51 protein-coding genes (1 of these 51 running past the window's edge) are annotated in these 57,671 nt (G+C 36.5%); 13 read left to right on the forward strand and 38 right to left on the reverse strand.

Annotation, left to right across the window (positions count from 1 at the left end; all coding sequences use genetic code 11):
- Window positions 1-133: 133 nt before the first annotated feature.
- Window positions 134-2,746, reverse strand: coding sequence for an alanine--tRNA ligase (alaS, locus tag D0T53_RS06240; RefSeq protein ID WP_163266178.1), 2,613 nt, complete (start codon window positions 2,744-2,746; stop codon window positions 134-136).
- A 117-nt stretch (window positions 2,747-2,863) separates the two neighbouring features.
- Here alaS and D0T53_RS06245 point away from each other — a divergent pair, with 117 nt between their 5' ends.
- Window positions 2,864-3,838, forward strand: a complete 975-nt coding sequence (locus D0T53_RS06245) for a M23 family metallopeptidase (protein ID WP_163266180.1) — start codon at window positions 2,864-2,866, stop codon at window positions 3,836-3,838.
- 51 nt (window positions 3,839-3,889) lie between these two features.
- Window positions 3,890-4,234 carry a MerR family transcriptional regulator gene (locus D0T53_RS06250; protein WP_163266182.1) on the forward strand — a complete coding sequence of 115 codons (345 nt, stop codon included), beginning with the start codon at window positions 3,890-3,892 and terminating at the stop codon, window positions 4,232-4,234.
- Between the two features lie 185 nt (window positions 4,235-4,419).
- Here the strand turns inward: D0T53_RS06250 and yidC are convergent, their stop codons facing one another.
- From yidC to feoB, 23 genes are all read right to left on the reverse strand, one after another.
- Window positions 4,420-6,372, reverse strand: coding sequence for a membrane protein insertase YidC (yidC, locus tag D0T53_RS06255; RefSeq protein WP_163266184.1), 1,953 nt, complete (start codon window positions 6,370-6,372; stop codon window positions 4,420-4,422).
- Window positions 6,373-6,412: 40 nt separating this feature from the next.
- Window positions 6,413-8,017, reverse strand: coding sequence for a CTP synthase (locus D0T53_RS06260; RefSeq protein ID WP_163266186.1), 1,605 nt, complete (start codon window positions 8,015-8,017; stop codon window positions 6,413-6,415).
- Between the two features lie 331 nt (window positions 8,018-8,348).
- Window positions 8,349-8,903 (reverse strand): 2-oxoacid:acceptor oxidoreductase family protein, encoded by a 555-nt coding sequence (locus D0T53_RS06265; protein WP_163266188.1) that lies wholly within the window; start codon window positions 8,901-8,903, stop codon window positions 8,349-8,351.
- Window positions 8,904-8,918: 15 nt separating this feature from the next.
- Window positions 8,919-9,677, reverse strand: coding sequence for a thiamine pyrophosphate-dependent enzyme (locus D0T53_RS06270; RefSeq protein WP_163266190.1), 759 nt, complete (start codon window positions 9,675-9,677; stop codon window positions 8,919-8,921).
- 29 nt (window positions 9,678-9,706) lie between these two features.
- The gene (locus D0T53_RS06275) at window positions 9,707-10,789 is read right to left on the reverse strand and encodes a 3-methyl-2-oxobutanoate dehydrogenase subunit VorB (RefSeq protein WP_163266192.1); all 1,083 of its coding nucleotides are present in this window, start codon (window positions 10,787-10,789) and stop codon (window positions 9,707-9,709) included.
- A 75-nt stretch (window positions 10,790-10,864) separates the two neighbouring features.
- On the reverse strand, window positions 10,865-11,095 hold the full coding sequence (locus tag D0T53_RS06280) for a ferredoxin family protein (RefSeq protein WP_163266194.1): 231 nt from the start codon (window positions 11,093-11,095) through the stop codon (window positions 10,865-10,867).
- A 131-nt stretch (window positions 11,096-11,226) separates the two neighbouring features.
- Complete coding sequence (locus tag D0T53_RS06285; RefSeq protein ID WP_163266196.1) at window positions 11,227-12,708, reverse strand: hypothetical protein; 1,482 nt, start codon at window positions 12,706-12,708, stop codon at window positions 11,227-11,229.
- A 12-nt stretch (window positions 12,709-12,720) separates the two neighbouring features.
- Window positions 12,721-13,188 (reverse strand): CYTH domain-containing protein, encoded by a 468-nt coding sequence (locus D0T53_RS06290; protein WP_163266198.1) that lies wholly within the window; start codon window positions 13,186-13,188, stop codon window positions 12,721-12,723.
- Between the two features lie 15 nt (window positions 13,189-13,203).
- Complete coding sequence (locus D0T53_RS06295) at window positions 13,204-14,280, reverse strand: DUF4831 family protein (protein ID WP_163266200.1); 1,077 nt, start codon at window positions 14,278-14,280, stop codon at window positions 13,204-13,206.
- Between the two features lie 80 nt (window positions 14,281-14,360).
- Window positions 14,361-15,653, reverse strand: a complete 1,293-nt coding sequence (locus D0T53_RS06300; RefSeq protein WP_255489405.1) for a mechanosensitive ion channel family protein — start codon at window positions 15,651-15,653, stop codon at window positions 14,361-14,363.
- A 144-nt stretch (window positions 15,654-15,797) separates the two neighbouring features.
- Window positions 15,798-16,964: an AIR synthase related protein gene (locus D0T53_RS06305; RefSeq protein WP_163266204.1), complete on the reverse strand. Its 1,167-nt coding sequence runs from the start codon at window positions 16,962-16,964 to the stop codon at window positions 15,798-15,800.
- Between the two features lie 52 nt (window positions 16,965-17,016).
- On the reverse strand, window positions 17,017-17,655 hold the full coding sequence (locus D0T53_RS06310; RefSeq protein WP_163266206.1) for an HAD family phosphatase: 639 nt from the start codon (window positions 17,653-17,655) through the stop codon (window positions 17,017-17,019).
- A 118-nt stretch (window positions 17,656-17,773) separates the two neighbouring features.
- The gene (locus tag D0T53_RS06315) at window positions 17,774-19,510 is read right to left on the reverse strand and encodes an ATP-binding protein (protein WP_163266208.1); all 1,737 of its coding nucleotides are present in this window, start codon (window positions 19,508-19,510) and stop codon (window positions 17,774-17,776) included.
- A gap of 376 nt (window positions 19,511-19,886) precedes the next feature.
- Window positions 19,887-20,585: a response regulator transcription factor gene (locus tag D0T53_RS06320; protein WP_163266210.1), complete on the reverse strand. Its 699-nt coding sequence runs from the start codon at window positions 20,583-20,585 to the stop codon at window positions 19,887-19,889.
- A 97-nt stretch (window positions 20,586-20,682) separates the two neighbouring features.
- Window positions 20,683-20,874 (reverse strand): hypothetical protein, encoded by a 192-nt coding sequence (locus D0T53_RS06325; RefSeq protein ID WP_163266212.1) that lies wholly within the window; start codon window positions 20,872-20,874, stop codon window positions 20,683-20,685.
- A gap of 136 nt (window positions 20,875-21,010) precedes the next feature.
- Window positions 21,011-22,486, reverse strand: a complete 1,476-nt coding sequence (gene gltA / locus D0T53_RS06330) for an NADPH-dependent glutamate synthase (protein ID WP_163266213.1) — start codon at window positions 22,484-22,486, stop codon at window positions 21,011-21,013.
- A 33-nt stretch (window positions 22,487-22,519) separates the two neighbouring features.
- Window positions 22,520-23,302, reverse strand: coding sequence for a sulfide/dihydroorotate dehydrogenase-like FAD/NAD-binding protein (locus tag D0T53_RS06335; protein WP_163266215.1), 783 nt, complete (start codon window positions 23,300-23,302; stop codon window positions 22,520-22,522).
- A gap of 141 nt (window positions 23,303-23,443) precedes the next feature.
- Window positions 23,444-25,270 carry a U32 family peptidase gene (locus D0T53_RS06340; RefSeq protein WP_163266217.1) on the reverse strand — a complete coding sequence of 609 codons (1,827 nt, stop codon included), beginning with the start codon at window positions 25,268-25,270 and terminating at the stop codon, window positions 23,444-23,446.
- The gene (locus D0T53_RS06345) at window positions 25,267-25,638 is read right to left on the reverse strand and encodes a DUF2809 domain-containing protein (RefSeq protein ID WP_163266219.1); all 372 of its coding nucleotides are present in this window, start codon (window positions 25,636-25,638) and stop codon (window positions 25,267-25,269) included. The genes D0T53_RS06340 and D0T53_RS06345 overlap by 4 nt, the downstream gene beginning before the upstream one ends.
- Entirely contained in the window at window positions 25,639-26,067 is a 429-nt protein-coding gene (locus tag D0T53_RS06350; protein ID WP_163266221.1) for a SufE family protein, read from the reverse strand. It lies immediately after the preceding gene.
- A gap of 13 nt (window positions 26,068-26,080) precedes the next feature.
- Window positions 26,081-27,079 (reverse strand): M28 family peptidase, encoded by a 999-nt coding sequence (locus tag D0T53_RS06355; protein ID WP_370457798.1) that lies wholly within the window; start codon window positions 27,077-27,079, stop codon window positions 26,081-26,083.
- A 147-nt stretch (window positions 27,080-27,226) separates the two neighbouring features.
- A complete protein-coding gene (locus tag D0T53_RS06360; protein WP_163266225.1) occupies window positions 27,227-27,478 on the reverse strand; it encodes a hypothetical protein in 252 nt (83 codons plus the stop codon).
- 565 nt (window positions 27,479-28,043) lie between these two features.
- On the reverse strand, window positions 28,044-30,518 hold the full coding sequence (feoB, locus tag D0T53_RS06365) for a ferrous iron transport protein B (protein WP_163266227.1): 2,475 nt from the start codon (window positions 30,516-30,518) through the stop codon (window positions 28,044-28,046).
- A gap of 373 nt (window positions 30,519-30,891) precedes the next feature.
- Here feoB and D0T53_RS06370 point away from each other — a divergent pair, with 373 nt between their 5' ends.
- Window positions 30,892-31,500, forward strand: a complete 609-nt coding sequence (locus D0T53_RS06370; protein WP_163266229.1) for a hypothetical protein — start codon at window positions 30,892-30,894, stop codon at window positions 31,498-31,500.
- A 91-nt stretch (window positions 31,501-31,591) separates the two neighbouring features.
- On the opposite strand, the gene D0T53_RS06375 is transcribed toward D0T53_RS06370, so the two are convergent.
- A complete protein-coding gene (locus D0T53_RS06375) occupies window positions 31,592-33,454 on the reverse strand; it encodes a DNA topoisomerase IV subunit B (RefSeq protein WP_163266231.1) in 1,863 nt (620 codons plus the stop codon).
- A gap of 56 nt (window positions 33,455-33,510) precedes the next feature.
- Window positions 33,511-34,641 carry a hypothetical protein gene (locus D0T53_RS06380; RefSeq protein ID WP_163266233.1) on the reverse strand — a complete coding sequence of 377 codons (1,131 nt, stop codon included), beginning with the start codon at window positions 34,639-34,641 and terminating at the stop codon, window positions 33,511-33,513.
- Between the two features lie 280 nt (window positions 34,642-34,921).
- Between D0T53_RS06380 and ettA the strand changes: the two genes are divergently transcribed.
- The gene (gene ettA, locus D0T53_RS06385; RefSeq protein ID WP_163266235.1) at window positions 34,922-36,607 is read left to right on the forward strand and encodes an energy-dependent translational throttle protein EttA; all 1,686 of its coding nucleotides are present in this window, start codon (window positions 34,922-34,924) and stop codon (window positions 36,605-36,607) included.
- 43 nt (window positions 36,608-36,650) lie between these two features.
- Window positions 36,651-39,236 (forward strand): DUF5686 and carboxypeptidase-like regulatory domain-containing protein, encoded by a 2,586-nt coding sequence (locus D0T53_RS06390; protein WP_163266237.1) that lies wholly within the window; start codon window positions 36,651-36,653, stop codon window positions 39,234-39,236.
- Window positions 39,237-39,240: 4 nt separating this feature from the next.
- Here D0T53_RS06390 and D0T53_RS06395 read toward each other — a convergent pair whose 3' ends face one another.
- The 12 genes from D0T53_RS06395 to D0T53_RS06450 all read right to left on the reverse strand — a co-directional run bounded on the left by D0T53_RS06395 (window position 39,241) and on the right by D0T53_RS06450 (window position 50,800).
- Entirely contained in the window at window positions 39,241-39,933 is a 693-nt protein-coding gene (locus D0T53_RS06395) for a M48 family metallopeptidase (RefSeq protein WP_163266239.1), read from the reverse strand.
- A gap of 105 nt (window positions 39,934-40,038) precedes the next feature.
- Window positions 40,039-40,797, reverse strand: a complete 759-nt coding sequence (locus tag D0T53_RS06400; RefSeq protein WP_163266241.1) for a uroporphyrinogen-III synthase — start codon at window positions 40,795-40,797, stop codon at window positions 40,039-40,041.
- Window positions 40,788-41,678, reverse strand: coding sequence for a DUF4271 domain-containing protein (locus D0T53_RS06405; RefSeq protein WP_163266243.1), 891 nt, complete (start codon window positions 41,676-41,678; stop codon window positions 40,788-40,790). The genes D0T53_RS06400 and D0T53_RS06405 overlap by 10 nt, the downstream gene beginning before the upstream one ends.
- 103 nt (window positions 41,679-41,781) lie before the next feature.
- Window positions 41,782-43,047, reverse strand: coding sequence for a methionine adenosyltransferase (gene metK, locus D0T53_RS06410; protein WP_163266245.1), 1,266 nt, complete (start codon window positions 43,045-43,047; stop codon window positions 41,782-41,784).
- 180 nt (window positions 43,048-43,227) lie between these two features.
- Window positions 43,228-43,842: a 4'-phosphopantetheinyl transferase superfamily protein gene (locus D0T53_RS06415; protein WP_163266247.1), complete on the reverse strand. Its 615-nt coding sequence runs from the start codon at window positions 43,840-43,842 to the stop codon at window positions 43,228-43,230.
- Window positions 43,814-45,028 carry an MFS transporter gene (locus D0T53_RS06420; RefSeq protein WP_370457799.1) on the reverse strand — a complete coding sequence of 405 codons (1,215 nt, stop codon included), beginning with the start codon at window positions 45,026-45,028 and terminating at the stop codon, window positions 43,814-43,816. The genes D0T53_RS06415 and D0T53_RS06420 overlap by 29 nt, the downstream gene beginning before the upstream one ends.
- 31 nt (window positions 45,029-45,059) lie before the next feature.
- A complete protein-coding gene (locus tag D0T53_RS06425; RefSeq protein WP_163266251.1) occupies window positions 45,060-45,848 on the reverse strand; it encodes a C40 family peptidase in 789 nt (262 codons plus the stop codon).
- Window positions 45,845-46,450, reverse strand: coding sequence for a DUF1287 domain-containing protein (locus D0T53_RS06430; protein ID WP_163266253.1), 606 nt, complete (start codon window positions 46,448-46,450; stop codon window positions 45,845-45,847). Before D0T53_RS06430 ends, D0T53_RS06425 begins: the two co-directional genes overlap by 4 nt.
- 61 nt (window positions 46,451-46,511) lie before the next feature.
- Window positions 46,512-47,000, reverse strand: a complete 489-nt coding sequence (locus tag D0T53_RS06435; protein ID WP_163266255.1) for a ferritin — start codon at window positions 46,998-47,000, stop codon at window positions 46,512-46,514.
- A 141-nt stretch (window positions 47,001-47,141) separates the two neighbouring features.
- Window positions 47,142-48,386 carry an FtsX-like permease family protein gene (locus D0T53_RS06440; protein ID WP_163266257.1) on the reverse strand — a complete coding sequence of 415 codons (1,245 nt, stop codon included), beginning with the start codon at window positions 48,384-48,386 and terminating at the stop codon, window positions 47,142-47,144.
- Window positions 48,387-48,523: 137 nt separating this feature from the next.
- Window positions 48,524-49,900, reverse strand: a complete 1,377-nt coding sequence (locus D0T53_RS06445; RefSeq protein WP_163266259.1) for a DUF4270 domain-containing protein — start codon at window positions 49,898-49,900, stop codon at window positions 48,524-48,526.
- Between the two features lie 93 nt (window positions 49,901-49,993).
- Window positions 49,994-50,800, reverse strand: coding sequence for a glycogen/starch synthase (locus D0T53_RS06450; RefSeq protein ID WP_163266261.1), 807 nt, complete (start codon window positions 50,798-50,800; stop codon window positions 49,994-49,996).
- A gap of 417 nt (window positions 50,801-51,217) precedes the next feature.
- Between D0T53_RS06450 and D0T53_RS06455 the strand changes: the two genes are divergently transcribed.
- The 8 genes from D0T53_RS06455 to D0T53_RS06490 all read left to right on the forward strand — a co-directional run.
- Entirely contained in the window at window positions 51,218-52,198 is a 981-nt protein-coding gene (locus tag D0T53_RS06455) for a PhoH family protein (RefSeq protein ID WP_163266263.1), read from the forward strand.
- Between the two features lie 42 nt (window positions 52,199-52,240).
- The gene (locus D0T53_RS06460) at window positions 52,241-53,185 is read left to right on the forward strand and encodes a phosphoribosylaminoimidazolesuccinocarboxamide synthase (protein ID WP_163266265.1); all 945 of its coding nucleotides are present in this window, start codon (window positions 52,241-52,243) and stop codon (window positions 53,183-53,185) included.
- 8 nt (window positions 53,186-53,193) lie between these two features.
- Window positions 53,194-54,255 carry a hypothetical protein gene (locus D0T53_RS06465; RefSeq protein WP_163266267.1) on the forward strand — a complete coding sequence of 354 codons (1,062 nt, stop codon included), beginning with the start codon at window positions 53,194-53,196 and terminating at the stop codon, window positions 54,253-54,255.
- Window positions 54,256-54,499: 244 nt separating this feature from the next.
- Window positions 54,500-55,066: a zeta toxin family protein gene (locus D0T53_RS06470; RefSeq protein WP_163266269.1), complete on the forward strand. Its 567-nt coding sequence runs from the start codon at window positions 54,500-54,502 to the stop codon at window positions 55,064-55,066.
- Window positions 55,063-55,245, forward strand: a complete 183-nt coding sequence (locus D0T53_RS06475) for a hypothetical protein (RefSeq protein ID WP_163266270.1) — start codon at window positions 55,063-55,065, stop codon at window positions 55,243-55,245. The genes D0T53_RS06470 and D0T53_RS06475 overlap by 4 nt, the downstream gene beginning before the upstream one ends.
- Window positions 55,246-55,256: 11 nt before the next feature.
- A complete protein-coding gene (gene ubiE, locus D0T53_RS06480; protein ID WP_163266271.1) occupies window positions 55,257-55,994 on the forward strand; it encodes a bifunctional demethylmenaquinone methyltransferase/2-methoxy-6-polyprenyl-1,4-benzoquinol methylase UbiE in 738 nt (245 codons plus the stop codon).
- Between the two features lie 25 nt (window positions 55,995-56,019).
- A complete protein-coding gene (locus tag D0T53_RS06485; RefSeq protein ID WP_163266272.1) occupies window positions 56,020-56,796 on the forward strand; it encodes a hypothetical protein in 777 nt (258 codons plus the stop codon).
- 57 nt (window positions 56,797-56,853) lie between these two features.
- On the forward strand, window positions 56,854-57,671 hold the 5' portion of the coding sequence (locus D0T53_RS06490; RefSeq protein WP_163266273.1) for a saccharopine dehydrogenase family protein. Its footprint extends 376 nt past the window's final position; 818 of the gene's 1,194 nt are visible here — the first part of the coding sequence; it begins with the start codon at window positions 56,854-56,856; its stop codon lies off the right edge, out of view.

A 57,671-nucleotide genomic window follows, 5' to 3' on the forward strand; every position in this document is an offset into this window, starting at 1 on the left:
GCAAAAAGGGTTCAACTATAAAGATAGTCAAACCCTCCGTTAGCTATTTACACAAAATTATGGACAGTGTCAGAAAAGAAAGCCAGGATTTGATTAAATCCTGGCTTTTGTTTACTTATATTCTTAATATCTTTCAATTTAACTTACTTAACATTTCTTCTAGAGCAGTGGTTAAACCTTCGCTTTTCTTTCCTCCTGCAGTAGCAAAATGAGGCTGACCACCACCACCACCTTGTATATGCTTAGCGGCTTCACGCACTATCTGAGATGCGTTTAATCCGCTTTCAACCAAATCATCGCTTAGCATCAGTGTCAACATTGGCTTATTTTCAGCATCAGTTACGCCTACAAACATCGAATGACCGGGATATTCAGCTCTTATCTGAAAAGCTATATCTTTTACTATATCAGCTGGGAAATGGCCTTTAAGAACAAATACGGATACGCCATTTATTTGCTGTTTCTGTTTTATTAATTTTTCTTTTACAACAACAATGCGATCTTTTATGTACTCTTCCATTTTTTTCTTCATCTCGGTATTTTCGTCAAAGAACTTATGGATTGCCTGTACAAGGTTGGGAGCATTGTTAAACAATGATTTCATTTCGGTTATCATATCTTGTTGAGTGTAGAAATAGTCTTCGCACACTTCTGCTGTAATAGCTTCTATACGACGTATACCTGCTGCAATAGAGCTTTCGTTTATAATACGAAACGATCCAATGCGTCCGGTTGAGGAGATGTGTGTTCCACCACATAGTTCAACCGAGTCTCCAAAACGAATAACACGAACTTCCTCTCCATACTTTTCGCCAAACAAAGCCATTGCTCCCATTGCTTGTGCTTCGTTAATTGGCACACAACGGTTTTCCTTTAAGCTGATATTCTCGCGTATTTTAGTAGTTACAAGGCGCTCTATGTTTCTTATTTCTTCGGGCGTCAATTTCTGAAAATGTGAGAAATCGAACCTTAACACCTGAGGCGAAACATACGAACCTTTTTGCTCAACATGGTTCCCCAATACATTTCTTAAAACTTCATGTACTAAATGCGTAGCCGTATGGTTACATTCGGTTGCTGTACGCTTTTTAACATCAATTTTAGCTACAAATGTTGCTGTAACATCCGACGGCAGTCTATTTGTGAGATGTACACTCAAGTTATTCTCGCGTTTCGTATCAAATATATCAATAGTTTCATCCTCGTTTTTCAACCACCCGCTATCGCCAACCTGACCTCCCATTTCGGCATAGAACGGAGTTTTTTCAAGAACAATCTGATAATATTCTTTATTCTTTTGCTTTACTTTACGATAACGCAATATCTGTGTTTCTGTTTCAGAAAAGTCATATCCTACAAATTCAGAATCTCCATCTTTTAGGCTAACCCAATCTCCGGTTTCGACAGAAGCAGCATTACGTGCACGATCTTTTTGTTTCTGCATCTCTGCATTAAAGCCTTCATTGTCGACACTCATTCCATTCTCGCGTAAGATTAATTCTGTCAGGTCAAGCGGGAAACCGTAAGTATCGTATAAAGTAAAAGCATCTGTTCCATCCAATACCGTTTTACTCTTAGCCTTTGCCTCTTCCATTTGTTTATCCAATAAACGGATTCCGGTTTCCAAAGTACGTAAAAACGACTCTTCTTCTTCCTTTATAACCTTTTCAATTAAGTCTTTTTGTTGTACAAGTTCGGGGTATGCGTCACCCATCGTTTCGATAAGAGATGGTATCAACTTATACATAAACGACTTGTGCTGACCTAAGAATGTGTACCCATAACGTACAGCTCGACGCAATATACGGCGAATGACATAACCTGCTTTCGCATTCGACGGTAGTTGCCCATCGGCGATAGAAAAGGCGATAGTACGTATATGGTCGGCAATAACCCGCATGGCAATGTCGGTCTTGTTATTATCGCCATAAGTATTATTTGTTAATATGCCGATAGCCTTAATTATAGGTTGAAAAACATCGGTATCATAATTCGAAATTTTTCCTTGTACAGCCATACAAAGACGTTCGAATCCCATTCCCGTATCAATTACTTTTGCAGGTAAACTTTCAAGCGATTTATCGGCTTTACGATTATACTGCATAAATACGAGGTTCCATATCTCTATTACCTGAGGATGGCTCTCATTAACCAAAGTAAGTCCGTCTACCTTAGCCCGTTCTTCGTTCGGACGTAAGTCGATATGTATTTCTGAACAAGGGCCACAAGGACCCGTATCGCCCATTTCCCAAAAGTTGTCTTTTTTATTACCATTTATAATACGGTCTTTAGGCAAATATTTCTCCCAATATCCTGCGGCTTCGTTATCTCGTTCTAATCCTTCATCGGGACTTCCTTCAAATACGGTAACATACAACCTATTTTTATCTAATTTGATAACTTCGGTAAGATATTCCCATGCCCATTCAATAGCCTCTTTTTTGAAATAATCGCCAAACGACCAGTTACCAAGCATCTCGAACATTGTATGATGATAGGTATCGTGTCCCACTTCTTCTAAATCGTTATGCTTCCCGCTAACACGTAAACATTTTTGAGAATCGGCAACTCTTGGATATTTTATTGGGGCATTACCCAAAATAATATCTTTAAACTGATTCATCCCCGCATTAGTAAACATTAATGTAGGGTCGTCTTTTATTACCATTGGAGCCGATGGAACAATCTGATGCCCACGCTCCTTAAAAAACTCTTTAAACGATTCTCTGATTTCTTTAGAAGTCATTTTCCTGTCTCCGTTTATTATATTTAAAAACCTTTTATTTTTAGTAGTTTGCAAAAATAACTCAAAAAGTTTACTTTTGCCTCTTTCCTATATAAAAAGTCAATCAAAAATAACCGAATGAAAAAAAACGTATATTATAAATACAATTCCAACACCTTAACATACGAACGTGTTTATCCTAGTTTAGCGAAAAGATTGTTCATTATTATTCGTAATCTTACAGGAGGAATAATTTTAGGTGCTGCCGGTTATTGGGCTATCACTACATTTTTATTGGAAACCCCTAAAGAAGTTCAGCAAAAAAAAGAATACCGCCTGATACGAGCACAATACGAGGTTCTGCAAAAACGAATGGATGAGGCACTACTTGTTGTAAAAGATATTCAACAGAGAGACGATAATATGTACAGGGCAATATTTCACGCCGACCCTATCCCGTCAAGTATCCGTAATTCAGGTTATGGAGGAGTAGGCAGATACGATCATTTGTCGGGTTTGGAAAGTTCTGATCTTATAGTACAAACGACTCAGAAAATGGACATATTATCTAAACAAATATATATACAATCGAAGTCGTTGGACGCAGTTCTCGAAATGGCGAAGCTACAGAAGGACAGGCTGAAACACATTCCCAGTATCCAGCCTGTATCAAACAAAGACTTATCGAAAATGGCTTCGGGATACGGTATGCGGGTAGACCCAATTTATGGGACAACGCGTTTCCATGCAGGAATGGACTTTGCGGCGAAAACCGGAACAGATATATATGCAACAGGAAACGGAACTGTTATTTATGCCGATTGGAAACAAGGATATGGCAAATGTATAATAGTAGACCATGGATTTGGTTACCAAACTCTTTATGCTCATATGGATGAATACAAAGCCAAAGTTGGACAAAAAGTTATTCGAGGCGAAAAAATCGGAGAGGTTGGAAATACAGGTAAATCTACAGGGTCGCATTTGCATTATGAGGTACATGTTAAAGGTCAGCCCGATAACCCTGCCAAATATTACTTTATGGATTTATCGCCGGAAGAATACGACCAGATGTTACGCCTTGCCGCAAACCACGGCCAGGTTATGGACTAATAATATGCAAAATAAATTAAACAACTTTTAGTTTTTGACTGTTATATGGTTATGATTGATTTCGAAAAAAATAAAAAGCTTTATTACTCAATAAAAGAAGTTGCTTCTCATTTTAATGTAAAAGAGTCGCTCCTTAGATATTGGGAAAAAGAATTTGCCGAAATCAGTCCGCGCAAAACCGAAGGAGGAACACGGCAGTATACGAAAGATGACATAGATCAAATAACTGTCATTCATTATCTGGTTAAAGAAAAAGGCATGACTCTTGACGGGGCACGCCAAAAACTGAGAACCAAAAAAGACGAAGAAATTCGTCGCCAACAGATAATATCCAATCTTGAAAATATAAAAAAAGAATTGGACGAACTGAAACAAAGCTTTGACGATTTAAGCTGACAATTAAGAAAAAAGTACTTACCGAGTTTCATCAATACATGCCCTCCTATATCTTTATAACAAGAAGTATGTATGGTAGGGATTCTTCCTTTTTCTTTATATAGATAAAAAAGTGATCGAAATTTCTTCCGACCACTCGCTATAGATTACCGGCTCTTTTTTATTGAGCCCTATGGAAATATCAATTATCTTCTTCCTTTTCCGTTATTTTTCTTTTTTTGTTGTTGCTGTTGAATGCGTTGAGCTTCTTCTAAACGGGCCATGAATCCCGATTTTTTCTTCACTTTCTTTTTATTCGCTTCTAGTTTTGCTAACAACTTCTCTTCATCAATGAAGTAACGGAAACTAAGTGTCAGCAATATCGTAATCAGCGTAGATATAAAATAGTAATAAGTTAGCCCCGAAGGATAGTCATTCAAAATAAATAAGAATATAACAGGCATAAGCATCATCATCCATTTCATACCCGGCATTTGCTGCTGACCTGTATTTGTCATATCCATATTAAATTTGGTATATACCACATTAGTAATTGTCATCAGTAAACAGAACAAACTAATATGATTACCCAATAAAGGAATACTTGTGCCCCACTCTATTATAGCATCGTATGTAGACAAATCTTCTGCCCATAAGAAACTATGTTGACGAAGTTCTATCGCAGATGGAAAGAAAGCAAATAATGCAATTAGAATAGGCATCTGCAATAGCATAGGCAAACATCCGCTCATTGGACTGGCTCCTGCCCTACCATATAAATCCATCGTTGCCCGCTGACGTTCCATCGCTTGTTCTTGTTTCGGATATTTTGCGTTTATTTCTTCAACCTGCGGTCTCAACACACGCATTTTTGCCGACGACATATACGATTTATATGTTAATGGCGAAATTATCAGCTTGACAATTACAGTTAACAGCAAAATAATAACACCCATACCCAATCCTGTTTTGTTCAACACATTAAATATCGGTATAACAAAATACTGATTAATCCATCTAAACAGTGTCCAACCTAAAGGAACAAGTTTGTCCAAATCAAGCTCATCTACAGTTTCCTGTGCAGCATCGTCATAACTTTTCAACATAGAATATTGAAGCGGCCCCAGAAAATAACGGAACCCAACTTTAAATGAACCATCGTTTTCGGCAACAGGAGTTGTATATAAATTCGCACCATATTTTTTCAGGTAAGTTTCGCCTGATAATACTTTCGAATCTAATTCTGATATATCAAATGAATAATCGGCAATAAGCACCGACGCAAAAAACTGATCTTTAAATGCAATCCACTTTACAGGCTCATTTATGCTTTCGGTTACATTCGACTTACTACTCAATTCTTCTACATCCTGCCCCAAAAACTTATAGTATATATGGCTGTAGTTTTGCTCGTTCTGAACACTTTTTTCTTTGCGCTTAAGGTCTTGTTGCCAAGCAAATAAAAATTTCTCTTTACTAGTACTGCTTAACACATCTTTCATCCCCACAACAACAACATCAAACTTCACCATATAGCTTTCAGGCTGTAATGCATATATAAAATCTATATACTGAGATGGAGCAAAAGAATGTCTCAAAATCAAAACCGAAGAATCGGACTCGACAATCGGCGTAAAAATTGCATTTTTTGTATTAAGTTTTATACTTGATTTATTTTCGAGTTCGAGCGACAACAATGCATCTTTATTAAATAGATAAAGTGAATCTCCGGCATAAGTAGTATAACCTTTAAGGCGAGCACTTTTCATCTGAGCACCTTTTGTCGAAAATTCAATCTTTAATAATTCGTTTTCCAGCGATACTATCTGTTCTGCAACTTCTGTTTTCTCAACAGGAGTTTCCGCCACCTCCACACTATCAGCTTCTGAACTTACTACTTCGGTTGTATTATTTGCCGAAACAAATTGTTGGCTTTGATCTACGGCTGTAAAATTATTAACAACCTCATCCATTGCTTGCAATTTCAATGAATCCTGCAGTTTTAACTCTTCTTGCAGTTTTTGTCTCTGAACATTCTGTATCGAATCGTTTAACCTTTTTTGCTCAGCAAGTTTTTCTTCCGACGGCTTATTCCATATCGAAAAGCCAAATACTACTAAAGCAATCAGGACGAAGCCGACAATCGTATTTTTATCCATTTAATATACTTGTTTTTATTTTATCAATTTTTCTCCTTTTCTATTTATTTTCCACCACAGCCTTTATAAAACTCATAAATAACGGATTAGGCGATATTACCGTACTATTATATTCAGGATGGTATTGCACCCCTACAAACCATTTAAGTGCCGGAACCTCTACAACTTCAACCAAACCTGTATCCGGATTTATTCCGGTACATTTCATTCCGTTTTCTTCAAACTGTTTCTTATAATCGTTATTGAATTCGAAACGATGACGATGGCGCTCCTCTATTAATTCTTTTCCGTATGCTTTATATCCCAAAGAACCTTTCTGTAATTTACATTTATACGCTCCTAAACGCATCGAACCTCCCAGGTTTGTGATGTTCTTTTGTTCTTCCATCAAATCTATCACATTGTAGGGCGTATGTGGCTCCATTTCGGTAGAGTTTGCTTCTTTCAAACCTAAAACATTGCGTGCATACTCTATAACCATGCATTGCATACCTAAACAAATACCGAATGTAGGCTTGTTATTTTCGCGTGCATATTTTAAAGCTATAAATTTACCTTCGATTCCTCGTTGACCAAAGCCGGGAGCAATTATAATACCATCCATTGATGAGAGTAATTCTTCAACATTTGCTTCGGTTACTTTATCCGACTGTATAAATTGCAGATCAAGTTTTCGGTCGTTATATATAGTCGCTTGTAATAACGATTCGTTTATCGATTTATATGCATCTGGCAATTCTACATATTTACCAACCAGCCCTATACGTACTGTTTCTTTTGCATTCTTCTTTTTGTCAAGAAACTCGCGCCATGGTTGCATTGCCGGTTTTTCACCTATAGGCATACCCATTTTGCGAAGGATAATTTCGTCCATTCCCTGCTCCTGCATTCTTATAGGAACTTCGTATATTGTAGATACATCTACTGATTGTACTACTGCATCGACATCGACATTACAGAATAATGCAACCTTGCGTAAAATATCCTTATTAAGTAAATGCTCGGTACGTAACACTAACATGTCAGGCTGAACTCCCGACTCTTGTAGTTGTTTTACTGAGTGTTGAGTTGGTTTAGTTTTCACTTCCTGAGCAGCAGCAATATACGGAACATAGGTAAGATGTACACATAAACAGTTTTTACCTAAATCCCATCTTAATTGACGTACACTTTCGATAAATGGAAGAGACTCTATATCGCCTACTGTACCACCTATTTCGGTTATTACAAAATCGTAATCGTACTTTGTTCCTAACGCTTTAATATTACGGCGAATTTCGTCCGTAATATGAGGTACAATCTGTACTGTTTTACCCAAATAATCACCTTTGCGCTCCTTATTTATAACATTCTGATAAATACGCCCGGTGGTTATATTATTATCCCGATGTGTTGGTTGGTTCAAAAAACGTTCGTAATGCCCCAAATCAAGATCGGCTTCGTGCCCATCTACAGTAACATAACATTCGCCGTGCTCATAGGGATTTAATGTTCCCGGATCGATATTAATATAAGGATCCAGTTTCTGAATCGTTACTTTATATCCACGTGCTTGTAATAGCTTACCTAACGAAGATGCGATAATTCCTTTCCCTAATGAAGAAATTACTCCGCCTGTAACAAAAATATATTTTGTATCTGCCACAACTAAAAAAGTATTTTAGATAAATAAACGTTGTTCCACAAGCTCGCAAATTTACAAAAAAAGTCCGAGAGAAAAACTTTGTTGAAAAGTTATAATATAATAACCCTTGAATTTATTTCGAAAATTCATCTTTTTTTAAAGAATTGTATACATATCTACTATCGATGAGCCTTTATAATAGCTTAAAAACATTAAGCAAGCAGCCACATCAATCAGCAAAAAATCTTTCCAGACCTTATCCCTAAAAAGGGACAATCTGAAAAGATTTATATTATTAAACAATCTTGCTTTTAATATTTCTTAAAAACAAGAAGGCCTTAAAAATGCTAATCTATTGAGCTTTTTGTTCTTCTTCAATAATCTCCATTCCTTTAAGAATCGCTTGTTCGTTCATCGGAAGAAGTTTATGATGGCGTTCGGGTAACGATTTTTTCAAACCTAGCATCACATGCTCGAGGTCGACCATAGGAGCAACTTTTAACAATCCCCCCAAAACAATCATATTAAACGCTTTAGAATTTTTCATTTCGGAAGCAGCATCAACTGCCGATACTTTATATACCGAAATATCCTTACGCTTAGGTCCATGTGCAATACCATAAGGGTCATAAATAAGAATTCCTCCCGGCTTTACCTGCGATTCGAATTTCTCCAGCGATGGCTGATTTAATATTATTGCAATATCGTATTCGTTAACAACAGGCGAACTTATAGCAGAATCACTCAATATAACAGTAACATTTGCCGTACCTCCCCTTTGTTCGGGTCCGTATGAAGGGAACCACGAAACTTCTTTATTTTCCATCAGTCCCGAATAAGCGAGTATTTTACCCATCGATAAAACACCTTGTCCTCCAAACCCCGATATAATTATTTCTTGTGTCATCTCTCTAAAGTTTTATCAAATGTTTTTTATGTCGCCAATAGGATAAGCCGGAAACATATTTTCAACCAACCACTCATTTGCTGCAGCCGGAGTCATTTTCCAACCGGCATTACATGTAGATACGATTTCGACAATAGAAGTACCCTTATTTGCCATCGAATTTTCGAAAGCTTTTCGAATCATCTTTTTTGCCTTTTTCACCGCAGCTGGTGTATGCACACTCTGACGTGTGGCTAAGCAAACGCCATCTAATTGAGCTAACAACTCGGTTATTTTTAAAGGCATACCCATAGTAGCAACATCGCGTCCTTCGGGCGAAGTGGATGTTTTCATATTTGGCAATGTAGTCGGAGCCATTTGTCCTCCGGTCATACCATAAATACCATTATTTATAAATATAATAGTAATATTTTCGCCCCTGTTAGCTGCATGTATAGTTTCTGCCGTACCTATGGCAGCCAAGTCTCCATCGCCCTGATATGTAAATACCAGTTTTTCAGGATTCAAGCGTTTAACAGCAGTAGCCAAAGCCGGTGCCCGCCCGTGAGCCGCCTCTTGCCAGTCTACATCTATATAATTATAAGCGAAAACCGCACATCCTACAGGAGCAATGGCTATGGTTTGTTCCCGTAATCCCAAGTCGGATATCGTTTCGGCAACAAGCTTATGCACAACGCCATGCGAACAGCCCGGACAATAGTGCATCTGAGTATCGTTCATCAACTCAGGTTTAGCATATACCAGATTCTCTGGATTTATAATATCTATGTTCATGACTTTTTCTTAATTAATTAAATAATGTATTAAGCACCCAATTTTTCTTTAAGTGCTGTAACCACTTCATTAGGGGTAGGAATTATTCCTCCCAAACGACCAAAATGTTCAACTTTGGTTTGTCCGTTAACAGCCAAACGTATATCTTCCACCATTTGACCGGCATTCATTTCTGCCGATAGCATACCCTTCACTTTTGGTGCATATTTTGCTATAACTTCTGTCGGGAACGGCCAAAGAGTAATCGGACGTATAAGACCGACTTTCAAACCTTCCTGACGAGCCAATTCCACAGCCTTCTGGCATATACGTGCCATAGACCCAAATGCAACAAGTATATAATCTGCATCCTCGCAGTTTATTTCTTCAAACAATACAAATTCTTTTTCTATTTGCTTATATTTATTCTGGAAACGGATGTTATTATCCTCCATCAATTTAGCATCAAGTTCGAGAGATGTTATAACGTTTGGTTTTCGGTTTGCAGGTTTTCCTAACGTAGCCCATGGGCATTGTTCTCTTATTTCTTGTTCAGTTCTTCTGGCTTTAAACGGAGGTAATACAACTTTTTCCATCATCTGCCCGATAACACCATCGGTAAGTATTACTGCCGGATTACGGTATTTAAACGCCATATCAAAACCTAAAGCAACATGATCGGCCATTTCCTGTACCGAGGCAGGTGCTAAGGTTATTAATTTATAATCGCCATGTCCTCCGCCTTTCACTGTTTGAAAATAGTCGGCTTGCGATGGTTGTATTGTACCCAAACCGGGACCTCCACGCATTACATTAACCAGCAAACAAGGAAGTTCGGCTCCGGCCAGATACGAAACACCTTCTTGCATCAGGCTCATACCCGGACTCGAAGACGTTGTCATTACCGATTTCCCACAACCGGCACCACCATACACCATGTTAATGGAAGCAACTTCACTCTCGGCCTGAAGTACAACCATACCTGTTGTTTTCCAAGGTGCTTCGTCCATTAATGTTTCCATTATCTCGGACTGTGGAGTAATTGGATACCCGAAATATCCATCGGCACCATAACGTATTGCTGCATGCGCTATGGCTTCATTGCCCTTCATCAAAAATATTTCTTCTGACATATATTGATAGAATTTGTAGAAGCTAAAGACACTTTGTTTTCAATCTTGAACAAAGCATCTTTTCGCTAATTTTTTTTAATCGATCTTTTTTCTATAAATAGTTAAACATGCATCAGGACACACATATCCACAATTGGCACAGCCTATGCAATTATCAGGATTCTTCATGTATGCATAATGGTACCCTTTTTTATTCACCTCTTTAGGATGCAGTTCGAGAACGTCGTACGGACATGCCACAACACAAAGGTTGCATCCTTTACAACGCTCGGTATTAACCACCACAGCCCCTACTACTTTTGCCATTTCTATTATATTTATATTATAGTTTTTAATTATTGATATTATACAAAGTTACACGTATTTATTTATTCACATTACATTTTGTATAAAAATTATCAACTTTTCAGAATTAATCACATATACTTAATGCTTTATCAGTCATTTATCTCTACAATATTCTTTATACCCTCTCTATTAAACAAAAGTCTGAACTTACGATAATATAAAACATTTTCGCTTTCGGCCCTTATTATAAAATATATGGTATATACTTTCTCACTTTCTATTGTTTTATAACCAAACTCATCGTCGGGTAAATACAACGATACAAACGGATTATCCATTTTCTGTATGAAATGCGTTACATTAAACCTCGTAATATCATTTATACCAATGTACTTATATCCTTTATACTTCTTTATTTTGCCCGAAGACAAAGACACGAGCTTCTTATACAAAAGAATCTGTTCGTTATATATTTTGTTTTCAGCCTCAACTAAAGGACTTCTTTTTCGTAAGTTAGAAACCTCTTCGGGTACTTTATTCTCTAAAACAAAATCGAAAGCCTCTTTAACCCATCCTATTTTCTGATTACGCATTTCGAGTTCTCGTTTTGTATCGAAATACTTTTTACCTAACTGGGTACTAAAATAATAGCGCATCAAATCTTTAATCCTATCCTTAAATGCATAACTGATAACCAGCGCGAAAAACAATGGTATGGTAAAATTGCCGTAATGCAACTGAGCCGAAAAAGAAATAATAGTAGCGAAAATCATAGATACTCCGGCCGCTATTGCATAATACATTTGCTCGGCTATTGCTCCATCCTTAGTTTGCTTTGTGTTGAGATATAAATCGCTCTCCATATACTTTTTCAGCATACTTCGACGCATTATTACCAAATAGTTATTTGTTGGATTATCCTCATCTACATACGAATAGCCTTTCTCGATTTTCCGTTTCATCCCCGATTTCACGAGTCCAACCAAATCTTTTTTCACTAAGTCGTAAACAGAATAACGTTCTATCACACCCATCAAAGCATAGGTATGCTGTTCTATAACATTACCTATAAAATCGTCTCCAAAAAAGTAATGATCTTGTTGTTCCTTTGTTATATCTTGCTTATTGATTAGTAACCACAGGTCGTGATAACCACGGTTAATCATCTTCACATCATGTATATAATTTTCGATAAGGTTTTGTATATCAGCACTACCACATTCCGATATTATATAATTTACTCTATCGCGGATAGCACTTTTTGTGATGCTGGAAAACATTTTTATCTGAAAAGTATAATTTTCGAAAGCATCAGTATTTTCAACATCGGCAGCAAATGCCTTAAATGCCTCTTTTATCCGACATATAGGACTATCCGGATTTTGTTTGTCGTATATCTCGCTTAAAAGATATACCGGAGTAATTAAACGTATATTCGACTTGTTATCTTTATAAAACGAGTCTTTAGAATAAGTCGAGCGGTTTATATCAAGGTTATTTGGTATAAACATCCACGTATTTATACTAAATTCGTTAGCCTTTTCGTACAGAAAAGTTTTTTTATTTGTTATAAATGAGGTTTTAAACTCAAACGAAAATTTATCGTGTATTTTTACATTAATCTCGATCATTAAGGTTTGGATTTACCACTTTTTATACGGGTTTTTCGTCAACTGCGAATTATAATAACGTTTGTCGCCCGTAACTTCCATTCCCAACCAGTCGGGCTGCACAAAAAAATCATCTTTATTTTTCAGCTCTATTTCTGCAACAATCAATCCTTTATTATCCCCCTCAAAAATATCGACCTCGAACATCAATTCTCCCGTAGGAACATAATAGCGGACTTTATCAATAACTCCGCCCTTGCATAATCCGAAAAGAATATCGGCATCGGCAATGCTTATTTCTTTTTCCCATTCTATACGTGTGGTTCCATCGTCCGAAGATTCACCTTTAATTGTAAGATAAGCTTTCTCCCCTTTCTGCCTTATTCGCACACTACGTTTTGGATCTGACGATATATAAGCTTGCCTTATTCTTTCATTTTTTACCGAAAAAGATATAAAATCACCTTTTACCAGAAACTTCCGTTCTATTTCTACAGCCATCAGTCACACTGTTTATTACTGGCTTATTTGTTTTATGGCTCCAAGCTCCGGATAAAACACAATTTTAATCGGGGAATCTTTCTTATATTCCAATTGTTTAGGGCTTATCACATCCTGCGTACCAAACTGCACAACATCACATTCCGATTTAAGAAGAACCTGATTATTAAATTCAATGGATAAATCGGCCTTTGCCGGTACATTATAGATAATTCCTTTCGAGAATTTTTCTGTCATTGCTTTTTGCTCTTTATCCGATAAAGTAACATCTTCCTTCGGATTTTTATTTGTCAACGATAAGTACACCGGCACTCCCGATAAATCGTCAGAATCAACAATGCCTAACTTAGATGAAAAACGGAATAAAATCCTTTTATCAATACTTTTGTCGTCCGAAATAATTTCGAAAGTCTTTTCTCCATACTCAACAACTTCGGTACCGACAAACATTGATGTCAAAGCTTTTTCTTGCTCATCAATTTGCTGCATCATCAATTTGTATGCATTTCCGTCGGGAGGCATATTATCAGCCTCTCCTGTCAGAATATTCGTTCTGCTATCGCGTAAACGATATATTTGTTTTGCTATTAATTCAGCCTGCTTTGCTGTAGACCCTGCACGTAAAATTTCTTCCGACAAAAACGCTTTCGGATCTGTACCTAATCCCGTAGATGCAGGCAAAGCTTCTCGTTTAGCAACACTTTGAAGTGTTGCATCCTCGTTTATTGCACAAATTAATCCATCTTCAGTCAACGAAACGAAAGCTCCGACTGTATTCGATTTAAACTCCACCAAATACGAACGGCTTTTATCGGGTGTACCCTTAGTTTGAGCAGTAATTGTTTCGATAGTAAAAACTGTATGGTTTTCCGTAATAGGATTAGATACATTTAAATAGCGCTCGGCATACTGATAAAACTCTCCGGCTTTTCGTGTTTTCTTTGTATACACAGCCGTCACTTCTATCTTTGTTTTAGGCAAGCTATAAGCCACGCCAAAATCATTTGCTTTTACTGCACTCATCTTCACAATATTCTGTGCCGAAGCCTGAAGTGCAAAACTCAACAATATAAGACCAATATAATATCTCATAAATAAAAATATATGTTTTGTAAAGAAAACAAAGCTAATAAAATATTAACTAAAAGATAATTCTATCACCTTAAAAAATGTCATTTACCATTCTGTTGGGGTTTTAGAATTTCAATATCCAGAATATCCGACCCCGATGTTTCTTCAAATACTCTCAGGTCGAAGAATCTCACAGCACTTATAAGGTGATTTAATATTTCGGACAATATTCCTTCGTATTCGTCCCAAACAACAGTGTTTGTAAATGTATAAAGTTGTACAGGTAAACCCTGCGTTGTGGGTGCTAACTGACGTACAAGCAGTGTCATCTGCTGATTAATACGCGGATGAGTACGTAAATACCAGTTTGCATACTCCATAAACAAATCGTTATTAGTAAGGCGATGCCCATTAAGAGCCAAACTTTGATCTATATTCAGCTTCTCGTTTATATCCTTAAACTCTGTTTGTTTTCTGGTTATAAATTCCGATAGGCCTTCTATCTTTTTCATCTGTTCCAACTCTTCATCCTTCATGAATCTGATATCGGACTGTTTTATATACAAGGAACGTGTAAATCGCCGCCCTCCCGATTCGGACATTCCGCGCCAATTCTGGAACGAATCTGATATTAATGCATAAGTAGGAATAGTTGTTATTGTTTTGTCGAAATTCACAACTTTCACTGTTGTTAGGTTTATTTCTTCAACAGTACCGTCTGCACCATATTTATTCATGGTAATCCAGTCACCAATATGTAACATATCGTTTGTCGACAACTGAATACTTGCCACAAATCCCATAATCGTGTCTTTAAACATCAACATCAAAATAGCAGATGCCGCACCCATTGCCGTAAAAAATCCTGTGGCCGATTTTCCTGTTAATATCGAGTAAACAATAATAAGGCCTATTATCACGAATATTATTTGTATTACCTGCAAATAACTCTGAAAAGGACGATTTTTAAACGCCGACTTGCTTTGTATTACACTTGCACCGGCACGAACGAACGACATAACTGTCCAGATAACCATAAACACAAGATAGATATCGGTTATCTTCAGAAAAGGTTCGGTAAAACCATCCAAATCCTCAAAAATAACAGGTATAGCTCCCCGTACAAAAGAATACGGAACAACCAACGCCAAATAATACGGCGCTTTATTTTTAACAGCATAGCCGAAAAATTCAAAAGTTGTAACCTTAGTTATTTTATTGAATACATACGTAAGAAGTTTTTTCACAACATACTGAAGCAATAAAACAATTACAATAGTAAGAATTATAAGGATAGATAATTTTACATACACAACCCAATCTTCCGAAATGCCTATTTGAGTAAGAACCTTATATAACCATTTGTTAATAATGCCCAACTCTGTAGTTTCCATGTTCTCCATTTTTATAACTTATTAATCTAATCATTTTTTCAGGATCAACAAATATACGAAAAATATGATTATTGATAAACAAAACAATCCCTGCAAGGTTTTAGCTTACAGGGATTGACTTTCTATTTTATTGTCAGCGGTCGTTTAATACTCAAAACGTCCGTACTCGCTTTCTATTACTAATTCTGTTTTCGCCGATGCTTCTACCCTACCCACTATACGAGCTTCAATATTGAAAGACTGGGATATAGCCATCACTTCCTGAGCATACTCTTCGGGTAAATAAATTTCCATCCGGTGTCCCATGTTAAATACCTTATACATTTCTTTCCAATCGGTACCCGATTGTTCTTGTATAAGTTTGAATAACGGAGGAACAGGAAACATGTTATCTTTTATAATCTTCACTTTATCTACAAAATGGAGTACCTTAGTTTGAGCGCCACCCGAACAATGAACCATTCCATGAATATGAGGACGCAACTTATCCAATATTTGCTTTATAACAGGAGCATAGGTACGAGTTGGCGAAAGCACCAATTTACCCGCATCTATATCAAGTCCGTCAATGCTGTCTGTCAGTTTTTTTCCTCCCGAATATACAAGATTCTCTGGAATTGAATTATCGTAGCTTTCGGGGTACTTCTTCGCCAAATAATTAGCAAATACATCGTGCCTAGCCGAAGTTAAACCATTACTACCCATTCCGCCATTGTATTCGCGTTCGTAAGTAGCCTGTCCCGAAGATGATAACCCGACTATAACATCGCCTGCCTGGATATTATCATTCGAAATAACTTCCGAACGTTTCATACGGCAAGTTACAGTACTATCCACTATTATTGTACGAACCAAATCGCCAACATCGGCAGTCTCACCACCTGTTGGATACACATTTACACCAAGTTCCGAAAGTTCTTCGCACAAATCGTTTGTACCATTTATTACCGCCGATATAACCTCGCCCGGAATAAGCATTTTATTGCGCCCGATAGTAGAAGATAGCAATATGTTATCGGTTGCTCCAACGCATAGAAGATCGTCGATATTCATAATCAAGGCATCCTGAGCAATACCCCTCCAGACTGATAAATCGCCTGTTTCTTTCCAGTAAGTATATGCTAACGACGACTTTGTACCTGCACCATCGGCATGCATAATATTACAAAACTCAGGGTCTCCCCCCAATACATCAGGTATTATTTTACAGAAAGCCTTAGGAAATATACCTTTGTCGATATTTTTTATCGCGTTATGAACATCTTCTTTCGAAGCCGAAACTCCACGTTGGTTATATCTTTGATCGCTCATCCGATTCTTCTAATTTTTATGAATATATTTAAGTGTGGCAAAGATACAAACATTAATCAAGATACGAAAGAACGAGAGGTATATCGGTAAAATCGGGAATAGTTGCATATACCAGACCGTTTAATTGATCGGCAGGGATAGTTGTCGATAAACCTATCACACGCATTCCCGCAGTCGTTCCCGCCTGAATGCCAGACAATGCGTCTTCGAAAACAACACATTCCGATGGATCGGATTGCAAATCTTTTGCTCCTAAAAGATAACACATCGGGTCGGGTTTACCTTGTGTTATGCGATTAGCTGTAACTATAGTATCGAACGTGTTGGTTAATCCCATTTGTTCGAGTGCTATCTTCAATTTAAACTCCCGCGAACTGGTTACCAAGCCTATTTTGTAGTTATTATTTTTCACATATTCGATAAAAGCATCGGCACCCGGCACAAACTGAAAATCCATTTGCTTTTCGAAATCATCAGTTTCTTTAAGTATCTGATCTATTACATCCTGAGAAAAATGAGAGAAATACTTCTCTATAATATTGGGCATAGTCACACCCTTTATTTTGAAAGCAAAATTATCGATACCCAAATTATATTTCTCTGCCAATGCATTAAAATAGATATCGTACTGAGGTTCGGTATTGGTTATAACCCCATCAAAGTCGAACAAGATTGTTGTTTTCTTACTCATAAATCATATCTTTTTCACATAACTAGGATGTAAGTATATTCTAAATACTTACATCCTATATCATATTTATTTTATTATCTAACAAGTATGCAAAAATACAAAATACCTGCTTCTCTTTCTATTTTTTAAGGGTAAATAAGAATTCCAATCCTCCTCCTTTATGATTTTTTACCTGAATTTGCCCATTATGGAAAAGTATGGCATTTTTTACTATTGACAATCCCAGCCCAGTGCCTCCTGTTTCTCTGGTGCGCCCCTTATCGGCACGATAAAAACGTTCGAATAATCGGTTAAGATGTTTTTCTTCAACACCTTTACCCGTGTCGTAATACGAGAAATATAAATAGTCGGAATCCTGCATGTAATTATTGACATAAATATCGACTCCCGCACCTGCATGGTCGAGCGTATTATCAATAAGGTTGCGAAACACAGCATACAGAAGTGTGTAATTTCCTTCCACTTCCAACTTATCATCCATTATTACATTAACCTTCACATTATTTTTCCCTAATTTATCTACAAGGCTAATTCGGGCATCGTCTATCAAGCGGGGAACATTCTGTTTCTCCTTTTGGAAAGAAGTACTTGCCTCATCCATTTTGCTTACAAGACTAACATCTTCTACCAAAGTAGAAAGTCTTAATATTTGTCCGTAAGCTCTGCTTATAAATGTCTGCCGCTTTGCTACAGGCAAATCCTGTTCGTTTAGTGTTTCCAAATATGCACGAATACTGGTTATTGGAGTGCGCAGTTCGTGCGCAATATTGCTTGTCATCTCGTGTTTAAGCAGGCTTGTTTTTTCTGCTTCGGTAACATCCTTTATTGTAATCTCGAACGATTTGTCTTCAAATACAACCGTCTGAACATCAAATGTCCGTCCGTTTTGCATAACCTGTACCGAATTATTATTTTCCAGACTTTCGCCCTTCGCTATTTCTGATAAAAAATCCTGAATAGGCTTAAATATTTCGCTTGTAAAAACAATACTGGCATCAAAAGTTAAAGAGTCGGTTATCAGATTCAGATACTGCATAAACTTTGTGTTTGCATAAATCTTTCGATGATCTTTATCAAAAACACATAAGCCTTCCTTCGAAAAATGAAAATGCTGTATCAGTTTTTCTTGTTCCAACTTTAAACGGCGTTCATTTTCAACCTTCTGGTTAAATATAACTACTAATTGTTTCCCTATATCGCCAAGCTCATCATGCGGAAAATTTACTTTCGGGAGAGATTTTCCATCTTTTATACTCTTTACAAAATTATTCAGAGTATTGATTGAGCTACTGAAACGCCCTGCTATAAAATTGAGTAACACTGCACATATAACAAACATTATCAGGGCAATGTATATAAACACTCGGCCGGGATCGAGAGCGCTTTTAACTTCAACATCGTAAGGTAAAGCCACCCTTATATAGTAGTTCGAATAAAACTTTGCAAAATATAAATATTCCTTATTGGTGGAGGCCGACATTCTTATATTAGACCCATACTTCTTATGTAAAGCTTTCTTTATTTCGGGACGGCTAAGGTGGTTTTCCAATTTCGAAATATCGTCTATATCTTTATCGTAAAATACTTGCCCTTCGGCACTGATAACAGATATCCTCAAATCTGAGGGAAGGACTTTTACCAGACTATCTATTCTTTCAGCCGAAAAAGATAAAACTCCACCACCCTGATTTAATAGCGAATGAATAACTTCGGTATAGCTATCCAATTGTTGTTCTTTAGCATAAACCCTATAATCTTTTTCTTCTTTCTGTTCGAGAATAATTATTGCCACAGTAAATAGACCGAATATAATTATAAAGCCTAAAAACAGTTTTAATTTATATGTAATTTTCATATAGCTGTATCTTTACTTATTCTACTTTTATAGAACTTCTTCTTCATTATAACAACTTGTAACACACTTTTTGATAAAAACCTGACAGTTCTGACAGATTCATTATTTTTTTAATTATACTATATTGCACATTATATTTAATAGCTTTGCGCAGAAACTGTCCCCAATGAATGTGCGGTAATAACAATAAAAATTTAACAGAACGCTTTTTATACACTTATCCTATCAATATAGAATTAAATCCTATTTATAGCATACCACAAAGCATGTAAACTAAAAAACCTGACACACCTGACAGTTTCTCCCAATATTTTAACCATCGTTGTAAACTACTTTCCAATGAGCGGAATAACCTATCTGATAGATAAAACAGGCTTTACTTTCCCTGATTAAAAGTGTAGCCATAACCTGTACGGTTAACAATGCAATCGCCATAATTTCCCAATTTCTTTCTCAAGCGGGCGATATGTACATCAACCGTACGCTCCAACACTATTTCGCCATCGGTCCACACCTTATTCAAAATATCTTCTCGCGAAAATATCCGGTTTTGGTTTTCAAGTAGCAATAATAATATACCATATTCGGTTTTTGTAAGGTCTATTATGTTATCATCTATCAACACTTCTTTTTTATCCAAATCAACAAGTAATGTATTTACTTCTATTGTAGAATTCGAAGCTGCAGCATCGGGTTTATAAGTCCGTTTAACAATGCTACGGACACGGGCAATCACCTCTTTTATCGAAAAAGGTTTCGATATATAATCATCAGCCCCAATTGAAAAGCCTGTAAGCATATCGTTTTCGGTATCTTTTGCCGTTATAAATATGATAGGCGTATCATTTCCCGATTTTCTTAATCTCTCGGCCATTCTGAAGCCCGACATACCTCCCATCATTACATCAAGGATTATAAGCTTATGCTTGTCGGATAGGGTTTCTAAAGCTTGTTCGGCCGACTCTGCCATATCTACTTCATATCCTTCATTTTCGAGATTAAACTGAAGAATATCCCTTATGTCGGCTTCATCATCTACTATAAGTAAATGTAATTTATCATCTTTTATTGCCATGTCTTAATTGTTTTCTCAGCTCACCAAATCCTTCACGGTTAATGTCGGTATCTCTTAAAAAACGAGTGATATTCAACAATATATCACCAATCCGTTCCTAATTCGTTGTAACATCCTGATAAGTAATTATCTTTCTTAAATCGGTTGCAATAGGGCTAAATTGCAATATTGTGAACACAATCTCTTCCCGAACTTTTATTTCGAGCCTGTCCATTATTATCTCATTTGCCTCGGCTTTTTCGTATAAAGTCCCAATAGCATTATTCTCGAATAACTTATTTGTAGTCATACTATATACTACTTTATAATTGGTTAAATATACTAAAATTTCAAATACGGTTGATATACTAATCCCGTCAACGGTATAAAAAAAACAGCACCGATAAAAACCGATGCTGCCTACTTGTTTAATGAAAGAATGATTATTACTTATTGAAAAGTTTTTCAGCCATAGCTGCGGCGGCTTTACGCCCGTCTCCCATTGCCAGGATAACGGTTGCTCCACCACGAACAATATCACCACCTGCATATACATCAGGCAAGTCGGTTTGCATTGTATCTTGATTTATTACTACAGTACCCCACTTAGTAACATCCAAACCTTTAAACGATGAAGGTATAAGTGGATTAGGAGATACTCCAACACTTACTATAACCTGATCAACATCTATCCATTCGGTTGCACCCTCAACAGGTACAGGCTTACGACGACCCGATGCGTCAGGCTCGCCAAGCTCCATCCTTTGCAGTAACATTTTCTGAACACGTCCTTGCTCATCGCCTTCGTATAGCAACGGATTGTGCAAAGTTAAAAACTCTACTCCTTCCTCCTTCGCATGTTTTACCTCCTCTAAACGGGCAGGCATTTCCTCTTCGGAACGGCGATATATAATCATAGCTCTGTCGGCACCTAAACGACGGGCGGTACGTACAGCATCCATCGCTGTGTTTCCTCCACCGATAACAGCTACCTTTTTACCCATTTTCACAGGAGTGTCGCTGTCTTCGCTCGATGCATCCATAAGGTTTACACGTGTAAGAAATTCGTTAGCCGACATTACATTGATAAGATTCTCGCCCGGAATATTCATAAAATTAGGTAGTCCGGCACCACTGGCAACAAAAATACCTTTAAAGCCTTCGGATTGTAATTCCTCGTAACTGATAGTTTTTCCAACAATACAGTTCTTTTCGAATTTCACACCCATTTTCGAAAGAGAATCTATTTCAACATCAACAATTTCGTTCGGCAAACGAAATTCGGGTATACCGTATTTCAATACGCCACCAATTTCGTGCAATGCTTCGAAAACTGTAACATCGTATCCCCGCTTAATCATATCGCCCGCAAACGATAATCCTGCAGGTCCCGATCCCACTGTTGCTATTTTTATTCCATTGCGTTTTTTTATTTCGGGAATCGAAATCTGACCACAATTACGCTCGTAATCGGCTGCAAAACGTTCCAAATAACCAATTGCAACAGCCTCTTTTCCCATTTTCTGAATATATATACACTTGGCCTCACATTGTTTCTCCTGAGGGCACACCCGACCGCAAACGGCTGGCAACGCACTAGTCTCTTTCAAAGTCTTTGCAGCTTCAAGAAACTCACCTCTTTCGATATTCTTTATAAATCCGGGTATATTAATTTCTACAGGGCAACCGCTCACACATGTAGGATTTGCACAATCGAGGCAACGTTTAGCCTCTGTCATTGCATTTTCTACCGATAAACCTGTATTTACTTCATCTTTTAAACTACGGCTTCTAACTTCAGGATCAAGTTCCGGCATATGAACCCTTTGAATATCAGAGCGTTCTTTTGCCTTCATGCTTTTACGCAACTCGTCCCTCCAAGCTTCGCCACGTTTTTCTTTTATATACTCTAGTTGTGTCATTTTTTACTACTTTCAGCTTTTAACAGATTCTTTTTAATTATATGCCTTTAAACGCATGAGCATTTCATCAAAATCTACCTCATGAGCATCAAATTCAGGGCCGTCTACACAAACAAACTTAGTTTTTCCTCCTACAGTTACGCGACAAGCTCCACACATTCCTGTTCCGTCAACCATTATTGTATTAAGCGACGAAATAGTAGGCACATTATATTTTTTAGTAAGTAACGAAACAAACTTCATCATTATGGCAGGTCCTATGGTTACACACATATCAACCTTTTCGCGATTAATAACCATTTCAATACCATTAGTAACAAGGCCTTTATAACCATACGATCCGTCGTCGGTCATAACAATAACTTCGTCCGAATATTCGGCAACTTGTTCTTCAAGTATAACAAGATCTTTTGTACGGGCAGCAAGCACCGATACCACTTTATTTCCTGCCTTCTTCATAGCTTCGATAATAGGCAACATAGGCGCAATACCAACACCTCCGGCAGCACATACCACTGTTCCAAAATTTTCGATATGAGTTGCTTTACCTAACGGACCAACTAAATCCGTAACATAATCGCCTACTTCAAGATCACATATCTTTTTTGACGATTTACCAACATTCTGAATAACAAGAGTTATTGTTCCCTTTTCTATATTAGAGCTGGCTATAGTTAATGGTATACGCTCTCCTTTAGGACCCACTTTTACAATTACAAAGTGTCCGGCCTTACGGCTTCTGGCTATTAAGGGTGCTTCAACCTCCAACTTAACAACATTCTGAGAAAAATACTCTTTGCCTACAATTTTGTTCATGGATAAAAAACTAGATAGTTATAAATTTGCGGTGCAAAAATAGTCAATAATTAATTATTATAACAGAAAAATCAAAACAAGTGTAGCATTTTTTTTGAAAAATTGATTTTTAAATAACTTTTTTCCAGTCAATTTTTCAAATCATGCATTCTTTATCACTTTCATTTCACACTCTTTACAATCAAAAACAAGCTGTAAACGAGTATCATTATATAACAAGAACAAAGGTTCCTTTAACTTTGTATTATCTTTATGTACCCTAGGGCATATTCCTAACGAATATTTAATGCAATGACGCGAAAACATGAGAGGAACCAAATCTCTATGTTTTCTCTCAAATGCAGGTTCTACAACTACCGATTGATGTTGTTCGTAGAATAACCTACTTTTATTATTCATTACATTACCCAGATATGTAATTTCTTTTTCGGGGAAAACATGATAGGTTTGCTCGAACTTCGGCTCTTTATTTCGGTAAGCTAAATTTCTTACTTGCATCAAACGCTCAGTTATTGCCCGTCTCCAATCGGCAACTTGTGATGCCGGGATAAACCAATTCTGCGAAATATTTATATCTACTTTACTTACATTAAATACAGTATTGCCGGTGCGGCTAAGATTACTTTTCAAATTTTCGGACTGGTCTTTCTGAGCTATTTCTTTTTTTTGATCGAATACCAAAGATACACTATTAAAATCCTCATCCATGGCTTCCAGAACGAAACCGAATTCAACTTCTCTTAGGCTTATTTCGACATTAATTTTTCGTTCCGCCGATTTTCGAGAAAGTACTTTATCAAACTCGTGATCGAAATTACGGTACAAAAAGGTTCCTTGCTTTAATTTGAGATGCTGCTCGGCCGGAAATATTTTTTCGCCATCAATACGATTTACCCTCACACCTCTCAGTTCCTTATTATCATCCAGATAACATAGCCCATCACCATTATTCAGTTTTTTAGTGCCGGACAAAACAAAGAAACGATCGAAGACACTTTTCACCCTACCTATTGGTTCTCCTATCGATTTAGGCGAATCTACCGACCAAATATCATCAGCCCTTCCGTCTATAAAATACCGTGTAAATCCCCGGTTAAAACTCTTTTCGGCATCGGGAGTAAATGTATATGAACACGTACCCGAAGACGAACGCTGATATTCGGGACGCCTGTTTATTATAGAATCTAGTTTTTGCCTGTAAAATGCCACAATATTCTTCACATAAGGCAAATCTTTTAAACGGCCCTCTATTTTTAACGAGCTGACACCTGCATCCAATAAATCCTCAAGCCTATCGGATAAATTAAGATCTTTGAGCGAAAGCAAGTGCTTTTTATCTTTTATTACCTTTCCGTCCGAATCGGCCAAAGTGTAAGGCAATCGACAAAATTGGGCACATGTTCCACGATTAGCACTACGCCCGGATAAGGCTTCGCTTAAATAACACTGCCCACTATACGAAACACACAAAGCTCCATGTATAAAAAATTCGAGAGGCGTAGATACTTTTCCTGATATATTCCTTATCTCATCAAGTCCTAACTCGCGCGCTAATACAATCTGCGAAAAGCCCGCATCTTCCAAAAATTTTGCTTTTTCGGGGCTTCTGTTATCTATCTGTGTACTTGCATGAAGTGGAATAGGAGGCAAATTGAGCATAGTTATGCCCATATCCTGAATTATAAGAGCATCTATTCCCACTTTGTATAACTTCCATATTAAAAGTTCTGCTTCGGGCAGTTCTTCATCCTTCAATATAGTATTTAACGCAACATATACTTTTACATTAAATAAATGCGCATATTTAACCAGTTCGGCAATATCGTCGATTGTATTGCCTACTGCAGCGCGCGCACTAAACCTAGGTGCCCCAATATAAATTGCATCGGCACCATGATTTACAGCCTCAATACCACATTCCAAATTTTTGGCAGGAGCTAAAAGTTCTATTTTCCGAGCTTTAATCAAGTATCTGATTCCCTTTCTATGAAATAACAAATAAGCGCACCTATTGAGTAACATGCTATATCGCCCCAACTAAAGGTACTACCCAAAACCGTACGTAAAAAAGGATTATCTGCTACGCCTAAAATATCGACCATTCCCAAATATTGGAAAAACTCGATAAGGTAAGCAAACAGCAATACACCCACAACAATATATCTGAACTTGGTATTTATAAAAGACCTCACAAAATAGAACATCAACATTACCACCAATATATCGCCCACATACGGACGTATTATGTCGTCTTTTACAAATAAAGCGATAATAACTTCTATTACTAATATTATTATAAAAAGGAGAAATGCCCTAGAATTAAATGTTAGTTTCATTTATCCGTTATTTTTAGCTTTATATGCCATTGCATAAAACTTTATTTGCTTAACCATCGACAACAAGCCATTCGAGCGCGTTGGCGATAGATTTTCTTTTAACCCTATTTTATCGATAAAATACAAATCAGCATCAATAATCTCGTCCGGAGTTCTATCCGACAACACTCTTATAAGCAAAGCTATGATACCTTTAACAATAACAGCATCGCTTTCGGCTTTAAACACAATACGTCCGTCTACAAAATCGGCTTGCAACCACACGCGGCTTTGGCAACCTTCTATCAGATTGGTTTCGTTCTTATACTTATCGTCCAGTTTTCCGAGCGAATTTCCCAATTCGATAAGTAAGGCATACTTATCCATCCAATCATCAAAAATCGAAAATTCTTCAATTATCTCGTCCTGAACTTCATTTATTGTTTTCATTGTTATCTTCTTATTATTTTTCTTTATAAACAACCTCTAATACTGTTTGCCCTACGGCTTTCAAAGTTGCTTTGCTAATATTGCTCATATCATCATTTTGAGTATGCCAATACCACCCAAAACCCGAAGAGGTGCTTTTGTCGTATTGTATAATATCTATACTGGGAACATTCAAATTAGTATTTACCGGTATATGATCGTCCATTATTGCTCCGCCTTTTTTGTCGACAAAATGTTTTCCATATCCTAACATACGTGCAGTGCTCCAAATCTTTTCTATTACTTCCGACGCGTAATACATCGAAAATTCTTCTTTTAAGAATGTAGCATCGGGAGCACCAACCATATCCAATAGAATACCATATCTTGCACTATACCCCGATACGTGAGGATTCTTAGACCAATGCTGAGATCCCAAACACCACCAATTGCCGGGAACATCGTCCATAAACTCAGGAACTCCATTATCTTCGGCATCAAAAAATATAATATCAACACCTACCGATGGCAATTGTTGTTGAAGCACACGCGCAACCTCAAGTAAAACTCCTACGCCACTGGCTCCATCGTTCGCTCCTAAAACAGGGTTTCTATGATTATCGGGGTTTGGATCACGATCCGATACAGGACGCGTATCCCAATGTGCAAACAAAAGAACACGCACATCATTATCTTTATTATACGAACCTATAATGTTGCGTGCTTTCATTACAGTTTCATCATAGGCCTTCAGGTCTACTCTTTGCTCTATTACATCTGCACCGAAACGTTTTAGTTCAGTTACCAGATAGTCTCCACATTCAACATGTTCTTTAGTATTAGGCACACGCGGACCGAAAGAAACCTGTTTGTCGACATAACTGTAAGCACTGTCGGCATTAAAATCAGGCGATATTTTCTGATAACTTATCGGTGCTTCGGGTTTACCTGTCGTGGTTTTGTTTCCACACGAACAAGCTAAAAAACACCCCGAAAGAAAAACAGCGCAAATATTTTTTAAATTCATAATCATAGAGATTGAAAGTACAAAGATACAGGAATGAACGCAAAATATAAAATAATGAAGTTAAGTAAAGCAAACAAGATTCTTATTAAGGCATACAAAAACGGGCTACTATTGATATTTTAATAGTAGCCCGTTTATTATTCGTTAAATAGATTATCCCCTATCGCTAAGATTTTTATCTATATTAATTCTATCATTTGCTTCTTCAACTTCTTTTTCTGTTGCTTCTTTTGGTTTTATTATATCTTTCTCGTTCAGCAAACTTTTATTAACCTGCTCAAAAGCATTTTTATCTTTGTTGTTTTTTCCCTCCTCCATAAATAATTGTTTTTTTATTCTCACTTCTATATTTTTTAAACAATAAAACTGATAATAATGTTCTGATACTAAATAATTATCTACCAAATAGAGCATCTTTAATAAAAGAGTGAAAACAATAAAAAACCGACCTCGTTTCCGAAGTCGGTTATATAAGAAAGTCGTACCGATAGATAAAGCCGAAACTCCTAAAAACAGGATTTGAGTGCCGCGGTCCTTTGTAATTCACTGTGCCTCGAAAGACAATCCCGAAGGATGTGACCCGCCATTGGAATCGCTAAGCTTGTCTCGGTGCTTTTTATTAATTGATGAGTTTCCCAATCGATCAGCACGACTTTTATTTCATTCATCAAGCTTATTTTCTATATCAAATATAGCACAAACTTTTGAGTTGTGCAAACAATCAACTTCTTATTTTCACATTTTTCGACACGCTACAGTGACAACTCACACAGCCACAGTTACCTGCCTTAGATTGACTTCTTACAAAAAAGAAATTGTACACATGGTATAACACTATGCCCAGCACAACAATACCAATAATGCCAACTATTATTTCTTGTACCATACCGTTAAACTCCTTATTTAATTAATGTGCTTTATTTAAATATTAAACAAAAACGAGAGGAAAGAGTTCACTCCTCATGCTGATTTATTGAATAAACAAACTACCTAACTGATACACTACAAACGATATACACCATGCCAATAAAGTAGTGTACACAATACTAAACATGCCCCATTTCCACGATCCCGATTCTTCCTTTATTGCGGCGATGGTAGCCACACAAGGAAAATAAATAAGAACAAATAAAAGAAACGATATTACAACTAATGGTGTAAAAGTAGAGCTTCCATCAGAATGGGTATCACTTAATAAACGATCGGGTAATGAATCGGTACTATCGGGGTTCCCTGTATATAATACACCTAGCGTGCTCACAACAACCTCTTTTGCCGCCATACCTGTAACCAAACTGATACTTATTTTCCAATCGAAACCTAAGGGTGCCATTATAGGTTCTATAAATTTACCGATACGTCCGATATACGAATTTTCCTGTTTTTCTATGCTGTAATTAACTTCTAGTTCACTAATCCGCTCCTCTTTCTGTTCTTCGTTAATAAGCTTTTGCACATACTCGTTTTCAATCACAGTTAAGTGGTTTTCATACAACTGTTCACGCTCCTTATCTAATGGGAAATATCCGAGAAACCATATTATAATAGATGCGATAAGAATAACACCTCCCATCTTGCGTAAATACTGGCGAGCTTTATCCCACATATGTATAATAACCGACCGAAGGGTTGGCATGCGATATGGCGGAAGCTCCATTACAAAAGGCGTATCTTCTTTCTTAAAAAGAAATTTTTTGAATATTCGTGCAGAAATTACGGCCAATAATATTCCGAAAATATAGAGCCCAAACAACACTAACCCTGCATGCTTTTCAAAAAATACTCCAATAAACAATATATAAACAGGCAATCGGGCGCTACACGACATAAACGGATTTACCAGCATAGTTATCATTCTGCTGCTACGGCTCTCAATTGTACGGGTAGCCATAATGGCCGGAACATTGCAACCAAAACCCATAATCAACGGGATGAACGATTTTCCGTGAAGCCCCATTTTATGCATTACCTTATCCATTATAAAAGCTGCGCGAGCCATATACCCCGAGTCTTCCATAAACGAAATAAACGCGTACAATATCATAATATTGGGAAGAAAAACAATAACGCCTCCTACTCCACCTATAATTCCGTCAACAAGTAAATCTTTCAACATGCCACTAGGCATAGCCCCCTTCAATGTTTCCGACAGCCAAGCAACCCCGCCTTCTATCCATTCCATCGGATATCCACCAAGAATAAAGGTACATTCGAACATAACCCACATAAAGAGGAAGAACAATGGAAACCCCCAATACCTATGGGTAACAATTGTATCAAGATTACGGGTTAGCTCCGATTGTTTTAGTTTTTCCTTCAACGTTTCTTTCAGGGCTCCGGTTATATATCCGTAACGAGCATTTGTAATAACCGACTCCGTATCTTCTTTTAATGTTTCTTCTATATCTTTTATTTCGGCATTACTTATGTCTATTATTTTGCCCCCATTATTCAGATTTTTCACATAATGTTCTATATCCGAATCTTTTTCCAGAAGCTTTATCGAGACATACCTCTGAGGGAACTCCAATAACCCATTAGAATGTTTATCCAACTCTATATTCAGACGGCTGATCGCATTTTCCAAAGTATTGCCGTAGTATATACGTACACGTTTAACTACGGGATCAATATCTTCATACACACGTATAACAGCATCAAATAATTCAGGAATCCCCATTCCGGTTTTACTTACTGTAGGGACTATAGGTATACCAATAAGTTCTGATAATTTAATGTAATCTAATTCGCTGCCGCTTTCCAGCAACTCATCATACATATTCAGGTCGATAACCATCGGCACCATCATATCAATAAGCTCTGTTGTAAGATACAGATTACGTTCTAAATTTGAGGCTGCTACTACATTTATTATTACATCGGGTTTTTCTTCTACAATAAACTTTCGCACATAAAGCTCTTCTGGTGTATATGCCGATATGGAATAAGTTCCGGGCAAATCTACAATAGTAAACTTATACCCTTTATGCTTGAATATACCTTCTTTCGAATCGACGGTTACACCGCTATAATTACCTACATGTTCGTGTGCTCCCGATGCGATATTGAATAACGAAGTTTTTCCGGCATTAGGATTTCCGACTAAGGCAACCTTTATTTCCTTCGATCCATTAATGTTTTTCTTTGAAACCAAGTGTTCTTCCCGAGAAGATGAACGGCTAAATAAACTTTCTTGTTCTATTTTATTTATAACAGCATCCTCAGGATATATCACTTCAATTAGTTGAGATTCACTTCTACGAAGCGAAACCTCATAATCCATTATTTTGTATTTAATAGGATCTTTTAATGGGGCATTTAATATTACAGTCACCGTTTTTCCTTTAATGAATCCCATCTCAAGAATACGTTTACGGAATGCTCCACTCCCATTCACCTTTACTATAATACCCTTTTCCCCAGTCTTTAAATCAGAAAGAACCATCTTTATAACAGGTTTTCTTGTTTTACTTTTTGACAGTGCAAAGATGGCAATTTTACAGCAATCCATCACAACAAATACACCTTTATTTATATTAATTATAAATAAGAGCAACAGAAGGACTGTTTATTTTATGTATACTATTTATATATAATGCATTGATGCTACAAAAAAACTCGTTTCTCAACTTCTTTACCTTTACCAATCAACTATTTACTATTTATCCTCCCCCCAATCGAAGAGATGGTATCGTCTGAAAAGTTTGCTTTTTTATTTGCTTTTTCATCATATCATTAGTTCCGTATTTATTATACTTGCAGAAATGGTAAAGATATACTACCTTTCGCCTCCTGAAAACATCTATAAACACAATGTTATGAAACAAGCATTAATGGTTATTCTTCTTACATTTTTCGTAACAACCTGTTACGCTCAATGGAGATTAGAACTTCCTGAAAACTATCCCCGTCAAAAACAACAAACAAAAAAAGCTGTACAGCAAAAACAAGCCACACCTTGGTTCGACAAATCGAAATTAACTTTTGGAGGACAACTGGGTGCACACTTCGGAGATTATACTCTTATAAACATTGCCCCTCAGGTTGGTTATAATTTCTCCCAATATTTTAATGCCGGATTGGGGTTCACTTATACTCACTGGAACGAAAAATATTATCTAAATTCCGAAAAGTATAAAGAAATAAATAACTTTTTCGGATTCAATGTATATGGTCGCTTCTATCCTATCAGTAACATAGTTCTTATGGTTCAACCCGAGATCAACAGGGTTTGGCAAAAAATCAAAGATGATAACCGGGATACAACAATAGAGAAAGACGAAACATTTGTTCCGGCATGTGTTGTCGGGGCCGGATTACGCCTCGGACCCATTTCGGCCATGCTACAATACGATGTTGTTCAACACGATAAAACACCTTACGGACGAAACATTTTTTACAGCATGGGCTATACTTTTAACTTCTGATATTAAAACAATCTATTGAACAATTATTTACTTATATATACAACAAACGGGCTTAAAAAAGCCCGTTTGTTGTTATAATGAACACCTAAATTTAGATTTCTTCTTCGTCTACAACCAGATTATCAATAATGAAAACCTGACGCTCGGGAGTGTTTTTCCCCATGTAAAAATTCAACATTTCTTTTACCAGGTCTTCTTTTTTCATCGTTACCCTATCAAGGCGTATATCCTTACCTATGAAGTGAACAAATTCGTCGGGCGATATCTCTCCCAATCCTTTAAACCTCGTGATTTCGGGATTTGCTCCAAGCTTGCTTATTGCCGCAATTCTTTCTTCCTCTGTGTAGCAATAAATAGTTTCTTTTTTATTACGTACACGGAACAAAGGAGTCTGCAAAATATAAACGTGATTCTTCTTCACTAAATCAGGAAAAAACTGAAGAAAAAATGTCAACAACAGTAAACGAATGTGCATACCATCGGTGTCGGCATCTGTTGCTATAATCACCTTATTATAGCGTAGTCCGTCGAGCCCCTCTTCGATATTTAATGCCGCCTGAAGCAAATTAAATTCTTCATTTTCGTATACAATTTTCTTTGTCAACCCATACGAATTTAAAGGTTTACCCCGTAAACTGAATACAGCTTGCAAATTCGGATTCCGGCTTTTTGTTATCGATCCACTGGCTGAATCTCCCTCCGTTATAAATATACATGTATCTTCGCGCTGATCGCCTTTTGCGTCGTTATAATGAAGGCGGCAGTCCCTTAATTTTTTATTATGTAAGTTTGCTTTCTTTGCTCGTTCGCGCGCCAATTTTGTTACTCCGGCAATAGCCTTGCGCTCTTTTTCCGACTCCAAAATCTTTTTCAATAAAATATCGGTAGTCTCAGCATCCTTATACAGGTAATTATCGAGTTCTTTTTTCAGAAAATCGCCGATAAACTTCTGTATTGAAGGACCATTTGGACCTATATCTTTCGATCCCAGTTTTGTTTTCGTCTGCGATTCGAAAATCGGTTCTTCAACCTTTATACTTATTGCAGCAACTATACCGTTACGAATATCTGCATAATCGAAGTTTTTATTATAGTGTTCTTTTATCACACGCGAAAGAGCCTCCCGAAAAGCCGATTGATGCGTTCCGCCCTGTGTTGTATGTTGCCCGTTTACAAACGAATAATACTCTTCGCCATATTGATTTGTATGTGTTATAGCTACTTCAATATCAGTATCTTTAAAGTGGATTATTGGATACAAACTATCGGATGTCATCGTATCATTCAATAAATCAACTAACCCGTTCTTCGATAAGAATTTTTTGCCGTTATAAACAATTGTCAGACCCGTATTCAAAAAAACATAATTCTTTAACAGGCTCTCAACATATTCGTCTCTGTAATGATAATTGGAAAAAATGGTGTCATCCGGAATAAATTTAACAAACGTACCATTATCCTCCGATGTCGTTTCCAGAGCTATTTCATTCTCTACAATAGCTTTTCCGTATTGTACAGAGGTTGTTTGTCCATCCCTGAAACTTTGAATATAGAAATACGAAGACAATGCATTCACAGCTTTAATACCTACCCCATTAAGTCCTACCGACTTTTTAAAAGCTTTAGAGTCGTATTTAGCTCCGGTATTCATTTTCGACGACACATCTTTCACTTTACCTAAAGGAACACCTCGTCCGTGGTCACGAACACTTACAATACCTTCATCAATAGTTACTTCAACGGTTTTACCAAAACCCATCATATATTCGTCGATAGCATTATCAAGTACTTCTTTTAATAGTACATACACACCATCGTCAGCAGACGAACCGTCGCCAAGCTTACCGATATACATACCCGGACGACGACGAATATGTTCCTGCCAATCGAGGGTTTTAATGTCATCGTCAGAGTAGTTAGCCATACCCTGCAAATTATCGTCTAGTTCTTCCATATATATTTATAAATGCTTTTTATTAGTTAGTTGCTCAATCCACTGATATTGTATTATTATATATTCTTCATATATGCCCGACGTACTTTATGACGTTCTGCATTAAAGCCATCCCACAAAGATGCTACTTTGTCGTTCATTTCCAGTTCGGGATTCGATTCTGCATATCTGAACCCACACTTATGTGCCGAAGGTATAAAATCGTCGAATATTATGGCATTTACACCTTTTCCCTGATATTCGGGCGCTACTCCTACAAGCATAAGATCGATAACCGGGTTCTTTTTACCTTTTAAGTCCTTCAATAAGTAATACCAGCCAAAAGGGAACAATTTACCTTTCGCCTTTTGTAAAGCTTTCGACAAATTAGGCACACCAATACCAAAAGCAACAATTTCGTCAGTATCTTCCTTCACTATTAACGAAACAACATCCCATCTGAGAAGAGGAACGTACATCTTCACATAATAATCGATCTGTTTTTTAGTTAGTGGAGCAAAGCCATATAAAGGCTCATAAGCCCTATTCAGCAGATGAAAAAGCTTATCGACATAAGGAGTTATTTGTTTAAGGCTTTCAAACTTCAAAACTTTCAGCCCAAATTTCTTTTTCACAATCTCAGCAATACGCCTATGCCTATCGGGAGTGCTTTCAGGTACAGGAATATAATACTCATTCCAATCAACTTCTTTTTCAAACCCCAGACGTTCTATCTGATCTTTATAATACGGATAACTATACACAGTCGACATTGTAGAAATCTTATCAAAGCCTTCTATCAGTAAGCCTTCGTAGTCAAGGTCGGTAAATCCCATTGGGCCTTGAATATTGTTCATGCCCTTACTCTTCGCCCAACTGATAGCAGCATCGAAAAGAGCATCTACAACTTCATTATCATCTATAAAGTCGACAAAACTAAAACGGGCACTTTTTCGCTCCCATATTTTATTCGCTTGATGATTTATTATGGCGGCTATACGTCCTACAACTTCGTTATTCCTATACGCTAAAAACAGCTGCATTTCGCAAAAATCGAAAGCCGGATTTTTCTTCTCATCCAGCGTTCCTAATTCGTCAAGTATTAATGAAGGTACATAGTAGGGATTTCCTGCATAAAGTTTTATTGGAAATTTCACAAACTTTCGTCTCGAAGCTTTATCATTAGCCTCTATTATAGTTACTGACATCTATTTTTCTGAATATATAATTAAATTGTCTATCTCTCCTATCAAGTACAAAGATACAATTTTATTTAGGTATGTAAAAATGAAAAAAATCAGATTATTTTGTATTTTTTATCGAGCCGAAAACAAGTATATTTCTCACTTTTCGGCAATGTTTCATATTCTAAAAATCGTGAAACTTAGGAATAAATACATAATCAAAAAAAATGATTATTTTTTATTTCATTATATTTGTATACTATAAACAACGATTAATATATAACAAACTACATATCAACAAATTATGTCAGACGATAAAAAGATTATTTTTTCAATGATCGGGGTCAACAAGATTTACCCTCCTCAAAAACAAGTATTAAAGAACATTTACCTCTCATTTTTTTATGGTGCTAAAATCGGAATTATAGGACTAAATGGTTCTGGAAAATCAACTCTTTTAAAAATTATAGCCGGAATAGATAAAGAATACCAAGGCGAAATAGTTTCGGACAAGGGATATAGTGTTGGCTATTTAGAACAAGACCCCAAATTAGACCCAACAAAAACAGTTAAAGAAATTGTGCAAGAAGGGGTTCAACCAATAGTTGACGTTCTTAAAGAATACGAAGAAATTAATGAAAAATTCGGGTTACCCGAATATTATGAAGATCCTGACAAAATGGATGCTTTATTCGCTCGTCAAGCTGAGCTACAGGATAAAATAGATGCAACTGATGCATGGAATCTTGATAACAAATTAGAACGTGCGATGGATGCATTACGCTGCCCGCCCGAAGATCAACTAGCTGAAAACTTATCGGGAGGTGAAGCTCGCCGAGTAGCTCTATGCCGTTTGTTACTTCAACAACCCGATGTATTGTTGCTTGACGAACCAACCAATCACCTCGATGCTGAGTCGATAGACTGGCTGGAACAACATCTGCAACAATATCAGGGTACTGTTATTTGTATTACCCACGATCGTTATTTCCTCGACCATGTTGCAGGATGGATTCTTGAATTGGACAGAGGTGAAGGCATTCCATGGAAAGGTAACTACACATCGTGGCTTGAACAAAAAACCAAGCGGATGGAACAAGAAGAAAAACAGGCCAGCAAGCGTCGCAAAACATTAGAGCGAGAACTGGATTGGATAAAGATGGCACCAAAAGCCCGCCATGCAAAAGGAAAAGCTCGTTTGAACTCATACGAAAGGTTACTAAACGAAGACCAAAAAGAAAGAGAAGAAAAACTCGAAATATTTATACCTAACGGACCACGCCTTGGAAATAAAGTTATAGAGGCTCACGGAGTAGCAAAAGCTTTTGGCGACAAGGTATTGTTTGACAACCTGAACTTCACCCTTCCTCCGAATGGAATTGTAGGGATTATCGGCCCCAATGGAGCTGGTAAAACCACTTTATTCCGCCTAATACAAGACATTGACACTCCCGACAAAGGGACATTCGAAGTTGGCGAAACCGTAAAAACAGCATACGTAGACCAAGCACACGCAGGAATCGATCCAAATAAAACTGTTTATCAGGTAGTATCGGAAGGTTCCGAATTTATTCGCGTTGGAGGAAAAGAGATTAATTCCAGAGCCTACCTATCTCGTTTTAATTTCACAGGAGCCGATCAGGAAAAATTGTGCGGAGTCCTATCTGGAGGAGAACGAAACAGACTACATTTGGCTCTCACTCTAAAATCTGAAGCTAATGTTTTATTACTCGACGAACCAACCAACGACATTGACGTAAATACCTTGCGAGCATTAGAAGAAGGTTTAGAAAACTTTGCAGGCTGTGCAGTTGTTATATCACATGACCGCTGGTTCTTAGATCGTATTTGTACGCACATACTCGCATTCGAGGGCAATTCCGAAGTATTCTTTTTCGAAGGCTCATACAGCGAATACGAAGAAAACAAAAAAGCCAGAATGGGTAATGTAGAACCTAAGCGTGTTCGTTATAAAAAATTAATTGACTGATAATATAAGAACAAAGAGTAAACTATTTTTCAGTCAAAAATACATGGCGAAAACAGTTTACTCTTTCTATAAATTATTAATGAATATTATCCTTAATACAAAAACTTTTCAAATAACGGTTTGCATATTTATCTTATCCTTAATATGCCTTCCTCTAGCTTCCCAGATAACAGTCGTAAATGGTACTGTTAAAGATTCTCTTTCTGGCGAGCCTATTTCTTTTGTTACAGTAAGATTCGAAAATTCGACATCCGGAAGCTTAACCGATGATAAAGGGAAATTTAGAATCGGAAACAATCAGGACAAAAACACCGTGGTTGTATCTCAAATGGGTTACCGCACAAAAAAAGTTACAGTACCCATAAAACAAACAACTAATATTGTTATTGAATTAAGTCCTGAAGGTGTGGGATTGAACGAAGTAGTTATTCGCCCTAAAAAAGAAAAATATTCGAAAAAGAATAATCCTGCAGTAGAGCTGATAAAAAAAGTAATCGCTAATAAAAATAATTATACAATAACCAATCAGGATTATTACAAAAGCGAGGAATACGACCGGATTTTATTTGCTTTCAATGAGTTTAATAAAGACAAAGCTCCGTTTAAAAACTTTGAATACCTTGCAGACTACACATCATACTCTAAAATAGATAATAAACTAATTCTACCTTTCTCTGTGAGAGAAACATCTTCGGACGTATATTACCGGAAAAGTTCGAACGACACAAGGCGCGTTTTTAAAGGTTATAATATAGAAGGGCTAGACCAAACTATAAATACAGAATCTATTGACGATGTAATAAAGGGTGTATTCAAAGATATTTCGATAACCGATAATGATATTGAGATATTATTGCGCGATTTTGTCAGCCCATTAAGCAGTAGTAACGCAGTCGATTTTTACCGTTGGTATATAATTGATACTGTTACAATAGAACAAAACAGATATATTAATTTGGGATTTGTACCCTTCAATACCCGGGATGTAGGCTTTATCGGAAATTTATATATTGCAGCCGATTCGACATACGCGCTTAAACGATATGCTATGCGTATACCGAGCAAAGCCAATATAAATTTTATTGATGAGATGTACATTTGGCAAGATTTCGAGCAGAAAGCCCCTAACCTATGGGTGCCCAAAGAAGGTATTACAGCTATCGAGGCTTCATTGTACGGAACAATAAAAATGTATGTTGAAAAAAATAAGGCATATCAGAAATTCACATTCAATCAGCCTCTTAATTCTATTTTCCATAACCCATCGCCCGAAATATATTTAAAAGACTATAAGAAACAAGACGATGAGTTTTGGCAAGCTCATAGACCCTCGATATCGGAAGATCTGCACATGGATAATATGATGCAAGATATTCTATCCAATAAGCTCTTAAATATTGGTATAAAAGTGGCTGATATTGTTTCGTCGAATGGATACATTCCAACATCAAGCGATGAAGAAAAAAACAAAGTAGACATTGGTACAACAATGAATTTCTACAGTTTCAACTTAGTCGAAGGCAATCGTTTTCGTTTAACAGGCGCTACAACCCGAAACTTTCATAAGCATCTGTTTCTGTACGGCTATTTAGCATATGGCACAAAAGACCGAAAGTTTAAGTACATGAGCGAGGTTACATGGGCTTTCAATAACAGAAAATATCATAAAGACGAATTTCCGAGAAACAACCTTTCGTTTTCGTATAAATATGACGTCAATGCTTTAGGACAACGTTTTCTTCAAGCCGAGAGGGATAATATATTCATGTCTACATCGAAGAAAAGAAAGCTAACCTATGAGCGCATGGGGCAGATAGAATTTATAAAAGAATATTATAATAACTTCTCGTTCAATATTTTTTCGAGTATACGTGAAACCAAGCCTGCGGGAAGCATGGTTTTTGAAGTAAACAAAGGAAATAGCATATTGGATACAATACCACATCTGCGATTTTCGGAGGTTGGTGTTATATTGCGATATGCCCAAAATGAAAAATTTGTACAACAAAGAAGAAAAAGGCGTAATTTGCCTTCTAACGGATTTATTTATACTCTTGGTTTTTATTCCGGCTTTAAGGATGTTTTTGGCGGGCAATTCGACTATCAAAAACTTACGCTTTCTATCGACAAAGAATTCTGGCTAAACAAATATGGTAAAGTTTATATGACTTTGTTAGGGGAAAAGGTTTGGGGAGAAGTTCCGTTTACTATGTTGTTGTCTGGTAGTTCCAATAGTTCATTTACAATACAAAGGGGTAGTTTTGATTTACTTGAATCTATGGAATTTACGAACGATGTACAGTTCACATGGCATTTAGACTATCGCATGGGAGGATGGTTATTTAACCGTTTACCTCTACTTAAACAGCTAAAACTGCGAGAAGTATTTGGTTTCAAAGGCTTTATCGGATCTTTATCGAAAAGAAACAATCCTAAATACAACTCCGATTTATTAGTATTTCCAAACGATGTATTTTCGATGGGAGATACGCCATATATGGAAGTAAATGTGGGTGTTGAGAATATTTTCCAGTTTTTCCGCATCAACTATGTACGTAGGCTCAACTATTTGGACAATCCTAACGTCAGTAAAAGTGGTATACGTATAGGTTTTGATCTGCGTTTCTAAAAATCTACCAATCTATCTTTATTGCCTTCAGCTCCTTAGTTAAAGCTTTAGCCCTATTCGCTGTTACCCGATCCAGCAGACGCCAGAAATTTGTTCCGTGATTCATTTCTACCGTATGGCATAGTTCGTGTAAAATAACAAAGTCTGCTAAATGAGAAGGCAATAACATACAATATATAGATAAATTTATGTTTCCTGACGATGAACAGCTCCCCCACCGCGTCCGGCTTTTGTTTATCTTTAGAGCCGAATATTTGAACCCGTGTTTCTGAGCCAATAATCTTAGCCTTTCAGACAAGTAAGCCTTAGCCTCCATTCTCAACGAATTTTCGATTATTCTACGTAAAACAGTTTGTGTTTCTTGTTTATTAAAATCAACATTAACCGGGCAACTTATATATAATACACCATCCTTTATCCGACTATAATAATTTTGTAGAGACGACCGGCTTATTTCTGTAGAAAAAGTTAATGTCTGAAACTTTACATTCTCATTAAAATGAAGAGCTTCTTTCGGTTTAATTTCTAATAACCTTGGCTTTACTTCCTCAATAAAGTCTTTTACTTTTTCGATAGGATATGATGTTGGAATTGTAACCTGTACAAAATCAACTTTACGTCGGGCTATCAACCTGCGCGCCCTGCTATTTTCTATAATAACAATCCGCCCCAAATCTTTATCAAAAATCTCACTCATAAATTCTCTGAACTATTCATAAATCCGGCATTACTGGCATATAAGAAAGAAGTTCAGCCCTCAAAAGAAGACTGAACCTCAGCTTTTTATATCTACAAAATGAATTTACTTCTTCTTATTACGTTCCTTTATAAACATATCCAAAGCTGCAGCCATTGATGGCAATCCCGGCTTAGGAGCCTCACAATCAAGCCTCAAACCTGCATCAAGCACAGCTTTAGCTGTTGATGCTCCGAAACATCCAATTGCAATATCTTCCTGAACAAATTCGGGACAATTTTTAAATAGTGAAGCTATCCCCGAAGGACTAAAGAAAACAAGCATATCGTACTGTTTTATTTCATCTTCGGTAATAGTAGTACTTACTGTACGATACATTACAGTTTTCGTAAATTCGACCTTTTTATCCGATAACACAGAGGTTATTTCTTCGTTGTGAACATCCGAAACAGGAACCAGAAATTTCTCTTTATTATGTTTTGTGATAGAAGTTCCCAACCCATCCATTTTACCTGTTGTACTAAAGAAAATCTTCCGTTTGCGATATACGATATATTTTTGCAAGTATAAAGCTACCGACTCCGAGATACAAAAGTATTTCATTGTTTCGGGCATTGTAACCCGAAGCTCTTCGCACAATTTGAAAAAATGGTCTATCGCAACTTTCGCTGTAAAAACTATTGCCGTATAATCGGGTATATTAACCCGTTGCTGACGAAATTCTTTTACATCTAAAGGCTCAACCCTTATAAATGGGTTAAAATCTATTTCAAGGTTATATTTCTCAGCCAAATCATAATAGGGCGATTTTTCAGAACTTGGCTTTGGTTGCGATATTAATACTTTCTTAATTTTTAATGCCATAGCAAACTTATTACATCTATTTTATATAAAAACCCTAAGGCTTTGTACAATAAAAAATATGGTACAATTTCGACGCTGCAAAGGTAGACAATCAAATACAAAAAATTAACATTCCCATGCAAAAAAAAGATTATTATTCTATAAAATATTATTAAACGGGATATAATAAATAAAACTGCAAAAAACATGAACAAAATATCATGACTCAAATTTGAATACACTAATATTAATATTGGGAAATAAGCTATTATTCCCATCATCTCTATTATTATTATGTAGCTTCGTAACCAAACATTTACAACCTCTTTTATTTCGAAAAGATAACTAACAAGGCGAATAAACAGATACTTAATAAGTTCAACAGCACCTATACACAATATGGAAAGGGCTAGAAATAAAAAACTATTAGGAGGTATAAATGGTTTATTAACTTCTACAAAAACAGAAAAGAGAACTATTGCAGTCAGAAATATAGTTTGAAACACTAATGCAAAATTATACCAAAACTCGGTTATCGTTGTTTCGGAGAATAAACTAATATTTTCCCGCGACGAAAAAACCAAACGGCTATTCTCCTTAAAATACAAAGTTCCTTCTCTATATATACGGGCAAGAAACAGAAAACACAACAACAATAGAGCAAAAACGCCATCAACCTGACTCAACGAAAAAGCCTTCGCTGTACCATCATGCCCCGAAGTATTTTGTACTGTGATTTCTTTATTTAATTTGGTTAGTGTTTCATAATGAAGCCGAATACCCCCCGAATCGTTCACTACATCATAAAAAGCCTTATCCGAAACCCAAGAAACTACCGAATCTCCGTTATCATTTACAGTTTTATAAAACCGTGTATCAATATATGTAGAGTCTTTATTCAAGCTTTAAAGATGTCAATATAATTTTCGTCCCTTTGTTTAAACAAGCAAAGATACAATTCTTTACAGAATGTACCTTTGCTTTAATCGTTATATTTATGTGTATTTACACGCCAAATGCTTTTTTTACAGCATCTACAAAATCAAGTTTTTCCCATGTAAACAACTCAACCTCTTTTGTTATAGGAGCATCGTAACGCGATGAGAATTTCTTTGAAACGATACGAGGTTCACGCCCCATATGTCCATAAGCTGCTGTTTCCGAGTAAATCGGGTTGCGAAGTTTCAATCGTTCTTCAATCGCTTTTGGGCGCATATCAAACAATCCTTCTACTTTCTTCGCAATCTCTCCATCAGTCAAAGCAACATTGCTGCGTCCGTAGGTATTTATGTAAATATTCATTGGTTTTGCCACCCCAATTGCATACGACACTTGCACTAAAACTTCGTCGGCAATACCTGCCGCCACTAAATTTTTCGCAATATGACGCGATGCATAAGCTGCTGAACGGTCTACCTTCGATGGATCTTTTCCTGAAAAAGCTCCACCTCCGTGTGCTCCTTTACCACCATATGTATCTACAATTATCTTACGTCCGGTAAGACCTGTGTCTCCATGAGGACCTCCAATCACAAATTTCCCGGTAGGATTTACATGATAGATAATATCGTCGTTAAACAAACGCGCGATATCTTCTCGGAAACTATATTTTGCTTTTACTCTTGGAATAAGAATCTCTATAACATCTTTACGTATACGGGCTTGCATAGCCTCATCACTGCCAAAATCATCATGTTGTGTAGAAATAACAATAGTATCAATACGCAGTGGTGTTCCATTATCATCATATTCTATTGTTACCTGCGATTTTGCATCAGGACGTAGATATGGCATTAATTCAATCTCATTTTTACGTATAGCGGCCAATTCCAGCAACAATGCGTGCGATAAATCAAGTGCTAAAGGCATATAATTATCGGTTTCGTTTGTTGCATACCCAAACATCATACCCTGATCTCCGGCACCTTGATCCATTGGATCGGCCTTACCATCAACTCCTCTGTTTATATCGTCCGATTGCTCGTGGATTGCAGAAAATACCCCGCAAGATTTCGCCTCGAACTGATATTCACTTTTTGTATAACCTATACGAGATATAACTTCGCGCGCAACCTCCTGAACATCAACATAAGCTTTCGACTTAACCTCTCCAGCTAAAACAACCTGACCGGTTGTAACCAAAGTTTCGCAAGCTACCTTCGAATTAGGATCATATGCCAAAAACTCATCCAATAAAGCATCGGATATTTGATCTGCAACCTTATCTGGATGCCCTTCTGATACAGACTCAGAAGTAAATAAATAACTCATATCTATTTATCTTTTTGAAATTTTACAATACGGAAGATTATCGTAAGGCAACTACAAAGAAAAGTAAAATTTATATTTTAGCATTTTTTCGAGTGGTTGCAATCAGACAAATCTATCCACAAAACTTCTGCAAAGTTAATTCTTTTATTCCTGATAATCTTATAAAACCGAAATTATTTTTCAGGTATATGTTAAAACAAAATCAGGTGTTACCATATAATTTATTACCATATCCTGTTCTTCATCATTTGTGAGATCAGTAGCAATGAATTTCCCTGAATCTTTAGGTATGAAATGTTCGATATGAATTTCGTCTGTGAGCGTCACACCTGCTTTACCTATTGCTTTATATACTGTTTCTTTTGCCGACCAATGGAGTAGCAAGTGGATAAGCTCATTTTGTGGACAAATGAATTCTTTCGCTGATATAAATTTACGACGCACGCGTTTCACTTTTTCTTCTATCGATTGAATATCGATACCCAGCGTTTCCTTTTCCCCGATTATAACAGCTACATACCCATGAGTGTGAGATATAGACATATAAACATCAAGCCCACGCATAAATGGCTTACCCGAAGGAAAATACCGTATATCAACCTCTCGTCCTAACAAGTATTTCAGCAATACCCTTACAGCTAATCGCTCAATAACCTTTTCTCCCGACTTCAAACTCAGCACTTCCCGTTCAAGAATCGAGTGATTCTCTAATAATTGAAGAAGTTCTTCTTTCGTTTCGGTTATCTTCCAAATAGCAAAAATGCTATCATGTGTTTGTTTTCTCAGATAAAGCATCTATTTTTTTATTCCTATACAGTAAATATACATACAAAATTGTAATTAACGACAATACAATTTCCATTATAAACAACCCCTGATAAGTAAATCGTTGGGATACAAAGCCACTTAATCCGGCAATCAACAGACTTCCGAATTGGGTTACAACTATCTGTAGTGTAAAATCGGTACCTTCCAACCCCAAACGGGATTTATTCATTGCCATCACAAAAATAGCAACATTCATCATTCCATAGGTAGCCCATAAAGCACAAACACCAATTATAAGCTGAATGTCGGAAAACGCCGAGTTGTTCATTACATAAAAATAAACTCCAACAAAAATACCAAGACATGGTATTACCTGTAGCATTTTTCGAAGGCCGACCTTCTTTATAAGTAAGCCTGCAACAAAAGCAAACAATGCAGCCATAGAAGTTCCTAATATACCCGAAATAAATCCAATCTGCTCAAGGTCATATTTATTATCAAACATGTAAGGTTTTAACATGGCCAACATTCCACTCAATCCCGAATAGCTCAACAATAAAAAAACAACATATTTAAATATTCCTTTCTGTGTAAAAAAACGGACAATATCTTTTCCCGAAATATTAATACCCATAGGTTTCGGACGCAAGGGATATCTGAAAAACAATAAAGGAATAACGGCTAACAAAACAAAACACGATAAACCTACCAGTAACATAAACCATCCAAACGTATGGTAAATTAAAAGTAGCAAACCGCTCCCGATTAAAGCCCCGATAAAGCCACCTGCCGACTGAACCGCATTTCCCATACTGTGCTGATCTTTCTTTAATGATAAAATAGCAAGGGCATCGGTTGCAATATCTTGTGTTGCCGACGCTATAACAGCAATAACAATAAGAACCACAATCAGGTTAAAATTTGCTTGCAGGCTAAATGCGCCAATCGAAAGAATAATTAAAGCATAGAATACTTCGGAGGTAATAATCCATTTTTTATACTGACTCAAAGTATTAGCTTTTTTATCAACCAAAGGCGCCCACAGAAATTTAAGTATCCATGGCAACTTCACAAGTTGTAGTAAACCTATCGATTCGAGTGAGTAGTTTTCCTGACGCATAATAACAGGAACCACTGTCGTAAAAAAACTCATAGGTATAGCCTGCGCTATATACAACCCGAAAAACGTTATATATTTATTGTATTGCTTCACTTTAATAAGAAAAAGGTATCAGTAGGGTTAATCACAGTCGTTTTATTGCCAATAGATTATGAGTCTTTGTCTGCTTTTCCTTATGTATTATCCCTTCGCTATTTACATTATCTATTCGCACACTTCCCGATGCATGAATTATACGCTCTTCGCCCATATAAATTCCCACATGTGTAATTTTATCGCTATCGGGTTTCGAGAAAAAGAACAAATCACCCGACTGAGCATCTTCAAAATCAATCGCCCTGCCCTGCCCTGCTTGTTGACTTGCATCACGTAACAAATGTATACCATTCAGCATGTATACAACTTGAGTAAAACCAGAACAATCGATCCCAAAAATATTTTTTCCACCCCATAAATATGGTGTATTAAGGAAATGTAATGAAATAGGAATAATTCCTTCTGTATGGATTTCTTTGTCAGGCAGATAAGTAACAAAACTCGAATGTATCTGGAATATCTTATCTCCGATTGAGAAATTACTGGTATTTACATCATAATTTGGCAACAAACTTCCGGCTGTTAATCTATAAATAGATTTATCTGACATACAAAAAATATCGGCTACAGGAACACATGTTCTGAAAACAGGCATAGACCTGAAACTCTGATAAACATCTGCCGAAACAGGTGTCAACATTTTCCCGTCAACCCAACCTTCATAAGCATCAAAAGCATTCTTTATTTTTACAAATGAATTGTTTTGCTCTGTTACCTCACAATATTCGCCAAATAACAATTGAGTAACCATTTCCGAGGTCTCGGATGCTTCCCCGCGCATAGGTAGCACAGGGTGTAGATTTATTGCATATTTCATTTTTTATATCTGTAATGTCCTGTTATTTTCCATTTAAAAAGACAATCTTCTAACACTTGTCCGTATCCTATATTATGAACTATAAGTAAACGTTTTTTATCTTTCGATCTTCGGTTTACAACAATACCAATATGCGTAATACCCTTACCTAAATCCCAAGTAACAATATCTCCTACATTATAATCTTCGGCATTATCACTTATTTTCTTTACTGTACCTTTTCTTTTAAAATAGGTCTGCAAATTAGGTACTCGCCTATGATCTATATTTGTATCGGGCTTGTTTAACTTCCACATTCTTCGACTGGGATACAATTCAAAATTTGCTTTGATATCGGCATGTAGTTCTTTTTGCAGATCAATATCTAATTTTCTATATGCTCTTATTACTACATCGGTACAAACACCCCGTCCTGCGGGAACATCTCCATTAGGATATCCTATTCTGTAATAATTAGGATCGTATATAACTCTGTCTTTCGTCAAACTTAATGCAGCATTCGATAGTTCTTCATAAAAAACTGAAGTTTGTGAAACTTCAGATTGACTATAAGCAACAGTCTGACTTAAAAATAATAAAAGAAAAAAAGCTATTCTCGCCATACAAAAAAGAGGATACTTGTTATAAAAGTATCCTCAAATATAATATAAAATTTTCAGCTATTTACTTCCGTTCGCCTAACTCTTTATTAAGCATATATACACCAACATTATTTCCCTCAATTAGTTTTAGAGCATCAACATATCCTTGTGCTGTATCCTCTTCTTCTACTTGTTCGTTTACAAACCACTGAAGCATTAAATCTGTAGCATAATCTTTTTCTTCCTGAGCCATCGCTACCAAATTATAAATTAAACCCGAAACTATTTTTTCGTGCTTCAAGGTTTCTTCAAATGCATGAAGTGGTGAATTCCATTTAGTATCTACTGCTGCAATAGGCTTCAATTCGACCTTACCCCCACGAGATACGATGTAATCCATAAATCTCATAGCATGTTCCTGTTCTTCCTCAAACTGAGATTTAAACCAATGGGCAAAACCCGAAAGTCCTTGCGAGGCAAAATGTGTAGACATTGACAAATATAAATAAGCCGACCAGAACTCGGCATTTACCTGAGCATTTAATGCTTCTTCTAACTTTTTACTCAACATAATTCTATAGTTTTTTTTAGTTTATCTTGTTCGTCTCTACAAAGATATTATTTCCTCAAACAAAAGGGTAACTATCAATTATAAAATAAATCTATAACCACGCCTCAAAACCTATAACGAAGATATATAAGCAATTTACACTTATTCAAACCTAATAGATTTCGCCGGAGAAATACGGGCTATCAGATACGAAGGACCAACCATCATTAGTAAAGATACTAAAAACGCTCCTAAATTCAACAATAATATATACCAAACATTTAAATGAATAGGCACTTCCGATATATAATATGTTGCCGGATCCAATTTTAAAATTCCACAGTATTTTTGAATAAAACAAATAGACAAAGCAATTAAATTACCCCAAAACATACCTTTCAGGATAAGGAAAGACGATACGTATAGAAAAACTTTACGAATACTAACATTCTTCGCCCCCATAGCTTTCAGTATTCCTATCATATTTGTACGCTCCAGAATTAAAATAAGCAAACCTGAAATCATTGTAAATCCGGACACAGCAAGCATAAGAATTATTATTATCCATACGTTCATATCGATAACATTGAGCCAGCTAAATATTGCAGGTACAATATTCTTAACCGACCGAGTCATAAAAGCATTACCTTCTCTGTCGCGATACGAAGCCATATCAAAATACATATCCATAGCTATATCATCAAGCTTATCAAAATCTTTAACGTATAGTTCTATACCGCTTACCTGATCTTTTTCCCAACCATTTAGGCGACGAATAACCGAAAGGTTACCTATTATAAATATTTTATCGTAATCGGAAAAGTCTGTTGAGTATATACCATTTATAATCATTTTCCGAGCCTTGGGCGGGTCTTGTATAAAATAAACAAGAAATGAGTCTCCTAATTTCAGGTTTAATTTATCGGCAATATATTTCGATATTATGATTTTATTATTAGAGGTAGAATCCGAAACATTTAAAACATTACCTTCGAGCATATGTTGTTGAAAAAAGCTCCAATCATAATCCCGATCAACACCCTTCATTACAATTCCCTGAAAATCTGTATCGGTTTTTATAATACCCGGTTTGGTTGCGTATAATTCAACATGTTTTATTTCGTCCATTTCTTTAAGAAATCTCAGAATAGTATCGTTTACGCAAATAGGATGAGTTTCGTAGGATGTATTTCCATCGTAATTTGTGATCTGAATATGAGAACTAAAACCTACAACTTTGTTTCGTATCTCTTGCTTAAAGCCAATAACAATACAAACCGAAAGAATCATAGCAGCTAAGCCCAAAGCTATACCGGCTGTGGCGATCTTTATTGCCGGCGAAGAAACTTTCTTTTTTTCCCCACCACTGAAATGTATACGTTTGGCTATAAATAATTCAAAATTCATTCTGGAATATTAAAACAAGCTACAAAAATATTGAAAAAATCGGGCAAAGCAATTATTGCCTATCGTATAAAATCTTTGCAAAAACAAAGGGAACTAAAAAGCTCCCTTGTTATTTTTTCTACTCAAAAATATCATCTTTATTTAAATTTCGAATAAATCAGATTTAATCTCATATCATCCTTTCCACTTCTCAAAATAGCGCTCGAAGGATACATGTTATTATAAAATCGTTGAGTTACACCTGTACTCGAATTAAAATCTATCGAAATTGGCAACAATAAAAACTCGGGGTCTTCGTCTAAATCACGCTCCAAATATTCGTTTATAATACCGGATATATTTCCAAAGTTATATGTATTTGTCGACACTGTACGTGCTGCATATGTACATGTTTTAGCATCAACTGCCGATGTTTTATTCCTAAAAAACGAATCTACCGAATCTTTATCTATTAACAACAAATAGTTAGGTCTTCCATAATCAGAGGTTAAATCTACCTCTTTCTGGGTATGCCCTTTAACAGAGAAACTTGCTAAATTTATCGCTGTTTTCGAATCCTCTCCCAATTCCTCCAACTGCTCCTTTATGTATTTAATAGGCAAAGACAGACTTGGACATACTCCGGCCGGCGATTTCATATACAAATAAGGCGTTTCTGGTGTTTCGGTACCAATACCTAACAAATGCTCTATCGAAGCATTTTCAACATGATTAATCTGAATAACTTCTGGTGTTACAATCAACGAAAATGTAGAAGTACGTATAGTATCCTGTGTTCCGTCCTTATTACCTAGTTTATCAGTATATTGATAGTAGACATTAAATGTGGTACGCGCAACACTTATCATAGCTCCCGAACCAAATGTAGTAGTAACATATATTCCCGGAAAATATGATCTTAACTTATCCTTATTCTGGAATGCATTGTCTTCTCTGAGCGATTCATTGTAAAAATCAACACCCATTTGCTTATCCACATCTATGTATACCGAACGAATTTCCACACCACTTTCCCAAATACTTGGTGAACTGTCAACTGTAAAAGTTTTCTGTCCTAAAAGGCGTTCCATATCGCAGAACAACGTCGGATCTATATCTGTATAATAACTAGGAACCAATGTATCGGTCAATTGATATACCGATATTGCCATTGGTACCAATGAGTCGCCCGCATATGATGTATAATCAAGAGCTATTTTAACAGAGTCAATTACAACATCAACTCCTTTAAACGATAAATTTTCAGCACAATAAAATTCGGTAAGAAATTCTGACTTTACAGTACCCAGAATATCATCCGTTAATTTACCCAACATTTTCGACGCAACATTTCCGTATACTGAATTCTCCAACGAAACTGTTTTAGCCGCTATGTAGGCTGTATCAGTTTTCGACGACATACGGTCTCCATCAGGCAACATTCCCGAACCTACACCTGTTAAGTCATCATCACATGCCGAAAAAACTAAAACAATTATAGCTAATAATCCACTTAATAGTGCTCCGATTCTCATTCTAATTTCCTGTTTTTTTTATTTTGGCTCAAATATCTAAAAAAAAAATATACCAAATGTAAGATTCGGCATATTTTTCTTTTTTTTTAGTATTTATAGGTTATTATAAAACTCGTCAATAGCATCTACAGCCTCAGGCACCCCGCCTTGATATGGTAAAAACATCTTTTTACTTTGTGCTACATAATCAAGAACCTGATTATTTACGTTTTCCTCACATTGAATAACTGCATCCGAGTGTTTTACTGCAAAATTTGTCAGTTTCACATAATCAACATCCCCATTCAAATCTTTTATATCACTATCGGATATTCCTGCAAGCTTCAATTTCGAAGAGAACTTCTCCTTAAAAGGTTCTTTAAAATCATCATTATATAACGAATAAACAACTTTCGAACCCTTAAAACAAGGATCATCGGCAAATGCTGTTTTTATATACAAAGGCGTTAATGCGGTCATCCAGCCATGGCAATGGATAACATCAGGAATCCAACGTAATTTTTTAATTGTTTCGAGAACTCCTCTCACATAAAAGATACTTCTTTCGTCATTATCATCAAATTCAGTTTCACTATCATCCTGAATTGTATGCTTCCGGTTAAAAAAATCTTCGTTATCTATGAAGTAAACCTGCATACGCGCAGCTTGTATCGAAGCTACTTTTATTATTAGCGGATGATCGGTATCATCAATAATAAGGTTCATACCCGATAAACGGATAACTTCATGTAGTTGATTCCTTCGTTCGTTTATACTTCCAAACTTAGGCATGAAAGTTCTTATTTCTTTTCCTTTCTCTTGTATTGCTTGTGGTAAATAACGGCAGTTTGTTGCGATAGTAGATTCCGGTAAATAAGGAAAAATCTCTTGTGTTATAAATAAAACTTTTTTTGTACTCATTATTCGATATGACTAATTGAACTGCAAAGATAATAAAAAAAAATCTTCTTTTTTGCAATTTATGAGAGAGGAAATTTATTCACTCGTTGCAAAACAGACCGAAAACAACTAACACACAGATATTTAACAAGCCATAAACACATCTCATAATATCTCTATCTTCTTTTTTAATGATTTTAGGTAAAGTTTATGAATCACTATATGTTTTCTATACCAAAAAGAATCGTAATTTTGCACACATAACAGCAACCAGATTAAATCATTATCAAAACGATTAATCATCCTCATTTCGATACTATTATACTGGTAAAGTTGTATTCAAAACTAGTGATATTAATGCTATATCATTTAGTTTTTTAAATTACAGATATAGAACAACAAGGCTCACGACCTTAAAACACAAGGCTTTTTTATTGAATGATAGAACAAATTATAGTACTTAACAATATTGATCCCGTTATTTTTTTCGGGATAAATAATAGCAATTTACAACTTATAAAAACCCTGTTTCCTAAGCTCAAAATAGTAGCCAGAGGGAATGTAATAAAAGTAATGGGGAACGCCGAAGAAATCCCTGTATTTGAAGAACGTATAAGGGAACTTGAACAATTTTGTGCCGAGCGCAATTCGTTAACCGAGGAAAATATAATAAGCATAGTTAAAGGAAAATCACCAAATGTAGTAAGTCAGGACAATCTGATTATATTCGGCATGAGTGGTAAACCCATTCTTGCTCGCAACGAGAATCAGCAAAAACTAGTTGAGGCTTTTGAAAAAAACGACATGGTTTTTGCTCTTGGCCCTGCCGGTTCCGGCAAAACGTATGTAGCTATTGCATTAGCTGTAAAGGCTTTGAAAAACAAAGAGGTAAAAAAAATCATATTAAGTCGTCCGGCTGTTGAAGCAGGCGAAAAACTTGGCTTTTTACCCGGAGACATGAAAGATAAAATAGATCCATACTTACAGCCGCTATATGATGCTTTGGAAGATATGATCCCAACATCGAAGCTAAAAGAATATATCGAAAATAAGGTTATTCAGATAGCGCCTCTTGCTTTTATGCGTGGACGTACGCTGAATGATGCCGTAATAATTCTCGACGAAGCTCAAAACACAAGCATAAATCAAATCAAAATGTTTATGACGCGCTTAGGTATGAATGCCAAAATGATAATTACCGGCGACATTACCCAGATTGATTTACCCCCATCTCAACTATCGGGGCTAAAGCATGCTTTAAATGTGCTGAAAGGTGTTAACGGAATTGGGCGTATAGAGTTCACAAAAAAAGACATAGTACGTCACAAATTAGTACAACGCATTGTTGAAGCCTACGAAAAAGAAGATAAACGGGTAAAAAAAGACAAGGAAGATACTCGAAAAAATCAAGCTGAATAAAGAAAATTATTATATTTTTACTGCAAAAAACAACAACAGAAGATGAAAAATACTTTAGTTAATACAAATTACAATCTTCCGGAACAAACAAATGTGTATCACGGAAAAGTTAGAGATGTATATTCAATTGGAAAAGATTTACTTGTAATGATCGCAACCGACAGAATTTCGGCATTCGATGTGGTTCTTCCGCAAGGAATTCCTTACAAGGGACAGGTATTAAACCAAATTGCAGATAAATTTTTGGATGCAACTGCCGACATTTTGCCTAACTGGAAACTTGCGACTCCAGACCCTATGGTTACTGTAGGTTTGCGTTGCGAACCCTACAAAGTAGAAATGGTTATCCGTGGATACCTTACAGGTAGTGCATGGCGCGAATATAAATCGGGAGTACGTAACCTTTGTGGCATTCAGTTACCTGAAGGAATGAAAGAAAATCAAAAATTTCCATCTCCTATAATCACCCCTACCACCAAAGCCGACGAAGGGCATGATGAAAATATTTCGAAAGAAGAAATTATAGCTCAGGGATTAGTATCGAAAGACGAATACGAACAATTAGAGAAGTATACTTATGCTTTGTTCCAACGGGGTACTGAGATTGCTGCTCAAAAAGGTTTGATATTAGTAGATACAAAATACGAGTTCGGTAAAAAAGATGGTAAAATATACCTGATTGACGAAATACACACACCCGATTCTTCCCGTTATTTTTATGCTGACACATACAACGAGCTTTTTGAAAAAGGAGAAGAACAACGTCAGTTATCGAAAGAATTTGTACGTAAATGGCTTATGGAAAATGGATTTCAAGGTAAAGACGGACAAAAAGTACCCGAAATGACAGAAGAGTATTGCAACTCTGTATCGGAAAGATATATCGAACTATACGAGAAAATTGTAGGAGAGAAATTTATCAAAGCACAATCGGAAGACGTATCGGCACGTATTGAAAACAATATCAAAAATTACCTGAATAAATAAGAGAAAGCATGAACCACAATCTACAAATCCAGAAGATACTTTTAGAAGTTGATAAAGCCAACAACCTTGATGACAAAATAACGTTACTTAAACAAGCCATAAACATAGCCGATGCCAATAACGACGTCGACTGGGGATATGATTTGCGTATGGACATTATTTATCAGGAAAAGGGAACAGCCCATTGTATAGAAAGCATACCGGCTTTTACTTGGATTCTGGATACTGTAGATGCAAATCCTGACTTATTCGAAGACAATAACATCATGCTCGAATATAAATGGATGGTTGCCGCTGCTCTGCGAAATTCTTCGTTCTCCGTTGCTCAAATCGAACATATAAGGGAAGACTTTAAACGAAGAATGATAAAAAACGGACAAGGTACATTTACATACAACCTGTTAATGATGCAATGGTATATGCAGACAGGAGAATATGACATGGCCCGACGGTATCAGGCTTTAAAGGATAAAGACCAACCTGACGAAGTGTCGTTTTGCAAGGCGTGTTGGATAAATCTGGATTCGGAACTCGAATTATTGTCAGGCAATACGGAGAAAGCTCTTACTATTGCCGACGATCTGTTTACAAAGCGCGACACCTGTAAATATGAACCTTTTAACACGCTTTCGTTTTTTGCGTATCAATTAGCTCAACAAAATAACGACAGGGCAAAAGCCTATTTGACTGATGCCGAAAACGAATTATCTCAGGTTGAGCAGCTTGAATCGTATATGTTACTAAATATTTCGTATATGATATATTGCGCATCGATATACGACGAAAACGGGGCATGGATGTTATTTGAAAAATTCGCAGATTGGAGCATTGGTGCCGAAGATTACTTCACATTCTATTTTTCGGCTAACATGTTACGCCTGACAAATAAAGAAGGTATAAAGAGTTTAAATTTATCGGCACGGTTACCATACTTCTCTAAAAACGGGGAGTACAATCTTTTGGAACTAAACAAATATTTTTATAATACCGCACTTGCTTTAGCTACAAAATTTGACGGACGTAACGGAAACAATTTCTTTACAGAAACGTTAGATAAACTAAAGAAATAACAGAAAGGTTACAAAAATCTGACAATTTTATAATGTAAGTGCCTGTTCTGAAAAACAGGCACTTATTTATCTATACATTAGCTATTTGATCGCGATGAAATTACCAACAACAAATAGCTGATAAAAAACAATCAAAACTTGTCAGAATTGTCAGGTTTTATAAAATCAGATAGCAATAAAACCTTGTAGCGAAAGCTGTATTCTAGAAACATAGAATTAAAGACAATAACAAAAGCTGAAAAATATGCCTAACCTCTATTTAATATCAGGATGCAACGGCGCAGGAAAAACAACCGCATCGTTTGCCATACTACCCGAAATGCTCGGCTGTAAGGAATTTATAAATGCCGATGAAATAGCCCGTGGGCTCTCGCCCTTTCAGCCTGAAAAGGCGGCAATAGACGCAGGACGCATAATGGTGATAAGAATGGAGGAAATGTTAAAGCAACAACAAGATTTTGCCATAGAAACCACTCTCGCAACAAAATCGTATGTAAGATTTATTAAAAAAGCACAAAAAGATGGTTATTTCGTAACTTTGTTATATTTTTGGCTGAATTCTCCAGAGTTGGCTATTCGAAGAGTCGAAGATCGCGTCAGGTCGGGAGGGCATAATGTACCAACCGAAATAATACGAAGGAGATATAAAGCGGGAGCACAAAATTTGTTTACCCTATACACACCTATATCCGATTACTGGATGGTGATAGACAACTCCGAAAATCCTTTTAAAGTAATAATTGAAGGAAAGAAGGAGCAAGTTATAGAGGTATACGACCCAAATATTTATAACCAAATTATTCATTCATGAATCGACAGGAATTAGCGTTAAGAAACAAATTGCTTATAGGATTAAACCTATCTTACAATCGATTACTTGAACAAAAACAAAAAGAGGACGGAAATCTCATTTTTTCGAAAAACGGAAAAATCGTAAAAGTAAAAGCCCGAAAAATCGGCAAAATCGAGTTAAAAAAAGCCTCGGTTTAAGAAGTTAGAAAATGACTTACAAAGGCGAAAAAATTCTTCCATATGACAGCTCCGAAAATAAAGGAGTACAAGTGGAGCGGATGTTTGACTCTATAGCCCAAAGATACGACACCTTAAATCATACCCTATCAATGGGTATTGACAAAAGTTGGCGAAAAAAAAGTATCCTCTCACTTAAAGACATCAATCCAACAAACATTCTTGATATAGCTACCGGAACCGGCGACCTTGCCATTCAGGCATATCGGCTATTATCGCCCCAGAACATATTAGCAATCGACCTATCGGAAGGTATGATGGATGTTGGCAGGCAAAAAGTTGAAAAAGCAGGCCTGTCCGATCATATAGCTTTCGACAAACAAGATTGTATGAATCTTGATCTGCCCAACAATTCATTCGATGCAGCTATGGCAGCATTTGGGGTACGTAATTTTGAGGATCTGGATAAGGGGTTGAAAGAAATACACCGAATATTAAAACCGGGTGGCAGATTAATGATACTGGAATTATCTACACCTCGTAACTTCCCTATGAAACAAGCCTATTGGTTATATTCGAAAGTGTTTATACCAACTGTCGGCAAGTTTATATCTAAAGACAGATCGGCCTACAATTACTTGCCAAAATCAATAGAAGCATTTATTCAAGGCAAAGAAATGGTAGAAGTACTGACTAAGAATGGATTCCGCAACGCACGCTACAAGACCTATACTTTCGGTATATGCTCAATGTATTTGGGCGACAAGTAATTATCTATACATAAAACATGCATATATGAAGTCATTATTTTTCATATTCTTATGCCTGATTTCTTTATTTCCGGCAACAGCCCAGAATATAGAATTGCTTTACAAAGCAGAAGCCATTGAGCAAACTATCCAAACAGATCAGTTCGAGTATATCGATTTTAAAATGGATTTGTCCACATACCCCAAAATAGGAACTTACAAACTTATTATAGACAAACAAGGAAAAAACTCCCTGTCGACCATGTTCTATAAACTTTGGGATGCCGCCAACGATATAGGAGCAAATTCTTTTGCTATCGAGGATGTTACATTTAGCAACAATCAATATATATTGCAGGTTGATGTATACTGCCTTAGCGAAGATGATATACAGCAAAATTTCTCGTTATACGAAGATAATATAATAGTTGTTTTTGGTGATTTAAACACTAAGAATACGGAAAAAGCGAAGACCTTTAAAATGAATAAAGAAAAGATGTCGCTATATCCATACACTTACACTATACATCAAAATCAGATAGGAGGAAAAACCAAAATCAGCATTGGAGGTTTATTAGGTTCTTCGATCGAAATATATGGTGAAGAATACAAACTAGGACGCTGTTTTTCGTTGGGAGGAACATCAGTCCGCCCTTCGGGATCGGTTGCCGTCGGAAATCATGGCGGAGGCATGGGAATAGGAATCAGTATCCAAACAGGAAGTATATATCCTATGGATTTAAACCTTGGCCTATTTGTTATGACAATTCTGGATACTGTAAAAAATCAAGCTGAAGAATCGGGAGAACTCACAGAAGATTAATATATTTGTAAATTCAAATATATTGTAGAACCCTACAAATTTAACAGGAAGCAAAAAATGGGAAGAGTATTAATTATTGGAGCCGGAGGTGTTGGTACGGTAGTTACACACAAAGTAGCACAAAACATGGATGTGTTTACCAAAATCATGCTGGCTAGCCGAACTAAATCGAAATGCGACGCTATAGCCCAAGCTATAGGCGGAAACAAAATACAAACAGCACAAGTTGATGCTGACAATGTTGACGATCTCATCAGACTATTCAAATCGTTTAAACCCGAATTGGTTATTAACGTAGCCCTACCCTATCAGGATTTGACCATAATGGATGCTTGTCTGGCTTGCGGCGTTAATTATCTGGATACAGCTAATTATGAGCCTAAAGAAGAAGCTAAATTCGAATACAAATGGCAATGGGCTTATCAGGACAAGTTTAAAGAAGCCGGATTAACCGCAATTCTGGGTTGTGGATTCGACCCCGGAGTTACAAGCGTATTTACTGCATATGCAGCTAAGCATCACTTTGACGAATTACAAACTCTTGATATCGTAGACTGTAATGCAGGGGATCACGGAAAACCTTTTGCTACAAATTTTAACCCCGAAATCAATATAAGGGAGGTTACCCAAAAAGGTAAATACTGGGAAAACGGGCAATGGATAGAAACAGAGCCACATGAAATACGCAAAGCTTTAAATTATCCGAATATAGGCCCTAAAGATTCGTATGTTATATACCACGAGGAGTTGGAGTCGCTGGTAAAAAACTTTCCAACATTACAACGCGCCCGTTTCTGGATGACTTTCGGTCAGGAATATTTAACGCACTTACGTGTTATTCAAAACATAGGTATGTCGCGCATCGATCCTGTAAT

The organism is Dysgonomonas sp. 216 (assembly GCF_010501065.1).
Lineage (GTDB): Bacteria > Bacteroidota > Bacteroidia > Bacteroidales > Dysgonomonadaceae > QVMM01.

Bases quoted from the DNA above. Each gene is read 5' to 3' on its own strand.
- alaS (WP_163266178.1), bottom strand. From the start codon at position 2,746: ATGACTTCTAAAGAAATCAGAGAATCGTTTAAAGAGTTTTTTAAGGAG.
- D0T53_RS06245 (WP_163266180.1), top strand. From the start codon at position 2,864: ATGAAAAAAAACGTATATTATAAATACAATTCCAACACCTTAACATAC.
- D0T53_RS06250 (WP_163266182.1), top strand. From the start codon at position 3,890: ATGATTGATTTCGAAAAAAATAAAAAGCTTTATTACTCAATAAAAGAA.
- yidC (WP_163266184.1), bottom strand. From the start codon at position 6,372: ATGGATAAAAATACGATTGTCGGCTTCGTCCTGATTGCTTTAGTAGTA.
- D0T53_RS06265 (WP_163266188.1), bottom strand. From the start codon at position 8,903: ATGACACAAGAAATAATTATATCGGGGTTTGGAGGACAAGGTGTTTTA.
- D0T53_RS06270 (WP_163266190.1), bottom strand. From the start codon at position 9,677: ATGAACATAGATATTATAAATCCAGAGAATCTGGTATATGCTAAACCT.
- D0T53_RS06275 (WP_163266192.1), bottom strand. From the start codon at position 10,789: ATGTCAGAAGAAATATTTTTGATGAAGGGCAATGAAGCCATAGCGCAT.
- D0T53_RS06280 (WP_163266194.1), bottom strand. From the start codon at position 11,095: ATGGCAAAAGTAGTAGGGGCTGTGGTGGTTAATACCGAGCGTTGTAAA.
- D0T53_RS06285 (WP_163266196.1), bottom strand. From the start codon at position 12,708: ATGATCGAGATTAATGTAAAAATACACGATAAATTTTCGTTTGAGTTT.
- D0T53_RS06290 (WP_163266198.1), bottom strand. From the start codon at position 13,188: ATGGCTGTAGAAATAGAACGGAAGTTTCTGGTAAAAGGTGATTTTATA.
- D0T53_RS06295 (WP_163266200.1), bottom strand. From the start codon at position 14,280: ATGAGATATTATATTGGTCTTATATTGTTGAGTTTTGCACTTCAGGCT.
- D0T53_RS06300 (WP_255489405.1), bottom strand. From the start codon at position 15,653: ATGGAAACTACAGAGTTGGGCATTATTAACAAATGGTTATATAAGGTT.
- D0T53_RS06305 (WP_163266204.1), bottom strand. From the start codon at position 16,964: ATGAGCGATCAAAGATATAACCAACGTGGAGTTTCGGCTTCGAAAGAA.
- D0T53_RS06310 (WP_163266206.1), bottom strand. From the start codon at position 17,655: ATGAGTAAGAAAACAACAATCTTGTTCGACTTTGATGGGGTTATAACC.
- D0T53_RS06315 (WP_163266208.1), bottom strand. From the start codon at position 19,510: ATGAAAATTACATATAAATTAAAACTGTTTTTAGGCTTTATAATTATA.
- D0T53_RS06320 (WP_163266210.1), bottom strand. From the start codon at position 20,585: ATGGCAATAAAAGATGATAAATTACATTTACTTATAGTAGATGATGAA.
- D0T53_RS06325 (WP_163266212.1), bottom strand. From the start codon at position 20,874: ATGACTACAAATAAGTTATTCGAGAATAATGCTATTGGGACTTTATAC.
- gltA (WP_163266213.1), bottom strand. From the start codon at position 22,486: ATGACACAACTAGAGTATATAAAAGAAAAACGTGGCGAAGCTTGGAGG.
- D0T53_RS06335 (WP_163266215.1), bottom strand. From the start codon at position 23,302: ATGAACAAAATTGTAGGCAAAGAGTATTTTTCTCAGAATGTTGTTAAG.
- D0T53_RS06345 (WP_163266219.1), bottom strand. From the start codon at position 25,638: ATGAAACTAACATTTAATTCTAGGGCATTTCTCCTTTTTATAATAATA.
- D0T53_RS06350 (WP_163266221.1), bottom strand. From the start codon at position 26,067: ATGAAAACAATAAATGAAGTTCAGGACGAGATAATTGAAGAATTTTCG.
- D0T53_RS06355 (WP_370457798.1), bottom strand. From the start codon at position 27,079: ATGATTATGAATTTAAAAAATATTTGCGCTGTTTTTCTTTCGGGGTGT.
- feoB (WP_163266227.1), bottom strand. From the start codon at position 30,518: ATGGTTCTTTCTGATTTAAAGACTGGGGAAAAGGGTATTATAGTAAAG.
- D0T53_RS06370 (WP_163266229.1), top strand. From the start codon at position 30,892: ATGAAACAAGCATTAATGGTTATTCTTCTTACATTTTTCGTAACAACC.
- D0T53_RS06375 (WP_163266231.1), bottom strand. From the start codon at position 33,454: ATGGAAGAACTAGACGATAATTTGCAGGGTATGGCTAACTACTCTGAC.
- D0T53_RS06380 (WP_163266233.1), bottom strand. From the start codon at position 34,641: ATGTCAGTAACTATAATAGAGGCTAATGATAAAGCTTCGAGACGAAAG.
- ettA (WP_163266235.1), top strand. From the start codon at position 34,922: ATGTCAGACGATAAAAAGATTATTTTTTCAATGATCGGGGTCAACAAG.
- D0T53_RS06390 (WP_163266237.1), top strand. From the start codon at position 36,651: ATGGCGAAAACAGTTTACTCTTTCTATAAATTATTAATGAATATTATC.
- D0T53_RS06395 (WP_163266239.1), bottom strand. From the start codon at position 39,933: ATGAGTGAGATTTTTGATAAAGATTTGGGGCGGATTGTTATTATAGAA.
- D0T53_RS06400 (WP_163266241.1), bottom strand. From the start codon at position 40,797: ATGGCATTAAAAATTAAGAAAGTATTAATATCGCAACCAAAGCCAAGT.
- metK (WP_163266245.1), bottom strand. From the start codon at position 43,047: ATGAGTTATTTATTTACTTCTGAGTCTGTATCAGAAGGGCATCCAGAT.
- D0T53_RS06415 (WP_163266247.1), bottom strand. From the start codon at position 43,842: ATGCTTTATCTGAGAAAACAAACACATGATAGCATTTTTGCTATTTGG.
- D0T53_RS06425 (WP_163266251.1), bottom strand. From the start codon at position 45,848: ATGAAATATGCAATAAATCTACACCCTGTGCTACCTATGCGCGGGGAA.
- D0T53_RS06430 (WP_163266253.1), bottom strand. From the start codon at position 46,450: ATGGCGAGAATAGCTTTTTTTCTTTTATTATTTTTAAGTCAGACTGTT.
- D0T53_RS06435 (WP_163266255.1), bottom strand. From the start codon at position 47,000: ATGTTGAGTAAAAAGTTAGAAGAAGCATTAAATGCTCAGGTAAATGCC.
- D0T53_RS06440 (WP_163266257.1), bottom strand. From the start codon at position 48,386: ATGAATTTTGAATTATTTATAGCCAAACGTATACATTTCAGTGGTGGG.
- D0T53_RS06445 (WP_163266259.1), bottom strand. From the start codon at position 49,900: ATGAGAATCGGAGCACTATTAAGTGGATTATTAGCTATAATTGTTTTA.
- D0T53_RS06450 (WP_163266261.1), bottom strand. From the start codon at position 50,800: ATGAGTACAAAAAAAGTTTTATTTATAACACAAGAGATTTTTCCTTAT.
- D0T53_RS06455 (WP_163266263.1), top strand. From the start codon at position 51,218: ATGATAGAACAAATTATAGTACTTAACAATATTGATCCCGTTATTTTT.
- D0T53_RS06460 (WP_163266265.1), top strand. From the start codon at position 52,241: ATGAAAAATACTTTAGTTAATACAAATTACAATCTTCCGGAACAAACA.
- D0T53_RS06465 (WP_163266267.1), top strand. From the start codon at position 53,194: ATGAACCACAATCTACAAATCCAGAAGATACTTTTAGAAGTTGATAAA.
- D0T53_RS06470 (WP_163266269.1), top strand. From the start codon at position 54,500: ATGCCTAACCTCTATTTAATATCAGGATGCAACGGCGCAGGAAAAACA.
- D0T53_RS06475 (WP_163266270.1), top strand. From the start codon at position 55,063: ATGAATCGACAGGAATTAGCGTTAAGAAACAAATTGCTTATAGGATTA.
- ubiE (WP_163266271.1), top strand. From the start codon at position 55,257: ATGACTTACAAAGGCGAAAAAATTCTTCCATATGACAGCTCCGAAAAT.
- D0T53_RS06485 (WP_163266272.1), top strand. From the start codon at position 56,020: ATGAAGTCATTATTTTTCATATTCTTATGCCTGATTTCTTTATTTCCG.